Source organism: Frigoribacterium sp. Leaf172 (assembly GCF_001424285.1).
In the GTDB taxonomy this organism is placed as follows: Bacteria; Actinomycetota; Actinomycetes; order Actinomycetales; family Microbacteriaceae; genus Frigoribacterium.
The window spans coordinates 1,240,314-1,296,093 of the sequence record NZ_LMPB01000001.1 but is presented as its reverse complement, the minus strand read 5'-3'; the positions used below and the strand labels follow the sequence as shown (position 1 = coordinate 1,296,093).

Here is a 55,780-nt window from a genome sequence, read left to right as displayed (position 1 = left end):
CCCGTCACCCTCCGCGCAGGCCTCGGGCAGGACGCCGCGCAGGGCAACTTCTGGCAGCAGATCGGCGGACGTCCGACCTTCGAGCGTCTCGTGCGCCGGTTCTACGAGGGGGTCCGCGAGGACGAGCTCCTCTGGCATATGTACCCGGAGTCCGATCTCGAAGGGGCGATCCAGCGCCTGACCGGGTTCCTCGAGCAGTACTGGGGCGGACCGACGACCTACAGCCAGGAACGCGGACACCCTCGTCTCCGCATGCGGCACGCCCCGTTCACCGTCACGCCCGAGGCACGCGACCGCTGGCTGCTGCACATGCGGACGGCCGTCGACGAGCTGACGCTCTCGCCGTTGGACGACGCCACGCTCTGGGCCTACCTCGAGCGCGCCGCCCATGCCATGGTCAACGCGCCCTCCGCCTGAGGCGACGCCTCGACCGAGGGCGTCAGCCCCCGAGCAGGGAGGCGCGGCGCTTGACGAGCACGTGGCCCCGGCTGGTCGTCAGTCGCGTCCACGGGCCGGTCTCGAACAGCGCCACCCCGTCGCCCTCGACGAGGAACCCCAGGCTGAGACCGGCGAACGCGGCCCCGGCGGGGAGATGCTCGTAACCCGGGACGGAGCGCGACCAGACCTCCGATCGCACGCGGTGGACGATCTGCTCGCCCGCGTTCTCCGGCAGCGCGGCCGCGATCTCGTCGATGCCGGAGGTCGCCGTGGCGCGGAGGGTCGCCTCGTCGGCACCCGGCAGCGCGGACCAGCCGCCGCGCGGAGGCGAGATGGCCGCCCAGGTCACGGTGTTCACCTGCACCGGCAGCGAGACCGTCACGGGCGCGGTGGGGTCGACGACCTCGTTCTGGAGGCGCACGAGGCGTTCGGTCAGGGAGCGCACGGGCACGACGGCGTCGAAGACGGGCGCGTCGTCGAGCTGGAAGGTGCGGAGACCGAGCACGGTGGGGCTCTCGTCGAGCAGACCGAGGGGGTAGAACACGGCGGCGTAGACGGCGAGGACGCCGGAGCCGGCGATGAGCCGGACGGAGCCGTCTTCGACCCGGCCCGCCCGCCCCAGATAGGTCGCGAGATCGCTTAGGGAAAGGGAGTCGGGGAGGGTGAATGTCGTGCTCATCGGCCCCCTAAACTACATCGGATGACCGACGATCCGCTGCAGAGCCTGCTCGCCACCCTCGACCTCGCCCCCGCGGGCAACGTCGGCGGTCAAGACGTCTTCACCGGCACCTCGCAGTGGGAGCCCCTCGGCCGCGTCTTCGGCGGTCAGGTCATGGCGCAGTCGCTGGTCGCCGCTCAGCGCACCATCGGCGATGAGCGGGCCGTCCACTCTCTGCACGCGTACTTCCTGCGCCCGGGCGACCTGAGCATCCCGATCACCTTTACGGTCGATCGGATCCACGACGGTCGGTCGTTCGCCACCCGACGCACGCAGGCGTCGCAGGACGGCGTGCCGATCCTGTCGATGATCGCGTCGTTCCAGACCCTCGACGACGGCCTCGACCACCAGATCGACATGCCGTCGGATCTGCCCGGTCCGGACGACGTCCCGAGCGACGCCGAGCTGCTGTCCGCCGTCGACCACCCGGTGGCGCGGGCCTGGGCGGACCGGCCGTTCGACATGCGACATGTGCCCTCGCCCGTCTACTTCTCGATCGACGGCGCGCGCGTCGCTCATCAGGCCGTCTGGATGCGGGCGACGTCGCCGTTGCCGGACGACCTCGATCTGCACCGGGCCGCTCTGCTCTATGCGAGCGACTACACCCTGCTCGAGACGATCTACCGGCGCCACGGCGTGCCGATGATCACGCCGGGGCTCAAGGCGGCGAGCCTCGATCACGCGATGTGGTGGCACCGACCCGGGCGCGCGGACGAGTGGATGCTCTACGTGCAGGAGAGCCCGAACGCCACGGGCGGACGTGGCCTGGCCCTCGGTCGGATCTACGACGTCTCGGGTCGGCTGCTGGCCAGCGTCGCCCAGGAGGGCATGATCCGGGTGCCGCGCGCCTGATCTCGTCGACCCGTCGACCCCGCGGCCCTGGGGTCGGCCGCTGCGCTGACGCCGCGGGGCCGAACCCGTCGGATCGTCGGCGCCGTGGGGTCACGGGCGCCGGAAGACCAGCGGCGGCTCGATGTAGGGCTGCCAGGCGGCCCGTTCGACGTCGGAGATCCGCCGCGGCCGCCCGGTGGCCGCCTCGACCAGGACGATCGTGGTCGCCGCCTTCGTGAAGAGCTGCGCCGGTTCGGCACCGACGGGCGACCGGACCTCGTAGCAGATCTCGAGACTTGCGCCGCCGAGTCGGCCGACCCAGATCTGGATGTCGAGGGGCGCGCGCAGGTACGGGATCGGCAGGAGGTACTCGAGCTCCTGCCGGGCGATCAGCGTCATGGTGTCGGCGCCGGGGCTGCCGTCGAGCACGGCCGCCGTCGAGGTCTCGCCGGCGGACCCGCCGGCGGACCCGCCGGCGGACCAGAACGCGTCGATGCGCGCCTCCTCGAGGAGGCGCAGCATCGACGCGTTGTTCACGTGCCGGTACCCGTCGAGGTCGCTCCAGCGGACCCGGGTCGGAACGTGCAGGCGGGTCATGTCAGTCGCGCGTCAGCTTGCGGTACGTCGCCGAGCTGGGCTTGGCGGCGTCGGCGCCGAGACGCTCGACCTTGTTCTCTTCGTAGGCCTCGAAGTTCCCTTCGAACCAGTACCAGTTCGGGGTGCCGTCGTCGTTCAGGCCCTCCCACGAGAGGATGTGCGTGGCGATCCGGTCGAGGAACCACCGGTCGTGGGTGATGACCACGGCGCAGCCGGGGAACTCGAGGAGCGCGTTCTCGAGGCTGCCCAGGGTCTCGACGTCGAGGTCGTTGGTGGGTTCGTCGAGCAGCAGCAGGTTGCCGCCCTGCTTCAGCGTGAGCGCGAGGTTGAGTCGGTTTCGCTCACCACCCGACAGCACGCCGGCCTTCTTCTGCTGGTCCGGCCCCTTGAATCCGAACTGCGAGACGTAGGCCCGCGAGGGGATCTCCGTCTTGCCCACCTGGATGTAGTCGTGCCCCTCGGAGACGACCTCCCAGAGGTTCTTGTTCGGATCGATGCCGCCGCGGCTCTGATCGACGTACGAGATGTCGACCGTCTCGCCGACCTTGAGCTCGCCGCCGTCGAGGGGCTCGAGACCGACGACCGTCTTGAACAGGGTCGTCTTGCCGACGCCGTTGGGGCCGATCACGCCCACGATGCCGTTGCGAGGCAACGTGAACGAGAGGTCGTTGATCAGCACGCGGTCGCCGAACGACTTGTGGAGCTTCGTCGCGTCGATGACCTGCGAGCCGAGACGCGGCCCGACGGGGATCACGATCTCCTCGAAGTCGAGGGTGCGCGTGCGCTCGGCCTCGTTCGCCATCTCCTCGTAGCGGGCGAGACGGGCCTTCGACTTCGCCTGGCGGCCCTTCGCGTTGCTGCGGACCCATTCGAGCTCGGAGGCGAGGCGCTTGGCGAGCTTGGCGTCCTTCTTGCCCTGGACCTGCAGGCGCTCGCCCTTCTTCTCGAGGTAGGTCGAGTAGTTGCCCTCGTACGGGTAGAGGCGACCGCGGTCGACCTCGGCGATCCACTCGGCGACGTGGTCGAGGAAGTACCGGTCGTGGGTCACGGCGAGCACGGCGCCGGGGTACTTGCTGAGGTGCTGCTCGAGCCAGAGCACGCTCTCGGCGTCGAGGTGGTTGGTGGGCTCGTCGAGGAGGAGCAGGTCGGGCTTCTGGAGCAGCAGCTTGCAGAGCGCGACGCGGCGCTTCTCACCGCCGGAGAGGTTCGCCACCTCGGCGTCACCGGGCGGCGTGCGGAGGGCCGACATGGCCTGCTCCAGCTGCGAGTCGAGATCCCACGCGTCGGCGGCGTCGATGTCCTCCTGCAGGGTGCCCATCTCGGCCAGCAGCGCGTCGAAGTCGGCGTCCGGCTCGGCCATCGCGGCCGAGACCTCGTTGAACCGGTCGAGCTTCTGCTTGATCGGGCCGACGCCCTCCTGGACGTTCTCGAGGACGGTCTTCGTCTCGTCGAGCTCGGGCTCCTGCATCAGGATGCCGACCGTGTAGCCGGGGCTGAGCTTCGCCTCGCCGTTGCTGGGGGTGTCGAGCCCCGCCATGATCTTGAGGATCGTCGACTTGCCGGCGCCGTTGGGCCCCACCACGCCGATCTTGGCGCCCGGGATGAACGACATCGTGACGTCGTCGAGGATCAGCTTGTCGCCGACCGCCTTGCGGGCGCGCACCATCGAGTAAATGTATTCGGCCATGGGATCCAGTCTATCGGGCGGGGCGCAGCGCCCCGGTGGGTGGAAGCGGAGAGGGGCGCGGCGCCGGAGAGGCGACGCGCCGGGTCACCAGTCGATCGTGCGGGTGGTGCCGATGAGGCACGCGCCGGTGCCGAGCACCGGGGCGACCTGACTCGCGTAACCCGTGGCGCCGGCCTGCCCGATGAGGCAGTCCGAGCCCCGCAGCACCGAGAACTGGATCGAGTCGGCCTCGCGCCCGATGGACGTCGTGTCGCTCGTCACCTGCATGGCCGTCTTGTCGAAGCCGGCCGCGACGAGGTTGTCCACGAGCGATCGACCGTCGGTCGCGCCGCCGCCGTCGAGGTGCTCGCGGTTGACCCGGTCGAAGTAGGCGAGGGCCTCGTCGATCGAGGCGTCCGCCGCCGGCGTCGTCGGAGCCGCGGCGTCGGCGGACGGCGTCGGCGGGACGCTGGGCTGCACCGTGCCCGGCCCCGAGGTGCACCCGGCGGTGCCGAGCGCCAGGAGGAACAGCGCTCCGAGAGACGGGGCGAGGCGCGAGCGGATCACGGCGGGCCTTCCTCTGATCGGGCGGCGACGGACCCTGACGGAGCCGATGTCGATTCTAGGGGCCGTTCAGAACGGCGTCTCGACCCCGACGAGGTCCCGCCCCGGAGCGCCCGGGGTCGAAGCGGATGGCGCGCTGGACTCGTCGGGCCCGAGGGGTGCCGCCGACCAGCCGACCGGGTCGGCGGGCGTCGGCGAGTCGACCCGCGCCTCCTCGGCGTCGGACTGCGTCGGCACGGCCCCGTCGCCCGATCGTGCGGCACGACCGTCGACGTCGCCGGTCGACTCGGCGTCACCGGCCCGCTCGTGCTCGTGGGTCGACGCGGATGCGGAGGCCGACGAGCGGATGAACGTCGAACGGCCCCATCTGAGGTCGTGCCCCAGCGCGTCGGCGTCGATCTCGACCGTGGTGCCGGATCGGTCGCCGTTCTGCCAGGGGCGCACCCGGAGACGGCCCGTCACGAGGACCCGATCGCCCTTCTTGACGCTGGCCGCGACGTTGCCCGCGATCGCCCGGAAGGCCGTGACGGTGTACCAGTTGGTCTCGCCGTCGGACCAGGTGTCGGTCGTGCGGTCGTACCGGCGGATGGTGCTCGCGAGCCGGAAGCTGGCGATGTCGAGCCCGGCCTCGGTGGTGACGGTGCGGGGATCGGTGGCGATGGTTCCCGTGAGGGTGATGGTGTCGGTCATGGGGCGAGTCTGATGAGCACCCGCCCGCCGGTCGAGCCGCACCGCGCCTCGCTGTGGATGGCGCGAGCGACGGCTCGACCGGGGAGGGATGACGGGTCGCGAGCGGGTCAGTGCTCGCGGAACTCCGGGTACTCGGCCCCCGGGCCGAGCGCGGCGAAGAGCGCGCTCTTCGCGACCGCGAGCGTGGGGAAGACAGCCGAGCCGTCCGTCTCGCGAGACGGCAGTCGGACCGTGAAGCCCTCCGATGTCCGGTGGATCGATCCGACCGTCCCCGAGGGGCCGACGGCCACCCAGGTCTGTCGTGTCGTGGTCTGGTCGCTCATCGTCGAGCACCTCTCTCTTCTGTCGCCGTGCGCGGCTGCGCTGCGGCGGGAGATGCCGAGACGGCCGTCGATCACAGGGCCCCGATCTCCCTGAGCGGCAATGTACTCCCCGGCTCACGAGGCCGACCGGGAGGCGACCGCCGCGGCCTAGGGTGTTGCCATGAGATCACCCTTCACCCCCTACGTCGCCGACGACGCACGGTACTCGAAGCTCGACTACGTCCGCACCGGCCGCAGCGGCCTCAAGCTCCCCCGCATCTCGCTCGGCCTCTGGAACAACTTCGGCACCGACCGCGCGCTCGAGACGCAGCGCGACATCGTCCTCCGCGCCTTCGACCGCGGCGTCACGCACTTCGACCTCGCGAACAACTACGGACCTCCTTACGGCTCGGCCGAGGAGCAGTTCGGTCGCATCGTCGCGGCGAACCTCCGGCCGTATCGCGACGAGCTGGTCATCTCGTCGAAGGCCGGGTACGACATGCGTCCGGGGCCCTACGGCGACGGCGGCTCGCGCAAGTACCTGCTCTCGTCGCTCGACGCGAGCCTCGACCGCATGGGACTCGACTACGTCGACGTCTTCTACTCGCACCGCCCCGACCCCGAGACCCCCATCGACGAGACCATGGGCGCGCTCGCCACGGCCGTCCGCCAGGGCAAGGCGCTCTACGCCGGCATCTCGAACTACTCGGCCGAGCAGACCGTCGCCGCGGCCGACGCCCTCGCCGCCGAGGGCGTGCCGCTGCTGATCCACCAGCCGCGCTACAACATGTTCGACCGCAAGCCCGAGAACGGCCTCTTCGACACCCTGCTCGACCGGGGCGTCGGATCGATCGTCTTCTCGCCCCTGGCGGGCGGGCTGCTCACCGACCGCTACCTGTCGGGCAGCGCACCCGCGGGCTCGCGGATGGCCGAGGGCCGGTGGTTCACGGAGGACGCGCTGAGCGAGACCTACCTCGAACGGGTCAGAGGACTGAACGGCATCGCGGAGGCGCGGGGCCAGTCGCTCGCGCAGCTCGCCCTCACGTGGGTGCTGCGACAGCCGGCCGTGACGAGCGCGCTGATCGGCGCGTCGTCGGTCGCCCAGCTCGACGACAGCCTCGACGCGCTGAACGGCACCTCCCTGACCGACGACGAGCTGACGGCGATCGACCCCCTCGCCGTCGACGGCACGGGACGCTGATCACGGGGGCCTGAGGCTGGACGGCGACGGCCGCGGTCGACCACCGGGATGTCGGTGGTCGGCCGTAGCGTCGGAGATGTTCTCGACAGCATCGGCCGGATGACCTCAGGAGCACTCCATGACCACCACCCTGCACTCCCCCGCACGACCCGTCGACACGGCGGGTCGGCACACGCACGACGAACCCCGTCTGCAGCTCGACGAGACCCGAGGCGGTCTGCGCCTCGTGCAGGTTCGCGACGATCTCGCCCGGGTCACCCGTCCCGGCGGCGAGGTGCTCGGATACGTCGAGCGATTCGCCGACCCCCAGGGCGACAAGTACCGAGCCAGGCGATTCATCGCGCGGCAACGGCGCTTCGTCGACATCGGCGAGTTCTGGAGCCGCAGCGACGCGACCGACTGCTTCCGCTTCGCCTGAGCGGACGGGGCGGGCGATCGGCGGCAAGGGCCTGTCGCACCCCGGACCCCGACCGCCGCCGAGATAGTGTGCGCCCCATGCAGTGGTGGAACAGTCTCGTGGAATGGATCTCGTCAGACGACGGATGGCGGATCATGTCGGGGGCGATCATCCCCTTCGTCGCGATCATCGTGGCCGGCGTCATCGCGGCTCTGATCGGCCGGTCGGCCATCAAGCAGTCGATCGCCCGGCAGAACGACGTCGCCAAGGCGGCCGCTGTCTCCGGAATCGTGACGGCAGCGCGCAAGGCCGCGATCTGGAATTCGCTCGGCACGGAGGAACGCGAGTACTCGGACCACCTCGCGCACGAGAGCGAGGTCCGGTTGCGCCTCCTCCCCGTGAGCGGTGCGCGGAGCGCGGCCAGCTGGGCCGAGCACGAGCTTGCCGAGATCAAGCGCCATTCGGCGACCTTCAGCTTCCAGGCGGAGCAGTCGCTGGCGGACTTCCGCGACCGCATGGTCGAGTGGCAGGCCAAGCCGAAGCGGGCGAAGAAGCTGTTCCGCTACGACCTCGAGCGCTGGCGGTACGAAGACGTCGACGCCGACAAGACCGAGGGTCCACGCGATCATTCCGACGCTGACCGTCAGACGGGTCGCCCGTCGTCGGCCCCCGAGCCGGCTCGGATGCCGACGCCCGCACCGCTCGTCCCCGCCGATCGCGCGCCTGCGGCCGGCCCCGAGTCGATCACGGTGCCGCCGGCGGCCGCCGCGTTCGCAAGGCCGCCGGTGGTGTCGGAGCCGCGCCCCGTCGTCGCCCCGGTCGCCGCCGACCTCGACGACGCACCTCAGCGCGACGCCTCGACGGCCCCCACCGTCGGAGCCGAGTCCGGGCAGCCCGAGACACCCGACGCGTCGACCGCTGTGCAGACCGACACCGAGACGGATCTCGACCCCGACGAGGCCCGTTTCGGCGAACCGGTCAGCGCGCAGCAGGTGCGACGCCGCACGAGCCCCGACCCCCACGACGACTGAGAAGTCCGGCGAGAACGCCCCGAGCCCGCAGATGCGGCTCGGGGCGTTCGTCGTCTGAGGAGACCTGCGTCGTGGTGCCCCCGGCAGGAATTGAACCTGCGACCAAGAGATGAGAAGCACCGCGAGATCCATGTCGTGGTACCTCTGGCGTTCGTGGTGCCCCCGGCAGGAATCGAACCTGCGACCAAGAGATGAGAAGCACCGCGAGAKCCATGTCGTGGTACCTCTGGCGTTCGTGGTGCCCCCGGCAGGAATCGAACCTGCGACCAAGAGATGAGAAGCACCGCGAGATCCGCGTCGTGGTGCCCCCGGCAGGAATCGAACCTGCGACCAAGAGATTAGAAGGCTCCTGCTCTATCCGCTGAGCTACGGGGGCGGACCCGTCAACGATAGCGCGCGGGCGGACGCTCAGACGGCGAGCGCCAGCGCTCCGAGCAGCTTGTCGAGCGTGGGCGCACCGGTGGCGCGGAACGCGACCGATCCGTCGTCGCGGGTGACGACGATGGTCGGCGTGCTGCGCACGTCGCGCGCCTCGGCCTGGTCGGGTCGCTGCGCGACGTCGGCTTCGTCGATGCGGAGCCCGGGCACGAGCGCGGCCGCCTCGGCGACGACGGCACGGGCCGCGTGGCAGGGTCCGCAGAAGGCGGACGTGTAGAGCTCGAGCATCATGCCGGAGACAACGAGGAGGCGCGGGGGAATGTTCCCCGCGCCTCCTGGGTCGCCGTCGTGACGACGGGAACCGCCGTGACTAGTTGTCGCGGAGGTCGTTCCGGTCTTCGTGGTCGATGATCGGGTCGCTGTCCTTGAGGTCGAGCGAGTAGTGCACCTGCAGCTGCTCGCCGACCATCTTGGCCTCGCCGGCCTTGTAGACGATGCCGGTCTCCATGCCGTCGATGAGGACGAAGTCGGTGATCTCCTCGTCGTAGCTGCCGTCGGTGCTGATGCGGGTGTCGGTGGCGCCGTCGCTCGGTCCGCCCTCGAAGAAGACGACGTACTCGGATCCCTCGGCCACGGTGGGCTTGCTGTCTGTCATGCCCCAGGTCTACCAGGAGGCGCGGAGTCGGCGCCCAGTTTCGCTCGCCTCGGCAGGCACGGCCACTGTGGATTCCCCCGACCCCAATTCTGTATAGCCAAGCTATATAGCTTGGCTATACACTGGTGCTCATGACTTCTCAGCCGACCGACATCCTGGAATCCCTCCTGACGTCGACCCATCGCCTGACGCGGATCGCCGCGCAGGAGACCGGCCGCACCACCTCCCCCGCCGTCTGGCGCACGCTCTCGATCCTGACGACCGACGGCAGCCTCCGGGTGGGCGATCTCGCCAAGGCGAGCCGCGTCAGCCAACCGACCATGACGAAGCTGCTCCGCGGCCTCGTCGACGACGAACTCGTCTATCGCATCGCGGATGACGACGACTCCCGCGCCTGGCTCATCGCCATCAGCGACAAAGGCACCCGGGCTCTCGTCGAATGGCGCTCTCAGCTGGCCGACGCCCTCGGGTCGCTCTTCGCCGATCTCGACGAGGCCGAGTGGGCGGTGCTCGATCATGCCGCGCAGCTGCTCGCCACCCGCGTGAGCACTGAGGCGGTGCCCGCATGAGCCGCGCATCGTCATCCTCCGTCACCGCACCTCCGGCGTCCGCGGCGAAGCCGAGCATCCTGCACCAGCCGACCGCGGTCTGGGCCATCGCGTTCGCGTGCGTCGTCGCCTTCATGGGCATCGGCCTCGTCGATCCGATCCTCCCCGCCATCGCCGAATCACTGAAGGCGAGTCCCACGCAGACCGAGCTGCTGTTCACGAGCTACCTGGCGGTCACCGGCGTCGCCATGTTCTTCACCAGCTGGGTCTCGAGCCGCCTGGGCGCGAAGAGGACCCTGCTGATCGGACTCGCGCTGATCGTGGTCTTCGCCCTGCTCGCCGCCACGAGCGTCGACGTCTGGTCGGTCATCGGGTTCCGTGCCGGCTGGGGTCTCGGCAACGCGCTCTTCATCTCGACGGCGCTGGCGACCATCGTGGGCGCGGCATCCGGCGGCACCGCCTCGGCGATCATCCTCTACGAGGCGGCGCTCGGTCTCGGCATCGCGATCGGACCGCTGATCGGAGGTCTGCTCGGCTCGGTCAGCTGGCGCGGTCCGTTCTTCGGCGTGACGACCCTGATGGCGATCGCGTTCATCGCGATCGTGGTGTTCCTGAATTCGAGCAGCATGGAGAAGCCCGCGCCGACCCGGCTCTCGGCGCCCTTCCGAGCGCTGGCCCGACCCGCCCTCGGAGCCCTCGCGGCGACGGCCCTCTTCTACAACATCGGCTTCTTCGTGCTGCTCGCCTACACGCCGTACCCCCTCGGGTTCGGGGCACTCGGCATCGGCTTCACGTTCTTCGGCTGGGGCGTCGGACTCGCCGTCACCTCGGTCTGGGTCGCGCCGATGCTCACGGCTCGGATGAAGCGGACCACCGTGCTCAAGATCGCCCTGCCCCTGCTGGCCCTCGACCTCGCCGCCGCGGCGATCGTCGTCGGCACACCGGCCGCCCTCGTCGTCTGCGTCGTCGTCGGCGGCCTCGTGCTGGGAGTCCTCAACACGGTGCTGACGGAGTCCGTGATGGAGGCCACCGACCTGCCCCGCTCGGTCGCCTCGAGCGCGTACTCGGGCGTGAGGTTCCTCGGCGGAGCGGTGGCGCCTCCCGTCGCGACCCTGCTGGCCGACACCATCGCGCCGAGCGCGGCATACGTGTTCGCCGCCGCGAGCGTGGCCGTCGCGCTGATCGTCGTCGTCGCAGCCCACCGGGCTCTGCGCCGGATCGACGACGGACCCGAGTCCGCCCGGGTCGAGGCCGAGGCCATCGGGGCGGGCGACCTGACCTAGGGTCGCGACCCGCGCCTCCTCGGCTCCGGGTCGGGCCTGTGCGCCCGGCCCGCCGCCCCGAGGAGGCGCGGTGCCGGGACACCGCGCGGCTAGACTCCCCCCATGGCTTCAGCGAACGACCGTCTGGTCTGGATCGACTGCGAGATGACCGGTCTCGACCTCAGCGTCGACGAACTGGTCGAAGTCGCCGTCGTGGTCACCGACTTCGACCTCACCCCCGTCCACCCCGGCTTCACGATCGTCATCAAGCCCGATCAGTCTGCCCTCGACAACATGGGCGACTTCGTCACCGAGATGCACACCTCGTCAGGGCTGATCGACGAGATCCCGAACGGGGTCAGCCTCGCCGAAGCCGAGTTCGAGGTGCTCGAGTACATCCTCAAGCACGTCCCCACGAAGCAGAACGCACCCCTGGCCGGCAACACCATCGGCACCGACCGGGCGTTCCTCGCGAAGTACATGCCCCGGGTCGACGGGCACCTGCACTACCGCAGCATCGACGTCTCGTCCATCAAGGAGCTCGCCCGCCGGTGGTTCCCCCGCGTGTACTTCAACGCACCGCAGAAGAACGGCGGGCACCGCGCCCTCGCCGACATCCTCGAATCGATCCGCGAGCTCGAGTACTACCGTCGCGCCGGCTTCGTGTCGGAGCCCGGACCCACCACCGACGAGGTGCAGGCGATCTCGAAGAGCGTCGTGGACGAATGGGCCGCCAGGCTGTAGTAGAGTCTTCTCGTTGCAACCGCTTCGGCGAGTGCACATGGTGGGTATAGCTCAGCTGGTAGAGCGCCTGGTTGTGGTCTAGGAGGCCGCGGGTTCAAGCCCCGTTACTCACCCGAATGGAAAGGCCCTGCCCCTCGGGGCGGGGCCTTTCTCGGGTTCCGTGCTGCCCGGTCTTCGATGCGCGAGCGCATCGAAGACGTCCCGAATGGAAAGGCCCTGCCCCTCGGGGCGGGATTTCTGTCGTTCCATCACCGTCTCGCAGGCGGGGCATGGGAGAGTCGCAGGGTGGACGATGCGCAGCAGCCTCTTGACGCGGACCAGCCCGGCGACGGACCGACGGGCATCGATCCGGCATCGGTGAGCGCCGAGCGGTTCGATCAGATGGTCGTCGATCAGCTCGACCTGCTGCCCGACGACATGGTCGACGGGCTCGACAACATCGTCTTCGTCACCGAGGACCGGCCCGAGGACGGCTCGCTCGACCTGCTCGGCCTGTACGACGGCGTCGCCCTCACCGAACGCGGCCAGTACGGCTTCGGCGAACTGCCCGATCGCATCATCCTCTACCGCGAACCGCACCTCGCGGCCGTGGACGACGAGGAGGCGCTGGCCGATGAGATCCATGTGACCCTCGTCCACGAGATCGCCCACTTCCACGGCATCGACGACGAGCAGCTGCACGATCTCGGCTGGGCCTGAGCCGCCCCGGCCGCACCGCTCGGAGCCCAGCGGGGACGCCGGACACCGGCCTCCGTCGGGCTCAGCCCACGACCTGATACCCGAAGACGATCTCGCCGCGCTCCCCCGCGGCGAGGGGTTCGACCACGCAGACCTCCACGTGATCCTTCGTGACGGACACGTAGGGTCGCGTCCGGGCGGCAGCCGCCGACTGCGGTGTGAGCATGACGGCCGGTGGGGTCGCGTAGGGCGCGGCGAATCGCAGGCGCACCTGCGGCCCGGCCGTCGCGCGCGCGCCCGGGGTGTACCGCACCACCCCGGCCGTGTCCGCGCCCGCCACGACGGGCGCCGCCGAACCCAGCGCCGCGCCGGCGAGGGCCACCGCGGTCGGCGCCGTCGTCCGTGCTGCGAGCAGGTGACGACCGACCTCGACGTCGGTCGTCGTGACGATGCCGCCGCCCCACCGCCAGACCGGCAGCGCTCGCCCCATCCGCTGGTCGCTCAGGGCGATCCCCTTGGTCGGCAGCTGGATGCGCGTGGTGGGATCGATCAGCACGTTCGCCCCGTAATCCGCCCCGACGGCGACGGCCGCCCCGGTGAACCGAGCGAGCCGTGTGCCGATCAGCGCGAAGTCGTCGCCGTTCGTCAGACGCACGAGGTGGTCGCTCGCGGTCGCCTTGGCCGGGTCGACCCCGAGCAGAGCCCCTCCCACGACTCGGACGCCCCCTTCGAGCACGACGCCGCGCGGACGCTGCCGCCGGTGCTCGATCAGCGGTCCGCCGCCGCCGTAGAGGAAGGGGCTGACGAGCTCGACGTGACGTACGTTGCCGATCCGGACCACCGCCTCCGGAGCCGCCCCGGCCTGCAGGGCCTCGATGTGCGGCGCGACGAGCCGGACGAACTCGACGAAGTGCTCGCCCGACGGACCCCAGCCGAGGTCGAGCGCCGGCCCGGGACCGCCCTCGATGGTCAGGTCGACGCAGGTGAACGTGTTCGAGTTCGTCAACGACAGCTCGGCGGGCGGCGACTTCACCACCATCGCCGCGTCGGTCTCGGTGCCGCAGTTGTTGATGAACACGTCGGACCAGAACGCGTTGTTGACTCGCTGCGCGAGGAGGGCGGTGCCCGCGACGTTCGCGAGGTGCACGCGATCGAAGCGCGACTCGAACCCGTTGTCGACGCGCAGCAACGGGGCGGACGACCCGTTGCCCTGCAGCGTCAGCCCCTCGAGGGTCGTGCCGGGTCCGGTGACGACGACCATCGGCGCGGTCGACGTCGGCAGGTGCCGCAGGTTGACCCCGCCGCTCGTGCCGGAGCCGTATCGGCTGATGTCGGCGCCGAGGCCCTGCACCTTGACGAGCATCGGGATCGAGACGGTGTCGAGCAGGTACGCGCCGGCGGGCACCACGACCCGCCCGCGGACCTTCGCCGCGAGGTCGAGGGCCTTCTGGAACGCCGCGGTGTCGTCGGTCCGCCCGTCGCCGCGCGCGCCGATCCGGCGGACGTCGACGGCGACGTGCGGATCGTCGGCGTCGGAGACGGCGGCCTGGGCGGGTCGACCACCACCGGCGCCACCGCCGACGAGCGCGGCCGCGGCCGCCGTCGCCCCGGCCGCCAGCAGGAGCCGCCGCCCGCCGTCCGGGCGGCCGTCGCGAGCCTCGGCGTCGTCTCGCGCTGCGCCCTGCCCTGCGTCAGCACGTCGGCCTGTGCCATATCGTCCGCTGCCGTTCTGTCCGCTGCCGTGTCGTCCACCGCCGTGTCGTCCGCCGGAATCCGCCGTGCTCACATGCCACCTGCTCTCGTATCACCAGGGCATTCATACCCTGGTCTCGCACAGGCTAACGGGCGTGAGGAGATCGCGCCACCGCGTCAGGCCTCGGCGACGACGTCGGCCAGAGACCGCGGCGACTCACGATCGAGATGGCGCTCCTCCTGCGCCGCCCAGACGTCCCACCACGGCTCGTACGCGGCGCCGTCGCGACCGAGCGCGCGGCGCCGTCGCTCGTCGTCGTCGAGGTCGAGCCACACCCGCGTCGTCGCCAGAGCCGAGGAGGCGCGGGTCAGCGAGCCCGCCCCCTCCACGATCACCGAGACGGACGGGTCGAGCGTCGCCCACTCCCCCGGACGATCGAGCGCCCAGTCCCAGCGCCGCCACCCGGGGCGCTCCCCCCGGAGGATCGTCGCCGCGACGACCCGCGACGCCGTCTCCAGCCCGTGCCAGCCGGGATAGACGTCGTCGAGGTGGACGAGCCGGACGGGACCGAGGTGTGCGGGCCAGGCGGCGGCGAGCCGGCGACCGAGCGTCGTCTTGCCCGAACCCGAACGGCCGTCGATGAGGACGATGACGCGGTCATCGCCGACCCGCGCCTCCTCGGCATGCATCAGGAGGCGCGTGATCAGCGGATCCGGCTGCTCAGGCAAGGACGAACGTCCATGTCCCGGCCACGACGGCCGCGGTGACGGCCGCGGCGGCCACCGCCGCGCCGAGGGCGACCAGCACGATGTCGCGGCCGCCGAGCACCGACGGGCGGGCCCAGGTGCGGGGCTCGTCCGAGCCGAAGCCCTTGGCCTCCATCGCGGTGGCCAGCTTGCTGCCCCGTCGCACCGACAGCACGAGCAGCGCGAACGCCTGCTGCCCGAAGCGCCTCAGGGCCCCGATCGGGCCGCCGGAGTCGGCGACGCCGCGGGCCCGCCGTGCGAGAGCGAGCTGTCGCCAGTCGTCCATGAAGAGACCGACGAGACGGAGACCGGCCAACGCACCGAGCACGAAGCGGGCCGGCAGGCGGAGGACCTGACCGAGACCGTCGGCGAGATCGGTCGGATCGGTCGTCGCGAGCAGCACGATGCCCGGGATCCCCACGGCGAGGATGCGCAGCCCGATCGCGGCGGCCAGCGACAGCGACCCCTCGGTCACGGAGATCACCTGCCAGTCGACGAGGACGGCGCCCTCGTCGCGCCCGTAGACGGCCGTGACCAGCACGGACGACGGAGCGGCGATCCAGAGCGGGAGCGTCCGGACGACGAGCTGACGAGCCGTCAGCCCCGCCCACGGCAGGAGGAGCAGCTCGAGCACGAGGGCCGTGCCCGCGGACACCCAGTCGATCGACAGCAGCAGCACGATCGCGATGACGAGGGCGGCGAGCAGCTTCGCGACCGGGTTGACGCGACTCACCACGCCCGTCGTCTCGATGGTGGCCAGGATGCTCATGCCGCTCCCCTCGACGAGAGGTCGAGGGCGTCGTCGGCGAGAGCGCTCACGAGATCGGCGTCGTGCGTGACGGCCACCACGGCACGGCCGTCGTCGAGCAGCTCGGCCAGGAACGCGACCAGCTCGCGCCACGTGCGGGCGTCCTGACCGAAGGTGGGCTCGTCGAGCACCAGCACCGAGGGCCGCGACGCAAGGATCGTCGCCACCGAGAGCCGGCGCTTCTCGCCACCGGACAGCGTGAAGGGGTTCGCCGCGGCGAGATGATCGAGTCGGAGCCGTTCGAGGAGGGCGTCGACGCGGCCGTCGATCTCGGGCCCGGGAACGGCGAGGGCCCGAGGGCCGACCGCCAGCTCGCGTCGCAGCGTCGTCGAGAGGAACTGATGCTCGGGGTCCTGGAAGACGGTGCCGATGCGGGTGAGCAGTTCGCGTGGGCGCCACCGGATCGGCGACGTCCCCGCCCCGGCCGCGAGGGCGGGCGAGGCCGCGAACCGGCCGCCCACCGGCGGGAGGAGCCCCGCGACGGTGAGCGCCAGCGTCGACTTGCCCGCCCCGTTCGCCCCGGTCACGGCCACGGCCCGGCCCGCGACGACCTGGAGATCGATGTCGGCGGCGACGGCGGGACCGCGCGCACCGCGCCGCCCCACGGCGAGACCGGTCGCGTCGAGCAGGGGCTCCCCGACGACACGGCGACGGGACGGCACGGGCAGGTCGACGCCCGGCACCCAGACGCCGGCGGTCGTCAGGGTGCCCCGCTGAGCCCTCAGCACGTCGTCCGGGCGACCGTCGGCCAGGACTCCCCCGCCGGCGGCGAGCACGACCACCCGGTCGACGACGGGCAGCCAGACCGACACGCGGTGCTCCACTACGACGAGCGTCGCCCCGGTCGACTCGGAGACGCGCGCGACCGCGTCGCGCACCTCGACGACCCCGGCGGGATCGAGATTCGCCGTCGGCTCGTCGAGGAGGAGCAGACCGGGCCTCATGGCGAGGGCTCCGGCCAGCGCCAGTCGCTGCTTCTGGCCGCCGCTCAGCTCGGTGGTCGAGGCCCCGAGGGGCAGGTCGAGCCCGACGGCCTCGAGCGACTCGTGGACCCGCCGCCAGATCTCGTCACGGGGCACGGCGAGGTTCTCGCAGCCGAAGGCGACGTCGTCGCCCACGCGGGCGAGGACCACCTGCGAGTCGGGGTCCTGGAGCACGAGCCCGACGCGCCCGCGCTGCGACGCCGGCTCGCGCCCGTCGACGAGGAGCTCGCCCTCGGAGTCTCCGTCCTCGTCGCCGCCGAGCACGCCGGCGAGCCCGGCCAGCAGGGTCGACTTGCCCGCCCCCGAGGCTCCGAGCAGCAGAACCCTCTCACCCGGCTCGATGACGAGATCGAGGGCCGAGACGGCGTGCGCCCGACGCCCGGCGTGCCGCCAACCCCAGCCGCGGGCGATCACCCGGGCCCCGGCCTGCGCGGACACCGACGGCACGCGTCGCCCCCGCTAGACCAGCGTCTCGGTCGTCCGACCGGAGGCGAAGCGGTTCAGGGCGCCGCTCCGGGCGAGCCCTCGGGCGGCCAGCCACGAGAGGAGTCCGGCGATGACGAGACCCGAGACGATCGACGACGCCACGTAGACGAACTGACGCTCGGGGGCCAGGGCCGCCGCGCTCGACGAGAACGTGATGTCCATCAGACCGACCGCCAGCCCCGCGACCGTGCCGGCCAGCAGCACGACCCCGAGACGCCACGACTTGTAGAGGAACAGCGCGAGCACGATCTCGGCCGCGAGCCCCTGCACGATGCCCCAGATCAGCACCGAGAAGCCCCACTGCGTGCCGATCAGCATCGACACGACCGCGGCCACGACCTCGGTGTAGACGGCTGCGCCCGGCTTGCGGATGATGATGCCTCCGAGCACACCGGCGAACAGCCACATCCCGTTGAAGATGCCCTGGAACCCGCCCGAGAAGCTCAGGAGGACGTCGGTGCCGTAGTACGCGACCCCCCAGGCCCAGAAGACGACGCCCGACGCGACTCCGATCACGCTCGCGACGACGATGTCGACGACCCGCCACCGGCGAGCCGGCGCCTTCGTCGCGGTCGAGGCCTCGCGGCCGGTGGCAGACGTGTGCACAGACATTTCTTCTCCTCCCTGCGCCGGCATGATCCGGATCAGGTTCGACGGTCGAAGCGTGGGTCGCTTCCTCTCAGCCCGGCATACCGGACTCCCGTGTGTTGTGCGACGAGCATAGCGCGGGCGCCGCACCCCCGTGCGACGCCCGTGCGATGAACCCGACGTCAGAGCGCCGGGGCCAGCCTCTCGAGGATGTACGGCGCCAGCGACTTCTCGAACGTCGTCGTCAGGTGGTGTGCGTCGCGGTAGGCCATGACGTGACCGACGAGGGCGGCGCAGGCGGTCTTCGTGCACTGCCGGTCGCTGACATCGACGAGGGCGGCCCCGGGCACCGTCTTGGCGGCCGCGCCCAGCGGGTCGCTCAGCGCGAAGGCCGTCGCGCGGCTCGTCTGGCATCTGGACGCCTGCGTGTAGGTCGTCGAGCGGTCGACGCAGTCGAGGACCGCCTGCGGCAGCGTCGGGTTGTCGGCGATCGCTGCGACCGTCGTGCCCTGCGCGGCGATCTTCTTCCAGGCCGCGGTGTAGCCGGCGATCTTCGGGTCCGCCGCGGGGGCGGCCTTGTTCTCGGCGCGCACCGCGGTGACGAGCACGAGGTCGTACTTCCCGCCGCCGAGCGACGACGCGAGACCCGTGGACCGGTTCTCGCACGTGTCGCCCTTGATCGGCGCACTGAGCACGCAGCCGCGGCCGATGTAGGTGTCGAGTCGCCAGTTGAGGTCGTTCAGACGGGGCAGCAGTCCGGTCTTCAGCATGGCCGCGTGCGAGTCGCCGGTCAGCGCCACGCGCAGCGCGTCGCCGCGCGTCGAGCCGTACGAGCAGGTGGGGACGCGCTGCGTCACGTCGGCCGAGTAGCACTCGAAGGCGCCCGTGCGGTCGCGTTCGTACGCTCCGCCCGAGATCGAGGGCGTGACCGGGAGGCTGCTGTTGTCGCAGGGGCCGGGCAGGGCGGCCGCACCGAAGCAGGCACGGGCATCGGCGTAGCGCTTGACGGTGCCGCCGTACGATCCGACGTCGACGGGTGCCAGCTGCTTCGTGATGAGCCCCGACTGCGAGGGCATGACCACGCGGAAGCCCTGGTTGCCGAAGCGGGTCGTCGTGACGGGGATCGAGAACGATCCGCCCGTCTGCACGTACGCCTGCGCCGCGAGCACCCACCCGGAGGGCTCGAAGCGCTCGACCTTGATCCGCTTGCCGACCAGACCGCCGTGCACGCTGCCCGTGAACTGCCTCGCCGTCCCGGGGGCCGCTGTTCCGTCACCGCTCACGGCCGACCCGTAGATCTGCGGCTGGACGAAGAGCGCGGTCGACGGGCTGGCCGCCGCCGCGTGGGTCGTCGTGCGCGCCAGCTCCGCGCGGACCGTGCGCCCCCAGGTCGGTGCGAACGAGTACGAGTAGGCGCCGGTCGCCGACGACGTGACCGCCCCGATGAGGGCCCAGCCCCCGCCGCTCGTGTACTGCACGATCTTGACGCGCGCGCCGACGAGCGGACGCCCGCCCGAGGTCGCCGTGCCCGACACCGTGACGGACTTGCCGTAGGCCACGGTCGCCGGCGCCGCCTTCGACGTCAGGACGGCCGAGGCCAGGGCCGCGGCCGGCGCCGTCGGCACGAGACCGCCGACGATCACGGCGAGGGCCAGGGCGACGGCGAGCCAGAGTCGACGTCCCGGCATGACGGCGGAGGACGGGTGGGCCGAGGAGGTGCGGGTCGTCATCGGGCGATCGCCTTCTTGATGTCGTAGGCGATGTACGGTCCGAGCGCCTGTGCGAATGTGCCGGTCAGATGGTGCCGATCGCGGTAGACGACGACGTTGCCGATGACGAGCGGGCAGACGCCGTCCCAGCAGAGGTAGCGGGTGGGGTCGACGAGCTGGGCGCCCGGCGTGTCGCGGACGGCCTCGATCAGGGGGTCGATCCCCTTCGTCGCCGCGGCCTGAGGCACCGAGCAGCCGAGGGCCCCCGTGCCGGAGGAGCCGGTGACGCAGGTGTTGGAGTCGAGCGAGGGCAGGTACGGGTGGTCGGCGATCGCGATGATCCGGACCCCCTGCTTGATCAGCGGAGCCCAGGCCTGCTCGCGCTGCAGGGCGAGCGCGGACGCCGCCTCGGGCGTGCCATTGGCGGGCTGGCGCAGACCGGTGTCGATGATGACGTCGTAGCCGCCCTTCTTGAGGCGGTTGTCGACATCGCGGGCCCGAGCCTCGCAGCCGTGACCCGACGGGAAGACCATCCACCGGCACGAGACGCCGATGAACGTGTCGAGCTTCCACCTGTTCGGCACGAGCTGCCCGCGCAGGGCGATGCCGTAGCCGGCCGCGTGCGAGTCGCCGACGAGCGCGATGCGGAGCGCCTTCGGGTCGGTCGAGCCGTAGCTGCACTTGGTGAGGAGCGTCTCGGGGCTGGACTGCCAGCACTTCGGGTCGTAGGCCCCGCCGGTGTCGTTCTTGAGGCGCGCGGCCTCGGTGGTGGGGGTGATGAGACCGGCGAGCGCGGGGTTCGAGCAGGCGCGATCGACAGCGGCCGCGGGGCCGTAGCAGGCCACCCCGGCCTGCTGGAGGGCGAGCATCGAGGTCTTCGTGTCGAAGGCGAGGTTCGCGCCCATCTTCATGACGAGCCCGGCCTGCGACGGGAAGATCACCCGGTAGACCGGGGTGCCGGCCTTCTGCGTGCGGAAGGTCAGGACGAAGCGGCCGTCGCCGCCGATCCGCGTCGTCGCGACGTCGGTCCAGACGCGCCCGTCGGCCCGGGCGAGCTTGATGCGCTTGCCCGACAGCTGCGCCTGCACCGCCCCCTGCACGACCTTGTCGCGGTCGACGACCGCGAGCGACGACGCACCCGGCGAGACGCCGTAGAGCTGCGGCTGCACGGCGAGGTCCTTCGAGGCGCTCGCGGCCGCGTTCGTCGCCGGCGTGCTGGCCATCTCGGCCTTGATGCGATAACCCGACCGGGGCGTGAACGCGAACGACCAGGTGCCGTTCGCGGCGGTCTGCACGGCCCCGAAGGTCTCCCATGCGCCCGTGCCGGTGTTCTTGCCGACCACCTTGACCCGGCCGTTCGCCAGCGGGCGGCCGGCGTTCTGCACGGAGCCCGAGACGGTCAGCTGCTTGCCGTAGGCGAGCGACGCGGTGCTCGTCGCCACGGAGATGACGGGCGTCGTCCTCGCTGCGGCGACGGCGGCCCCCGAGGGCAGCAGGGAGGCCGTCAGGGCCCCCACGCCGATCATGGCCGCGACGACGAGACGGAACGCCGGACGGCGCGAACGGACCTGCTGCATGCTTCTCCCCTGAAGCCCCACCGGCCTGATCCGGCCCGACTGATCCTGTCGCGGGGCTGATCGACGATACCTCGACTCGACGCCCCGGCACGTCGTCCGCACGGATGATCACGCCCCGTGCCCCGGACGGGGGACAACCGCTGTCCCGCGAAGTGCCCGCTGCGGGCCGCGCCCCGACTCCTTAGATTTCCCTATCAAAGGTCTGCCGACCCGCCGGCAGCCGACGAGGAGTCCCATGTCGTTCCCGAAGAACCCCCGGGGCGCGCGCCGCCGCGTGCTCGCCACCTGTCTCACCGCCTCTCTCGCCCTCGGTCTGACCGCCGTCGGCTCCGGAGCCGCCGTCGCCGCGCCTCCTGCGTCCGCGCCGGTCGGCAAGCCGGTCACGCCGACGCTCCCCGTCGTCGCCGGGCCGCTGATGAACTACACCGTCAACGTCGAGAAGGCGAACCGCGGTCAGGTCGACAAGATCGAGAGGGCCGTCGGAACGGCCGGAGGCGCGGTGATCGCCGCGTACGACGAGATCGGCGTGATCGTGGCGCAGTCCGACAACACGAACTTCGCCGCGTCCCTGCGGGCCACGCGCGGCGTCGACTCGGTCGGCGCGACCCGCACGGCACCGGTCGCCGAGACCGACCCGACCTTCGGCGTGGGCGTCACGCCCCCCGGCACCGGTCACGGAGCGGGGCACGGGAAGCCGGGCAAGCCCGGTCGCGCCGACGCCGCCTCGCCCGAACGCCGACTCGAGGCGAATACGACCGTCGTGGCCGACCCCCTCGAGGCCCAGCAGTGGGACAACAAGGCGATCAAGGCCGACCAGGCCCACCAGATCACCGACGGCAGCCGCAAGGTGCTCGTCGCCGTGCTGGACTCGGGCATCGAGGGCGACCACCCCGACCTGAAGCCGAACATCGACACCCGCGCCTCGGCGGGCTGCCTCGCCGGCACGCCCGACCGGTCGTACGACGCCTGGCAGCCGACGACGAGCGATCACGGCACGCACGTGGCCGGCACGATCGCCGCCGCCCGCAACGGCGTCGGCATCGTCGGCGTCGCCCCCGGCGCCCGCATCTCGGCCGTCAAGGTCGTCAGCGACGACGGGTTCATCTACCCCGAGGCCGCCATCTGCGGCTTCATGTACGCCGCCTCGACCGGCGCGTCGATCACCAACAACAGCTACTACGTCGACCCGTGGCAGTTCTGGTGCGACTCCGACGCCGACCAGCTCGCCGTCAAGACCTCGGTCGACCGGGCCGTGCAGTACACGCAGGACGAGAAGGGCGTCGTCAACGTCGCCGCCGCCGGCAACTCGTCGATCGACCTCGCGAACAAGACCGTCGACGACGCCAGCCCGAACGACACGACGCCGGTCGTCCGGCAGATCGACGCCGGCTGCGAGGACATCCCGACCGAGCTCGACGGCGTCGTGACCGTGTCGTCGACCACCTCGGCGGGTGCCAAGTCGAGCTTCTCGAACTACGGCGAGGGCGTCATCGACGTCGCAGCCCCGGGTTCGGCGATCCTCTCGACCGTGCTCGACGGCGGATACGGCACGAAGTCCGGCACCTCGATGGCGTCGCCGCACGTCGCCGGAGTGCTCGCGCTGCTGAAGTCCACGCACCCGAAGGCCCAGGGCGCCGAGCTGACGCGCCTGCTCGAGAAGCAGGCCACCGACACGCCCTGCCCGACCGGCACCACGACCTGCACGGGCACGGCGGCCGACAACGGCTGGTTCGGCCAGGGCATCGTCGACGCGCTGGCCGCGGTCAGCAAGCGCTGACCACCGCCCCATCGCACGAAGCGAACGGGACATCGCCGGACTCGGCGGTGTCCCGTTCGCTTCGCGGCATCCGAGGAGGCGCGGTGTCAGACGGTCCGAGCCACGCAGTCGTCGTATCCCACGACCCCCGTGAAGTCCGGCTCGCCCGTCGGAGTCGCGGGCAGGTCGGCGCCGTCGGCGTACTTCGGCCACTGCAGGGTGAGGGGCGCACCGATCGCGGCGTAGGCCGCGGCCGGGGGCCTGAACCCGGGGACGGCGCCCGCCGGCGATGACGCCGCGTCCGGATGGACGCGTGCGAGCGTGCGGGTCCGGGCAGACGCCGGGGTGAAGAGCTGGTAGCCGAGCGGGATGAGGACGGTGCCCAGCGCATCCAGGACGGCCACGACGCCGAGGACCCGCCAGTACGCGCCGTCGAGCTCGAGAGGGCTGAACAGCACGGGTACGGACAGCATCACCGCGAGGATCGCGACGAGCGCGAGGGTGACCCGCGTCACGGCCGTGATCACGCGCGATCGCAGGCGCGCCTCGGTCGCCAGCACGACGTGCACGTGCGCCAGCGCCACCCGGGCGATCGCCGCGAGGATCAGCCAGCCGAAGAAGCCGTCGAAGATCGTGTCGGCGTGGTCGAGCGGCTGGATGATCCAGATCTTCGCCATGCCGGCGACGAACAGGTACACCGAGACGGCGAAGCCGACGAGAGCGAACCAGCTGCTCCGCGCCGACGAGATCGCGGCGTCGTACCAGGCGAACAGGGCGAACGCCGCGAAGACCGCAGCGGTCGCGATGAGGCGCCATGACGTGTCGCCGAACGTCGACGTCGCGATCGAGACGATGGCCACGGCGGCGGCGACGATCAGCGAGGCGATGACGACGCGCAGCATGACGGGGCGGACGCGGTCGAAGGGGAAGGCGGGGGGCATGGGGGCTCCTCGGGTCGTGATGAAGCTACCGGAGTCCCCGCGGCCGTCAGCGCAGCGTGAGCCGACCCTCCGCCGCCAGCCACTCGAGCCCCTCGACGACGGCCTCGACGGTCGTGTACCGCGGCGCGTAGCCGAGCAGCCGACGAGCCTTCTCGATGCTCATCGCGTGACTGCGCGAGGCGTGCTGCCACGACGCGTCCCCGGCCTCGTCCGAGACCAGCGCGCGGAACTCGTCGAACGGGACGAAGCGGAGCCGCGCCTCCTGCCCGTACTCGCGGGCCACCGCCTCGGCGAGGCCGCGCAGCGACACCGCGCGCTCGGACACGACATGGAACGCCTCGCCCGACGCCTGCCCGAAGCGCTCGACGGCGAGCTGGAAGGCCTGTGCGACGTCGTCGGCGTGCACGTGATGGACCGTGGCCGACCCCTGGTCGGGCAGCACGACCTCGTCGCCCGCGGCGAGGGCCTCCCAGACGCCGAGCTCGAGGTTCCCCTGCGGGTTGATCATCGGCCAGCCCGGACCGGTGATGTGGCCCGGGTGCAGCACGGTGGACGGCACGCCGCCGGGGAGCCGCGACTCGCGCAGCAGCAGCTGCTCGATGGCCGCCTTCTGCGTGCCGTACTCGCCGAACGGGGTGCGCCGCGCCTCCTCGGTGATGGGGACCTCGACGGCGGGACCGTGCACCCAGATGGTGCCGCAGCTGACCAGCACGGCGCCGGTGCCCCGGAGGGCGTCGAGCAGATGCGTGGCGCTGTCGACCGTGAAGCAGATCATGTCGACGACGACGTCGGCCTCGAGCGCGGCCACTCGCGGTCCGAACGTGCCGTCGGCCTCGGCGGCGTCGCGGTCGAGCACGACCCGTTCGACGGAGCCCCATGCGGCGTGCGGGCGATACGGCTCGGAGGTGCCGCGGCTGACGGCGACGACCTCATGGCCGGCGGCGACCAGTCGCGGGACGAGGTAGCCGCCGACGTGCCCGGTGGCGCCGAGCACGACGACCCTCACGAGCGGCCTCCGTTCGAAGCGGGGGACGAGGAGGCGCGGGTCGGGTGGGAGGGAACGACGATGTTCGACATGGTCGCCACCGTACGCGTTCCCCGGGGCCGGACGGTCCGCCCGTTCGCCCGTAGGCTGAGCGGGTCCCAATCGGAGGTTCGATGCATACCTGGCCCGGCAACCCCTACCCACTCGGCGCGACCTACGACGGCAGCGGAACCAATTTCGCGATCTTCAGCGAGTCCGCCTCGCGCGTGGTCCTCTGTCTCATCGACGACGCGGGGGTCGAGACGCAGGTCGATCTGACCGAGGTCGACGCCTACGTCTGGCACGGCTATCTGCCCACGGTGCAGCCCGGTCAGCGCTACGGCTACCGGGTGCACGGCGAGTACGACCCGGCCTCCGGGGTGCGCGCCAACCCGAACAAGCTGCTGCTCGACCCGTACGCGAAGGCGACGTGCGGCGAGATCGACTGGGACGAGGCGCTGTTCGCCTACGACTTCGGCGACCCCGAGTCGCGGAACGACAAGGACAGCGGCCCGCACATGATGCTGGGCGTCGTCATCAACCCCTTCTTCGACTGGCAGGGCGACCGCCCGCCGCGTTACAGCTACGACGAGACCGTCATCTACGAGGCGCACGTCAAGGGGCTCACCGAGACGCACCCCGACATCCCCGAGGACGAGCGCGGCACGTACGCCGGCGTGGCGCACCCGGCGATCATCGACCACCTGAAGAAGCTCGGCGTCACGGCGCTCGAGCTGATGCCCGTGCACCAGTTCGTTCAGGACAACACCCTGCTCGAGAAGGGCCTCAGCAACTACTGGGGCTACAACACGATCGGCTTCTTCGCCCCGCACGCCGCGTACTCCGCCACCGGCGACATCGGTCAGCAGGTGCAGGAGTTCAAGACCATGGTGCGCGTGCTGCACCAGGCCGGCATCGAGGTCATCATCGACGTGGTCTACAACCACACGGCCGAGGGCAACCACCTGGGGCCGACCCTGTCGTTCAAGGGCATCGACAACGCCGCGTACTACCGGCTGATGGACGACGACAAGACCTACTACATGGACTACACGGGCACCGGCAACAGCCTGAACGTCCGCCACCCGCACTCCCTGCAGCTGATCATGGACAGCCTGCGCTACTGGGTCACCGAGATGCACGTCGACGGATTCCGCTTCGACCTCGCCGCGTCTCTGGCCCGCGAGTTCTACGAGGTGGATCGTCTGTCGACCTTCTTCGAGCTCGTGCAGCAGGATCCGATCGTCTCGCAGGTCAAGCTCATCGCCGAGCCGTGGGACGTCGGCCCCGGCGGGTATCAGGTGGGGAACTTCCCGCCGCAGTGGACCGAATGGAACGGCAAGTACCGCGACACGGTGCGCGACTTCTGGCGAGGCGAGCCCTCGACCCTCGGCGAGTTCGCCAGCCGCATCACCGGTTCGGCCGACCTCTACGAACGCGACGGGCGTCGCCCGGTGGCGAGCATCAACTTCGTCACCGCGCACGACGGCTACACGATGCGCGACCTGGTCACCTACAACGAGAAGCACAACGACGCCAACGGCGAGGACGGCAACGACGGCGAGAGCCACAACCGGTCGTGGAACTCGGGCGTCGAGGGCGAGACCGACGACGGCGAGATCCGCGCCCTGCGCGAGCAGCGTCAGCGCAGCTTCCTGGCGACGCTGCTGCTCAGCCAGGGCGTGCCGATGCTGCTGCACGGCGACGAGCTCGGACGCACCCAGCGCGGCAACAACAACACCTACGCGCAGGACAACGAGATCAGCTGGATCGACTGGCGGAACGCCGACCGCGACCTCATCGAGTTCGTCGCCGAGGTCATCAAGCTGCGCCACGACCACCCGACGTTCCGCCGCCAGCGGTACTTCAACGGTCGCCCGGTCACCCGCGGCGAGGGCGAGCCGCTGCCCGACATCGTCTGGCTGACGACCGAGGGCGACGCCATGCAGGAGGGCGAGTGGAACGAGTCCTACGCGAAGGCGATCGGCATGTTCCTGAACGGCGACGGCATCCGGGGGCGCGACGCCCGCGGCGGCCGCATCACCGACGTCAACTTCGTCCTGTACTTCAACGCGAGCGCCGACACGGTCACGTTCGTGCTGCCGCCCGACGAGTACGCACAGGGCTGGGAGGTCGTGGTCGACAGCACGGTCACCGCACCGCCGCCGCCGGTCGGCGCCGCCCCGCGGACCCCGACGGCCACCCGGGCCGCCACCACCGCACAACCCCCCTCGATACCGCAGGCCGCCACGGCTCTGCGGGCGGGTGACCGGCTCCCCGTGGTGGGCCGCTCGCTCGTCGTCCTCCGAGCCACGGCCGAGGAAGAACAGTGACCCGAAACGACTCGACCCGACACCCCCGTTCGACGTACCGCCTCCAGATCCGCGCCTCCTTCGATCTGTTCGCCGCGGCCGACGTCGTGCCCTACCTCCGCGACCTCGGGGCCGACTGGGTCTACCTCTCGCCCGTGCTCGAGGCCGAGCCGGGCAGCGACCACGGCTACGACGTCGTCGACCACAGCCGGGTGGACCCCGCGCGAGGCGGCGAGGTCGGGCTGCACACGCTCTCGGACCGCGCGCACGTGCACGGTCTCGGCGTGCTGGTCGACATCGTGCCGAACCACGTGGGCGTGGCGACGCCGAAGGCGAGCGTCTGGTGGTGGGACCTCCTGACCCACGGCCGCCGCTCGCGGTACGCCGACGCCTTCGACATCGACTGGGCGGCCGGCGGCGACAAGGTGCTGCTGCCCGTGCTCGGCGAGCCCGCAGCGGCCGACGGCTCGATCGAGGGCCTCAGCGTCGTGGGCGACGAGCTGCACTACTACGACAACGTGTACCCGGTCGCGCCCGGCACACGCGGCGACGACGACGACGCGGCGACCGTGCATGCGCGGCAGAGCTACGAGCTCGTCCACTGGAAGCGCGCCGACTCCGACCTCAACTACCGCCGGTTCTTCGCGGTGAACACGCTCGCCGGCATCCGGGTCGAGGAGGGCTGGGTCTTCGACGAGTCGCACGCCGAGATCGGCCGCTGGTTCCGCGACGGCCTCGTCGACGGCCTCCGGGTCGATCACCCCGACGGACTGGCCGACCCCAAGGGCTACCTCGATCGACTCGCCGCCCTCACCGGTCGCGCCCACGTCCTGGTCGAGAAGATCCTCGAAGGCGACGAGCGCCTCCCGGAGGACTGGGCGACGGCCGGCACCACCGGCTACGACACCCTCGCCGACCTCGACCGTCTGTTCGTCGACCCGAGCGGCGCCGCGGCCCTCGACGGTCTCGACTCGCGCCTCCGCCGCTCCCTGTCACCCGACGCCGACGAGCAGGCCGCCGGAGCCGACGAGTCGACCGGCGACGAGGCCGTCGACTGGCACGAGATGATCCTCGGCACCAAACGCGGCATCGCCGACGGGATCCTCGGAAGCGAGATCAACCGGCTGGCGCGCCTGATCGCGGGCGGCGGCGAGATCGACCCCGAGGTCGTCGACGCCCTCGCCGAGCTGGCTGCCGCGTTCCCGGTCTACCGCAGCTATCTTCCGCAGGGCGCCGTGCAGCTGGCCGAGGCCGGCGCCGTCGCCACGAGGCACCGCCCCGAGCTCGCCGAGGCGATCGAGCGCGTCCTCGTCGTGCTGCGCGACGAGTCGCACCCCGCCTCCGTGCGGTTCCAGCAGACCAGCGGCATGGTCATGGCCAAGGGCGTCGAGGACACGGCCTTCTACCGGTACAGCCGTCTGGCGACCCTGACCGAGGTCGGCGCCGACCCGAGCGAGTTCTCGCTCTCCCCCGAGTCGTTCCACGCGCGTCAGCAGGCCCGGCTCGCTGAGCGCCCGTTCGGCATGACGACACTCTCGACCCACGACACGAAGCGGAGCGCCGACGTGCGCGCCCGCGTCTCGGTGCTGTCCGAGGTCGCCCACGAATGGGCCGCGACCCTCGAGCGCCTCCGCGACCTGGCCCCCATGGGCGACGGGCCGTTCGAGAACATCCTCTGGCAGACCGTGGTCGGCTCGTGGCCGGCGTCGCGCGAGCGACTGCACGCCTACGCCGAGAAGGCGTCCCGCGAAGCGGGTTCGTCGACCACGTGGACCGACCGCACCGACGAGGGCGAGGCCTTCGAAGAGCGGATGCACGCGGCCGTCGACGCCGTCTTCGACGACGACGAGGTGCGGCACGAGGTGGAGCGCATCGTCGACGTCCTGCGCGCGCCCGGGTACAGCAACTCGCTCGGGGTGACGCTCATGCAGCTCACCGGGCCGGGCAGCCCCGACGTCTACCAGGGCGGCGAGCTGTGGGACTTCTCGCTCGTCGATCCCGACAACCGTCGAGAGGTCGACTTCGACCTGCGTCGTCTCTACCTCGAGGCGATCCGCTCGGGCGCGACTCCCCCGGTCGACGACACGGGTGCCGCGAAGCTGCTGGTCACCCATCGAGCCCTCACCGCCCGTCGCGACCGCCCCGACCTGTTCACCCGCTACGCCGGGCTGCCGGTGTTCGGCGAGCAGGCGGCGTCCGCCGTGGCCGTCGACCGCGGGGGCGCGATCGCGATCGCCACGCGCCTCCCCGTCTCGCTCGAGCAGGCCGGGGGCTGGGACGACACGGTCGTCCTGACCGCGGGAGGCGCCTATCGCGACGTCCTCACGGGTCGCCGTCACGAAGGCGGCCGCCTCCGCCTGGCCGAGGTGCTCGACGTGTACCCCGTCGCCCTGCTGATCCCCGCAGAGGACTGACCCGGTCGGGCCGCGGCATCCCGCGCCCGACTACCGTCAACCCGTGCGAGCGGCCACGACCTGCCGCCCACCTCCCGAGGTGGGCGGCAGGTCGTGGCCGTCCGACACCGACCGACCACCGAACGACGAACCCGAGGAGACCGATGAGCGTCTACGACGTCTGGGCCCCGAAAGCGACCACCGTGCGGCTGCACCTCGACGGAGAGCTCCTGCCGATGACCGCCGAGCCCGAGACCGGCTGGTGGCGCGCCTCCGCCGATCTCGACCGCGGCCCCGGTCACCGGTACGGCTTCGTGCTCGACGACGGGGACACCCCCCTGCCCGACCCCCGGTCGCTTCGGCAGCCCGACGGCGTGCACGGTCTCAGCGAGACGTACGACCCGGCCGCCTTCGCCTGGAGCGACGACGACTGGACGGGTCGGCAGCTGGCCGGCTCGGTGATCTACGAGCTGCACATCGGCACGTTCACCCCCGAGGGCACCCTCGACTCGGCGATCGCGAAGCTGCCGTACCTCGTCGAGCTCGGCGTCGACCTCGTCGAGCTGCTGCCCGTCAACGGCGTCAACGGTCGCTGGAACTGGGGCTACGACGGCGTCGACTGGTTCACGGTCACCGACAACTACGGCGGTCCCGAGGCGTACCAGCGCTTCGTCGACGCGGCCCACGCGGCCGGGCTCGGCGTCATCCAGGACGTCGTGTACAACCACCTCGGCCCGTCGGGCAACTACCTGCCGCTGTTCGGCCCCTACCTGTCGGGCAAGCACGCCAACACGTGGGGCGACAACGTCAACCTCGACGACGACGGCGCCCACGAGGTGCGCGAGTTCATCCTCGACAACACGGCGCTGTGGCTGCACGACTACCACGTCGACGGGCTGCGCCTCGACGCCGTGCACGCCCTGAAGGACGACAGCGACGTGCACCTGCTGCAGGAGCTCGCGGAGCGCACGGCCGCCCTCAGCGCGCACCTGCGCCGCCCGCTCTCGCTGATCGCCGAGAGCGATCTGAACGACCCGACCCTCATCACCCCGCGTGACGGCGGCGGCTTCGGTCCCGAGCACCGCCAGGGCTACGGTCTCGACGCTCAGTGGAGCGACGACTTCCACCACGCCGTGCACGTCGCGCTGACGGGCGAGACGACCGGCTACTACGCCGACTTCGAGCCCCTGGGCGCGCTCGCGAAGGTGCTGACCAAGGGGTTCTTCCACGACGGCACCTGGTCGTCGTTCCGCGAGGCCGACCACGGCCGGCCCGTGGACACCGAGCACATGCCCACCTGGCGGCTGGTCGTCGCGAATCAGAACCACGATCAGATCGGCAACCGCGCCATCGGCGATCGGCTCGCCGCCACGCTCGACGACGGTCAGCTGATCATCGCCGCGACGCTGACGCTCGCCGGCCCGTACACGCCGATGCTCTTCATGGGCGAGGAGTGGGCGGCGTCGACCCCGTGGCAGTTCTTCACCTCCCACCCCGAGCACGACCTGGGCGAGGCCACGGCCAAGGGCCGCATCGCCGAGTTCGCCAAGATGGGCTGGGACGAATCGTCGGTGCCCGACCCGCAGGAGCCCTCGACCTTCGAGGACTCCCGCCTGGACTGGTCCGAGCTCGAGTCGGGTCGCCACGCCGTGCTGCTCGGCGCCTACCGCCGCCTCGGCGCCCTGCGGCGCACCGAGCCCGACCTGACCGACCCGCGCTTCGCGTCCGTCTCGGTCGACTTCGACGCCGACGCGCGCTGGCTCGTGCTGACCCGCGGCGAGCTCCGCATCGCGATCAACTTCGCCGATGATGAGGCGCGGGTCGCCGTGCCGAGCAGCACGATCCTCTTCGCCAGCGACGCGTCGATCGAGCCCGGGTCGAGCCTCCTGCTGCCGGCGCACTCGGTGGCGATCGTCCGCTGAGGCGCGGCGCACGGAGCGGGTGCCCGGGGCCACCGCCCCGGGCACCCGCTCCGTGCGGCCTCCGGCTAGCGGACCCCGACGCGCTGGGCGGGTCCGACCCGGTGGGACGTCGCTCGCACGCTCGGCAGGCGGCGGTGCCGCACGATCAGCTCGACGAGCGCGCGCGTCCGTCGTCGGAGACCCCACAGGGTCACCTTCGTGAGCGACTCGCGCACGATCGAGCCGCTCATCTTCGATGATCCGTGGACGCGCTCGGTGAACGTGATGGGGGTCTCGACGACGCGCAGGCCAGCCTGGAGCGCCCGCCAGAGCAGGTCGACCTGGAAGCAGTAGCCGCGCGACTCGACCCGCTCGAGGTCGATCCGCCGGAGGGCCGACGAGCGGAACACGCGGTAGCCGCCGGTGGTGTCGGCGACCCGGATGCCGAGGGCGCCGCGGGTGTACCAGCTGCCCCCTCGGCTGAGCAGCTCCCGCCGCATCGGCCAGTTCTCGACCCGGCCGCCCGGCACCCATCGCGAGCCGAGGACGAGATCGTTCTCGCCCAGCAGCGCGATCATGCCGGGCAGGTACTCGGGGTGATGCGAGCCGTCGGCGTCCATCTCGACGAGGGCCTCGTACCCGCGCTCGAGACCCCAGGCGAAGCCGGCGAGGTACGCGGCGCCGAGTCCGGCCTTCTCGGTGCGGTGCAGCACGTGGACGCGCGGGTCGCGCGCCGCATAGGCGTCGGCGAGGTCCCCGGTCCCGTCGGGCGAGCCGTCGTCGACGACCAGCACGTCGACGGCCGCGCCGGAGTCCAGGGTGCGTCCGACGATCCAGTCGAGGTTGTCCTTCTCGTCGTACGTGGGGATGATCACGAGCGTGTCGTTCATGGTGGGTTCCTCTCCCGTTCGGGTCGGGTTGGGGTCGCGGGTTCGCGGGTCGTGCGGGTCGTGCGGGTCGTGCGGGTCGTGCGGGTCGTGCGGGTCAGGCGGGTCGTGCGGGTCAGGAGACCAGGTCGGCGAAGACGATGAGGTTGTCCTCGTAGTGCCCGGTCGACGAGTCGAAGCGCCCGTCGCAGGTGATGAGACGCAGCGTCGGCGTCGGCGTGCTGCCGTAGACGTCGGAGGTCGGGAAGTTCGCCTTCGGGGCCGTCTCGCTGCCGGTCACCCGGAACGTGTGGACGTCGCCCGTCGAGAGGGTCACGAGCACCTCGTCGCCGGCCGTCAGCTCGGGCAGGTCGATGAAGACGGCGGGGCCCGTGGACGAGTCCACGTGTCCGGCGATGATCGCGGGGCCCACTCCCCCGGGCACCACGCCGTCCTCGTACCAGCCGGCCGACATCCACTCCTCGGGGGCGTCCAGCTCGCCGGCGGCTCCGAGACCGAGGTCCTCGAGCCCCGAGTCGACGCCGATCGAGGGGATCCGCACCCGCACGGGCACGGCGCCCGCAGGAGGCGCGGTGTACGTCTGCGCCGCCGGGTCCTGGAAACCGTCGGTCGAGACGGACGGGGGCGACGCGACCCGCGCCTCCTGCGTGACCGAGGGCGTCGGAGGGGCCTCGTCGGGCCGGGCCGCGACGGCGGCGACGGTCGCACCGCCCAGCACGAGGACGGCGGCGACCGCGACGACGGGTCTCGCGTGCGCGCGGAGCCAGGTGGCGGGTGTCATGAGTCGCTCCCCAGGGGCGAGCACGCGCCGATCGACGTGCCGTCGAGCTGCAGGGCGGCGAGAGCCGACCAGGCCGTGCCGTAGTAGGTGGGCGTCGACGTCGCGATCTCGTCGGCGCGGCGGAGGTCGTCGGCGGCCGCGCTGTGGTCGCCGGCCGCGGCTTCGGCGGCGGCACGCGCGGCGTAGGCGAGCGGGCTGCGGTCCTCGCCCGTCGACTGCCCGCCGAGGTCGAGCTGCATGGGCAGCTCGTCGTAGCGCTGCAGCACGGGCGCCAGTCGCGCGGCGAGGGCGACGTCGGCGGGGTCGCACGACTCGGCGTAGCGCAGCGGCAGGCGGGCGGCGTCGTAGCTGTAGCGGACGGAGCCGCTCGAGCCGTCGGCGCTCGGCAGCGGGACCACCGAGCCGTCGGCGGAGACCTGAGCCCAATCGCTCGGCAGGGCGGTCGAATCGAGTATGGCCGTGGTCACGGCCCGCGATCCGGCGGCCAGCTCGTCCCATCGGGGATCGCCGCTGGCGTCGCCGAGCTCCTGGAACGTCGCGGGCGACGCGTACGAGGGGTTGTACGACCAGGGGGCGTCGCCCTGGGCCCAGAGACCCGGCAGGAGGATGCGCCCGACGTCGGTCGACGCGGTCATCGTGTCGAGCACGACCTCGCCGAGCTCGACGCCCGCCGCCGTCAGGTCGGGGCGGTCGAACGCGTCGCCGGCGAGCACGAGGGCCCGGGCGGCGTCGACGTCGGCGTCGCTCGCCGGGCCGTCGTCGACGACCGCTCCGTCGGCCCACTGCCACGACAGGAGTCCGTCGTCGCGCACGAGGTTGTCGGTGGTCCACCCCCAGATGGAGTCGAAGGCGCTCTCGTCGTCGACGCCGACCGCGACGAGCAGCCCGTACGCCTGACCCTCGCTGACGGTGTCCCCGCCCTGATCGCGGCGGACGACCCGGCCGTCGGAGTCGACCCAGTCGTCGAGGAACGCCTCGCCGATCTGGTCGGGCGTCCTCTCGGGTGCCGAGGTGGGGGTGATGCCGGGGTCGCTGGTCGCGCCCGTCCGTCCGCCCGCCTCGTCCGACGATCCGCCGAACGGGCCGACGACGAATGAGGCGATCCCGGCCGTGACGGCCACTGCCACCACGACCGCCGCTGCGAGCAGCAGTCTCGTCTTCTTCCTCATGTCGTTCCTCACTGTGCTGTCATCGTCGTGCCGGTCGAGGAGGCGCGGTGCCCGGCGGCGCCGAGCCGCGCCTCCTCGTCCGTCGGTTCGCTCCGCCGCGGCCTCAGCCGATGCGGAGGAATCCGAGCACGGACGCCCAGAAGCCGCCCCGTGTCTCACCGGGGGCCTCGTCGGAGGCGTGCTCGGCCAGGTAGCCGCCACCGGTCTGCACTCCGCCCTGCGGGGTCTCGGCCGTCGACGCGCTGTCGACGACGGGCACGACGGTCAGGCCGCCGCTGGAGTTGTCGAGCACGAACAGGGTGTTGACGCTGCCGGCCGCGAGGTCGACGTCGGCCGATCCCTCGACGTCGTCGCCCGTGAGGTCGAGCGTCCAGGGGCCCGCGTCGACGCTCGCGTACCGGGTGGCGCTGCCGAAGGGCGCGTCGGCGGCGATGGTCGTGCCGGTGGTCGTGGCGACGTCGACCGTGTCGGTGACGTTGGCCGCCTGCACGAGGCGCAGCTTCGCCTCGCCGGGAGCCGGCGCGGTGAGGTCGTCGGTGAGGACCTCGGTCCGCAGATCGTCGTTGGGGCCGTAGGCGAGGGCCGTGAGGGGCTGACCGCTCTCGACCGTGACGTTGGTGCTGATCATCGGCTCGGCGTCGTCGGCCGGTGCGTCGGCCGCGGTCATCGAGACGACGTAGGTGCCGGTCGGCAGGGCCTCGTAGGGGCTGACCTGCCCGTACGTGACGTCGTCGAGGTCCATGACCACCTGGCCGCCCTTGAGCGAGGTGAGGGTGACGTCGACGGACTTGGTGTCGGGCGACAGGTGACCGACCCTGACCCAGCCGTCGCCGTCGGCGGCCTGGGCCGGCGAGGCGCCGACGACCGCGGCGGCGACGGCGGCCGTCGTGGCGACGCCGAGGGCCAGCACCGTCGTGAGACGGCGGACGGCGGGACGGGTGCGGGTGGTGCTGATGGCGTGTGCCATGAGGTGGTTCCTTTCCGGTGGGTGTCCGGCTCGTGAGGGCCGGCGGTGCCGAGGAGGTGCGGCGCGCGTCGTCGGGTCGGCGCGCGTCATCGGGTCAATCAGCCGAGCAGACCGCTCGGCGGGAGGGCGGACCAGGTGGCCACGAGCCGGTCGCCCGAGACGGCGGCGGAGGCCGGCGCGTAGGTGTCGCCGAGTCCGCCGACCACGGTCGCCAGATCGTCGGCGGAGCGACCGTCGGTCGGCGCGATCTCGAGCTGACGGAAGAGCCCCTCGGACTCCCCCGGCAGGGCCTCGGGGTCGCCGACGCTGATGCTGCCCGTCGCCGCGAGCTGACCGAGGACGATCATGGCCCGCGGGTCGACGCGACCGTCCGCGAGGGCCTGCCGGAAGACGTCGGAGACCTCGAGCGAGGGGTTCTGGGCCAGCTCGCGGCCGACCTGCGACCGTGCGGCGGCGTCCGCCCCGGCGTCGGTCGAGGCCTGCGCAGCCCCTCCCGGGTCGATGCGGCGCACGTCGACCTCCTGGTCGCCGGTGCCGAACGAGGCGACGACGGTGGAGTTGTCGAGGGCCTGGCGGATGCCCTCGGACGAGCCGCCCGAGGTGCGGACCGACTCGGTGGTGACGATGAAGTCGCTGTCGCGCCACCCGTTCGGCGACTGGGCCTGGACGGCGCCGTCGGTGTCGAGCTTGTAGAACCAGATGACGTTGTCCCGTGCGAAGCCGTCGTCGACCAGGTCGACCCACATCGCGTCGTCCACGAGCAGTCGGCTGTCCTTCGGCACGTTGTCCGAGATCCATCCCTGCGCGTCGCGCATGGGGGCGTCGAGGTCCGAGAGGAAGAACCCGCGGAGCTGGGTCGTCCAGAGCGGCACGATGGCGACGGCGGCCACCGCGGTCACGGCCATCCAGACGACGGCGCCGGAGCGGCCGGCCGCCGTGCCGAGTCGGCTCTCGCGCCGGGCGCGGAGCGAGCGCACGGCCGAGTCCGTGACGGCCGCGATGAGCAGCGCCGCGAACGGGAGCAGCATGATCACGTAGGGGACGGGCAGGTAGCCGCCCGGGCGGAACATGAACGCGATGAGGAAGACCATCATCACGGCGATCGGCCGGACCCTCGTCAGGAAGACGCCGACGACCGAGGCGGCCGCGCCCAGCACGATGACGACCATGTCGAGCTGCCACCACTGCGACACGGTGGCGAAGAAGAGGCTGCCGGTGTCGAGGATCGAACCGCTCGACTCGCGGGTGCCGAGCTGGAACGTGATCCCCTCGAGCAGGCTGACGCGCCCGGCGCCGGGCAGCAGCTCGCCCTTGACGCCGGCGAGCGCGATGTACGAGAGGCCGATCAGCACGAGCAGAGCCGAGGCGATCGACAGGGTGTACCGACGCGTCGAGCGGTCGGCTCCCCGGAACATCGTCCAGGCGAGGAACGGCAGGGCCAGCAGGTACGTCTCCTTCGAGAGGACGGCGATGCCGAACGAGGCCGAGGCCGCCGCGTAGCCGGCCAGCTGGTGACGCCGGCTGAGGGCGAACAGGAAGGCGGCGAGGAGCCACGGGGTCGCGACGTTGTCGAGGTACACGGTGCGGTGGAACTGCACGGCGAGGGGCGAGACGGCGAACACGAGGGCCGCGATCGACGCGGCCGCGCGGCTCAGCCCGATCCTGCGGGCCAGCGCCCAGAGCAGGGCGACGGCGACGACGGTGAAGAAGACCATGGCCTCGCGGCCCGCCAGGACGGCGATGCTGTAGCGCGAGAAGGCGCCGGTCAGGGCCGTGTACGCCGAGATCTGCAGCCAGCCGACGGGCGGGTGGTCGTACCAGTAGGTGTAATGGGCGAGCTCGCCGAGGTTCTGCACGGCCCAGGCCTGGGCGACGTAGGTGCCCTCGTCGTCGATCCGCTGCGGCGAGCCGGCCATGTTGAGGCTCTGCACGACGGCGGCGACGGCGAGGACGGGCAGGAGCCAGAGCAGGGAGGCGCCGTGGCGTCGGAGCCACGACACCCGGGGAGCGCGGTCCGGTTCGGCCGTACGGGTGGGCCGGACCGGCGCGTCGGGAGCGACGGCGGGTCGGTCGAGGATGCTGGTCATCGGTCACCACCTCCGGTGAGGGCCAGGTCGTCGGTCGAGCGGTCGGCCACGACGGTCGTCGGGGCCGGGGCGGCGTGCCCGAGCGGGGCGGGCACGGAGGCGGGACGGTGGGCGCCCGTGTGCTCGGTCTTCTCCCACGCGTTCATCTTCCGGACCTGTCGCCAGACGGACCGGACGGCGGCCAGGGCGAGGAAGATCTGGTACGGCAGCAGACCCCAGACGAGTCGGAAGTAGTCACGCGCCCGGACCTTCTGGCCGTAGGTGCGGCCGAACTCGCGGAGCCCGGTGAACTCGACGGCCAGCAGCACGAGGGTCGGCGCGAGGGGGATGAACGAGACCAGGGCGATCGCGGTCGGCACCTTGACCGTGAGGATCAGCGCGATCGAGATCGGGATCATGAGCCCGGTCGCGGCCTGGATGAACGGCATGGTCAGCAGGTAGCGGGCCATGAGGCGCTGACGTAGTCGCGGCAGCTTCTTCCACTCGCCCTTGCCGTAGACCTGCATGAAGCCCTGGTTCCACCGCGTGCGCTGCTTGAGCAGCGAGACGAACGTGCCGGGGGTCTCCTCCCGGGTGACGACCTCGGGGCTGTAGGCCACGACGACCTTGGCGCCGGCGCTCGAGAGGCGGACGCCCAGCTCGCAGTCCTCGGCGAGGCATTCGGCGTCCCAGCCCTCGGACCAGTCGAGCCACTCCTTGCGGACGAAGACCGTGTTGCCCCCGAGCGGGATGAACTTCTCCTTGGCGTGGAAGTGCAGTCGCGACCGGAACCAGAAGTAGTACTCGAGGACGTTCCGCAGGCTCCACCAGCTGCTCTGGAAGTTCATCAGCTGCACGCCGCCCTGCACCACGTCGGCGTCGGTCTCGCTGAATCGCGAGTCGACGAGGGTCAGGAGGCGCGGGTGGACCTCGTCCTCGGCGTCGAACACTCCGACGATCTCGCCCTTCGACGACTGCAGCGCCAGATTCAGCGCCTTGGGCTTGTTCTTGGGCACGCTCGAGTCGACGATCACGCGGATCAGCTCGGGGTGCCGGGCCGCGGCCTCGCGGGCGACGCGCTCGGTGCCGGGGTCGTCGTGGCCGACGATCGCGATGATCTCGAAGTCGGGGTGGTCCTGCAGAGCGAGGCGGTCGAGGGTCTGACCCATGACCTCCTCCTCGTGACGTCCCGGCACGAGCAGGGTGAACGAGTGCGCGGCGTCCAAGGGATCATCGCTGAACTGGCTGCCCTCGAGGTTGTCCTTCGAGCGCCAGGCGTGGAGCATCCACCACAGGGTGGACACGGCGACCGCCGTGAGCAGCAGCGAGATGACGACGAGCGACGAGTAGCCGACCCATTCGAGCGCGGACCAGTCGGGCAGCTGGAAGCCGGCGAGTCCGTCGCCGGCCGTCCCCGCGCCTCCTCGGTTGGGGACGAAGGTCTCGGGTGATGCGGGCGCCTCGGGGGTGAGCAGCGGGGCGGGCTCACCGGCGGCCAGCAGGGTGGCGTGCAGCGTCGGGGCAGTCGACACGGGTCACTCTCCTGTCAAGAGGGTCGGGTTGATCGTGGGTGTCGTGGAGCAGAACGATGCTCAGCAGGTCGCGCGATCGGTGTCAGCGCCCGGGCGGCTGTCGTCGGCGCCCTCGTCCGGGGGTTCTCACCTCGGGTATGGCACCGGTTCGGGGGGTGCGAGCGGATCGGTTTGGTCGGATCCGGGCGTTGTCCGGCGATTGCCAGGTTCCCGTCATCTCCCGTTAACGTCCCCCGGTCGGGGGCCAGCCCGTCGGCCGCCCGAGGCGCGTAGTTTGGCGGCATGGACTTCAGATACCTGGGAAACAGCGGCCTCAAGATCTCCGAGATCACCTACGGGAACTGGCTCACGCACGCCTCGCAGGTCGAGAACGACGTGGCGACGCAGTGCGTCCGCGCGGCGCTCGACGCCGGCATCTCGACCTTCGACACGGCCGACGCCTATGCGAACACGGCGGCGGAGCAGGTGCTCGGCGACGCCCTGAAGGGCGAGCGTCGCGAGTCGCTCGAGATCTTCACGAAGGTGTACTGGCCGACCGGCCCCCGCGGTCACAACGACGTGGGCCTCAGCCGCAAGCACATCCTCGAGTCGATCGACGGCTCGCTCCGCCGTCTCGGGACCGACTACGTCGACCTCTATCAGGCGCACCGCTACGACGCCGACACACCCCTCGAAGAGACCATGCAGGCCTTCGCCGACGTGGTCCGTCAGGGCAAGGCGCTGTACATCGGCGTCAGCGAGTGGAACGCCGACCAGATCCGCGCCGGTCACGAGCTCGCCGTCAAGCACGGCGTGCAGCTGATCTCGAACCAGCCGCAGTACTCGATGCTGTGGCGGGTCATCGAGCAGGAGGTCGTCCCGACGAGCAAGCAGCACGGTCTCGGTCAGATCGTCTGGTCGCCCGTCGCGCAGGGCGTCCTGACCGGCAAGTACAAGCCGGGCGCCGAGCTGCCCGCCGGCAGCCGCGCCACCGACGACAAGGGAGGCGCGAGCTCGATCCAGAGGTTCCTCACCGACGAGGTGCTCACCGGGGTCGCGAAGCTCGAGCCGATCGCGGCCGACCTCGGACTCTCGATGGCTCAGCTCGCCATCGCCTGGGTGCTGCAGAACGACAACGTCTCGTCGGCCATCATCGGAGCGTCGCGACCGGAGCAGGTCGCGGACAACGTCAAGGCCGCCGGCGTCACCCTGCCTGCCGAGGTCATGACCGCCATCGACGAGGCGCTCGGCGACCTCGCCGAGACCGACCCGTCGAAGACGGTCTCGCCCGACCAGCGCCCCGCCTGAACCCCGGCCGGAGAAATCCGGCGTCACGGGAATTCGTCACGGGTGGATGCACTTGCATATACTCGTACCGACCTTCGGTGACACGTCACCGAAACCTCAGACGTCATCGCACCACCGGACATCGTCAGATCAGTCACTCAGACCAACAGGAGAACACCATGGCAATCACCACCGAGCAGATCCCCGCCGGCACCTGGAACCTCGACCCCACGCACAGCGAGGTCTCGTTCAGCGTCCGTCACCTCGCGATCAGCAAGGTCAAGGGCAGCTTCGAGTCGTTCGACGCGACCCTCGTCACCGCTGAGGACCACACGGCCAGCAAGGTCACCGCGTCGATCGACGTCGCGTCGGTCAACACGAACCAGAAGGACCGCGACGGTCACCTGCAGACCGGCGACTTCTTCCTCGCCGAAGAGCACCCCAAGATGACCTTCGTGTCGACCAGCATCGAAGAGCAGGGCGACGACGCGTTCCTCGTCCACGGCGACCTGACCCTCCGTGGCGTCACCAAGCCCGTCACCCTGAAGAGCGAGTTCGGCGGCCTCGTCGTCGACGGCTACGGCCAGACCAAGCTCGGCTTCTCGGCGACGACCAAGATCGACCGCACCGCCTTCGGCGTCACCTGGAACGCCGCGCTCGAGGCCGGCGGCTTCACCCTCGGCAACGACGTCACCGTCACGCTCGAGATCCAGTTCGTCCTCCCCGCGTAACCAGCGGCACCTCGAAGGGCCCGCCGCTCACCTCGAGCGCGGGCCCTTCGTCGCGCCCGCCGCAGTACCCTCGGGAACAACGCGGTACCTGCCGCGGTTGGGCCCGGCAGTCAGCCCCGCACCACCCGAGAGGACTCCCATGACCGTCGACTGGATCACCCTGCAGAAGACCGCCCACGACGAGTTCGCCCGGCGGGTCGAGGCCGTGGCCGACTGGGACGCCCCCACACCGGACACCGACTGGAGGGTGCGCGACCTCGTGCGCCACGTCACGCGCGAGCAGCAGTGGGTGCCCCTCCTGCTCGAGGGCGGCGATCCGGCCGAGGCCGAGAACTCGATCGAGCCGCTCGGCGACGACCTCGTCGAGGCCTGGCACCGCTGGTCGACCGCCGCGACGGCGGCCTGGCGCGAAGCCGACCCGCACGCCGAGGTGCGTCTCAGCGCCGACGTCGTCCCCGTCCACGAGTACCTCGCGGAGCAGGTCGCCGACGTCACCATCCACACCTGGGATCTCGCGCGCGCCGTCGGTGCCGACGAAGAGCTCGACGACGCCCTGGTCGAAGCCGTCTGGGGCGTCTTCGAGCCCCAGAAGGACGCCCTCGAGGCGTCCGGGCTCTTCGCCTCGCCCGTCCCCGTCGGCGACGACGCCCCGCTGCGGATCCGGCTGCTCGCCCTGACCGGGCGCGACGCCCGCTGAGCCCTCGCGGCGACCCGCGCCCGACCCCGGGGGCCGACCCGCGCCTCCCGGGTGTTCATCACCCGACCCTGGCAAGCTCGGCGGCATGACCGATCCGATCGACCGCCCCTGGCTGCACAGCTACGCCCCCGACGTCCCCGCCGACATCGAGCCCGTCACCGGCAGCCTCGTCGACCTCATCGACGACGCCGTCGCCACGCACCGCGGCCGGCCCGCCCTCGAGTTCTTCGGTCGCGAGACCTCGTACCGCGATCTGGGCGATCAGATCTCCCGGGCGGCCGAGGGGCTCAGGAGGCTCGGTGTGCGTCGCGGCGACCGCGTCGCCCTGATCGTGCCCAACAGTCCGCAGCACGTGGTCGCGTTCTACGCCGTGCTGCGCCTCGGCGCGGTCGTCGTCGAGCACAACCCGCTCTACACCGACCGCGAGCTGCGTCACCTCTTCGAGGACCACGGCGCAACGATCGCCGTCGCGTGGGACAAGCTCGTCGACCGCCTGAGGGCGCTGCCGTCCGACCTGGGGCTCGCCACGGTCGTCTCGGTCGACGTCACGAAGGGCATGCCGCTCGCCACCCGTCTCGCCCTCACCCTGCCGATCCCCGCCGCCCGGAAGTCGCGGAGCGCGCTGACCGACGGCGCGACCGGCGACGCCACGTTCGACGACCTGCTGTCGAACCGCCCGATCAAGAGGAAGCACCCTCGGCCCGACGTCGACGACGTCGCCCTGCTGCAGTACACCAGCGGGACGACGGGCTCGCCGAAGGGCGCCATCCTCACGCACCGCAACCTCCGCAGCAACGCCGAGCAGGGGCGCGCCTGGGTGCCCGGGCTCGTCGAGGGGGCCGAGACCGTCTATGGCGTGCTGCCGTTCTTCCACGCCTACGGGCTGACGCTCTGCCTCACCTTCGCGATGAGCCTCGGGGCCCGGCTCGTGCTGTTCCCGAAGTTCGACGTCGACCTCGTGCTCAAGGCGGCCAGGAAGCACCCGCCGACCTTCCTGCCTGCGGTGCCGCCGATCTACCAGCGTCTCGCCGACGGCGCCCGCGAGAAGGGCGTCGACCTGTCGTCGGCCCGCTTCGCGATCTCGGGCGCGATGAACCTGCCGAACCCGGTCGTCACCGCCTGGGAGGGCGTGACGGGCGGCATGCTCGTCGAGGGGTTCGGGCTGACCGAGACCTCCCCCGTCGCGCTCGGCAACCCGATCGGCCCGACCCGCCGCGTCGGCACGGTCGGCGTGCCCTTCCCGTCGACGGAGGCGATCGTCGTCGATCGGGACTCCCCCGATCCGACCCGCCCCGTGCCTCCCGGGGCTGCTGGTGAGCTGCTGCTGCGCGGTCCGCAGGTGTTCCGCGGGTACTGGAACCGACCCGACGAGACGGCTGAGGCGTTCCTCGAGGGCGGGTGGTTCCGCACCGGGGACATCGTCAGCATGAGCGCCGACGGGTACGTCACCATCGTCGACCGCATCAAGGAGCTCATCGTGACGGGCGGCTTCAACGTGGCGCCGTCCGAGGTCGAGGAGGCCGTGCTCGGCGCCGACGGCATCGCCGAGGCCGCCGTGGTCGGGGTGCCGCGCGCCGAGGGCGGCGAGGACGTCGTGGCGGCGGTCGTGCTCGAGCCGGGTGCGACCCTCGACGAGGCCGCCGTGCGGGATCACTGCCGCGGGCGTCTGGCCGCCTACAAGGTGCCCCGGCGCGTCGTCGTCGTCGACGAGCTGCCGAAGTCGCTCATCGGCAAGGTGCTGCGTCGCCAGGTGCGCGACGCCCTCATCGCGGCCCGCTAGAGGGGTCGAGCCGGTACGACTAGAGCCAGCGGGCCCGGTCGAACGGCCAGAACACGACGAAGGCCCGGCCGACGACGTTCTCTTCGGGGACGAAGCCGGCGTAGGGGCCGCTCTGGTGCGCCCGCGAGTCGGCGGAGTCCTCGCGGTTGTCGCCGAGGACCCACAGCGCCCCCTCGGGCACGGTGACGTCGAAGGGCGTCAGCGAGGCCGGATCGCCGTCGGGCACGGTGATGTACGGCTCGTCGATCGGCTCGCCGTTGACGAGGACGCGCCCCTCGGCGTCGCAGCACGAGACGGTGTCGCCGGGCAGACCGATGACGCGCTTGACGAGGTCCTGCCCGGGCGCCCCCGGCAGCCATCCGCCCGGGTCCTCGAAGACGACGATGTCGCCGTGGTGCAGCGGCATCACGCTGGAGGCGAGCACGTTGACGACGAGCCGGTCGCCGATCATCAGCGTGTTCTCCATCGACGCGGACGGGATGTAGAACGAGCGCACGAGATAGGTGCGGACGCCCCACGACACGAGCAGGGCGATCAGCACGATCACGATCAGGTCGCGCACGAGGCGGAACGGCCGGTGGCGGCGAGGAGGCGCGGTGTCGGTCACGACGTCATCCTCTCAGGCCGTCGCTGACGGTCAGATCGACGACCACCCGAGTCGGTCGAGTCGGGCGAGCGCGTGCTTCTCGGCGACCGGGCGCGGTCCGAGGACGGCTCCGATCCCGTTCAACATGACCTGCGCGGGGCCGGCGGCCGGCAGGGCGACCGGCCCGATGTGCGGGGGCCTGAGGCCGAGCAGGTCCCGGAACCGCGGCTGCAGAGTGCTGACCGCTCCGGTGAACAGCAGCGGGTAGCCGGCCCTGAGCACGGGGAACAGCGGCGGGTGCTTGATGAAGCGCACGACGTCGTCGGTGCGGGCCGTCCGCTCGAGGATCCCCCGGCGGTCGAAGTCCATCAGCTGCCGCTGCATCTCGGCGGCGCTGCGCGGCGGGTTCGGCACGCCCATCAGCTCGCCCGCGACGGCCCATTCGCGCACGTAGGCGTCCGGCCCACCGGGGATGGGAGCCTTCCCCCACTGCTGGTACGCGGCGAGGAACGAGTCCGCGAAGGCCATGTGCACCCAGCTGAGCAGCTCGGGATCGTTGGCGGCGTAGTCGTGGGTGACGCCGTGGCGGTCGTCGTACTGCCCGACGACCTTCGTGTGCAGCCGCGAGACCCAGTTCGAGGCCTGGGTCGCGGCCTCCTGGCTGCCGTAGGTCACGGTGTAGATCCAGCGGATCGTCCCGGCCAGTCGCCCCAGCGGGTCCTCTCGGAACCGCGAGTGGTCGTGCACACCGGCGAGCGCCCCGGGGTGCAGCGCCTGCACGAGCAGCGCGCGCACCCCCGCGGCGATGGTCGACATGGCGCCGTGAACGGCCCAGACGGCGGAGCCGGGCAGGAAGAACCCCTCGTCGTCGCCCTTCTCCAGGTCGGTGATCCACTGCGGCGTGCCCGTGTACTGCCCGTTGAAGGTGTACTGCAGACGGGAGCGGAGCGGTTCGGTCAGAGCGGGCATGCCTCGATCATGCGCCTCGCGACCTGGGCGCGCCGTGCCGACGGACGCCGCGCCTCCTGACGGTCCCGAGAGACGCAGGAGGCGCGGCGCGCGTCGGCGACGGCGGGTCAGCCCCCGTGCGCCTCGACCGAGACGGACTGCCACTCGTTCCACGTCGCGAGGCGCGACTCGTAGTCCTTCGTGGCGATCTCGAGCGGGGCCTTTCCGAAGAAGATCCGGAGGGGCGGCTGCTCGGCGTCGACGACCTTGAGGATCGCGGCACGCGTGGCCTCCGGGTCGCCGGGGTCGGCGGCCGAGGGCCGCTTCGAGGCGGCCTCCCGCACGCTCGCGTACTCGTCGAGCTCGTCGCTGCGTGACGCGGAGGGGCCCGACCAGTCGGTGCTGAACCCTCCGGGCTCGACCAGGGTGACGCTGATGCCGAAGCCCGCCACCTCCTGCGCGAGCGACTGGCTGATGCCCTCGAGCGCCCACTTCGACGCGTGGTAGATGCCGACCGTCGGGAACGCGCTGATGCCGCCGATGCTCGAGACCTGCACGATGTGACCGGAGCCCTGCTCGCGCATGATGGGCAGAGCCGCCTGCGTCACCCAGAGGGCCCCGAACAGGTTCGTCTCGAGCTGCCCCCTGGCCTCGCTCTCGCTGATCTCCTCGACCATGCCGAAGTGCCCGTAGCCGGCGTTGTTGACCACGACGTCGAGGCGGCCGAACGTCTCGGCGGCCTCCTGCACGGCCGCGAAGTCGGCGGCGCGGTCGGTGACGTCGAGCTGCAACGGCAGGAAGGCGTCTCCGTGCTGCTCGACGAGACCGGCGACGTCGTCGAGGTTCCGTGCGGTGCCGGCAACGCGATCGCCTCGTTCGAGTGCGGCCTCGGCCCACTCGCGGCCGAAGCCCTTGGATGCTCCGGTGATGAACCAGACCTTGCTCACGGTGTTCCTCTCGTCGGGTGATGGTGTCTCCGATCCAACGCCCGCATGTCTGGACGGCGTCCGAACGCGCCCGCCCCGACCGACGCTGCACGGAGCGCACGATCGAACGGCCTCGTTCGCCCTAGAGTGAGGGGGTGACCATCGAGACCCCGCGTCCCTGGCTTGACTCCTACGCCCCCGGCGTCCCGCACGAGATCGAGCCCGTCACGGGCTCTCTCCTCGACCTGGTGGACGGCAGCGCGAAGCGCTACCCGAAGGCGGTGGCGCTCGAGTACTTCGGGGCCACGACCTCGTACACCGAGCTCGTCGAGCAAGTCGCCCGGGCGGCCGAGGGACTGCGGAAGCTCGGCGTGGGCCACGGCGACACCGTGGCCCTCGTGCTGCCGAACGGCCCGCAGCACGTCGTCGCGTTCTACGCCGTCCTGCGTCTCGGCGCCGTGGTCGTCGAGCACAACCCGCTCTACACGCCCCGCGAGCTGCGTCACCAGTTCGAGGACCACGGCGCCAAGATCGCCATCGCCTGGAACAAGGTCGTCGACACGATCCAGGCGTTCCCCGACGACGTCGCCGTCGACCACGTGGTGTCCGTCGACGTGACGAAGGCCATGCCCTTCGGCACGCGACTCGCCCTCCGTCTGCCGATCGCCAAGGCGCGAGAGTCCCGCGAGCGCCTCTTCACGCCGGTCCGCGACACGACCCCGTGGGAGGACGTCGTCGGCTCGCGCCCGATCCGCTCCAAGCACCCCCGCCCCGAGACCGACGACCTCGCGGTCATCCAGTACACGAGCGGCACCACCGGCACGCCCAAGGGCGCGCAGCTGACGCACCGCAACCTGCTCTCGAACGCGGCGCAGTCGCGGGCCTGGGTGCCGACCATCGAGCAGGGCGCCTGCACCGTCTACGCCGTCCTGCCGATGTTCCACGCCTACGGTCTGACCCTCTGCCTCACCTTCGCGATGAGCATGGGGGCGCGCCTCGTGCTGTTCCCCGCCTTCGACCCGGCGCTCGTGCTCAAGGTCATGAAGAAGCGACCGCCGACCTTCCTGCCGGCCGTCCCGCCGATCTACACGCGCCTCCGCAAGGCGGCCGACGACGCCGGCGTCTCGCTCCGCGGCGTCGAGGTCGCGATCTCGGGCGCCATGCCCCTCTCGGCCGAGGTCGTCGAGCCGTGGGAGGCCGAGAGCGGCGGCTGGCTCGTCGAGGGCTACGGCCTCTCGGAGTGCTCCCCCGTGCTGATGGCCAATCCCGTCGGGCCCACCCGCCGCGCCGGGACGGTCGGACTGCCGCTGCCCAGCACCGAGGTGCGCGTCGTCGACCCCGACCAGCCGACGGTCGACGTCGCCGCCGGCGAGTCGGGCGAGCTCATCGTGCGCGGCCCCCAGGTGTTCACCGGCTACTACCGCAAGCCGCAGGCGACGAGCGAGGTGTTCGTCGACGGCGACTGGTTCCGCACGGGCGACATCGTGACGCTCGACGACGACGGCTTCGTCCGGGTCGTCGACCGCATCAAGGAGCTCATCATCACCGGCGGCTTCAACGTGTCGCCCTCCGAGGTGGAGGAGGTGCTGACGCGCTTCGACGGCGTCGTCGACGCCGCCGTCGTGGGGATGCCCAGCCCCGGGGGCGAGCAGGTCGCCGCGGCGATCGTCGTCGCACCGGGCGCGCAGGTCGACGTCGCCGAGCTCCGCGCCTTCGCCCGCAAGCACCTCACGCCCTACAAGGTTCCCCGTCGCATCGTCGTCGTCGACGCCCTGCCGACGTCGCTCATCGGGAAGGTCCTGCGCCGCAAGGTGCGGGACGAGCTGCTCGGGCACTGACCGACGCGAGCCGCCCCGCGGCGGGGCCCCGCGCATCGGGGCCCCGCGCGTGGTCCTAGTCGGTCGTCCCCTCGCGGTACCCCTCGGCCAGCCACGCCAGTCGACGGAGCGTCTCGCGGTTGCGCGGACCGAGCAGCAGCGCCTGGATCGCCCGGGGCACGAGCGCGCCCGGACCGGAGACGGCGTCCTCGGTCATCGTGACGTGGGTCCCACCCGAGACGGGCTTCAGGGCGAAGGCGACCCGTGCCTCCCCCATGGGCCACCCGCGGGCGATCAGGACGACGCGACGGGGCGGCTCCCATTCGACGATGCTCGTCGTGTCGTCGATGACCGCCGGCCAGACGCCGAACGAGTGGCTGATCTTCGCCCCGGCCTCGGGCCAGGCCCGCTCGACGGCGCGGACGCGTGATGCGCCGACGACCCAGCTGGGATACGACCAGCCGTCGCCGAACACCCGGAAGACGTCGTCGGGCGACGCGTCGATGAACCTCTCCTCGATGCTCACTTCTTCTCCGTATCGTCGGGCCCCAGGCGGGGCAGGCGGGTGATGCCGAACTCGTGGCGCAGCGCGCTCCGGGCGGCGTAGGCGCCGCCCATGCCGTGCACGCTCGGGCCGGGCGGGACGGACGACGACGCGAGGTACACCCCGGGCACGGGGGTCCGCCACGGTTCCGTCGAGACGACGGGTCGAGCGACCAGCTGGCGGAGGCTCGGCGCTCCCGAGGCGATGTCGCCGCCGATGTAGTTCGGGTCGTGGGCCTCGAGCTCGTCGGCGCTGAACGAGTGCGACGCCAGGACGACGTCGCGGAACCCGGGGGCGAAGCGCTCGATCTGCGCGGTGATGACCTCGGTCATGTCCCGGGTGCTCCCCGACGGCACGTGCGCGTAGGTCCACAGGGAGTGCTGTCCCTCGGGCGCCCGGGTGTCGTCGACGACGCTCGGCTGGACGACCAGGACGAACGGGTCGTCGGACTCCCGCCCGCGGGCCACGTCGTGCTCGGCTCGCGCGACGTCGGCGCGATCGCCGCCGAGGTGCACGGTGGGCGACCCGCGCAGGGCGTCGACGGCCCAGGGCACCGGACCGCTGAGGGCGAAGTCGACCTTCGACGCGCCTCCTCCGTATCGGAACCGCTCGAGACGGAGGCGGTAGCCGTCGGGGAGGCGCGGGCCGGCCATCGAGATCAGCTGACGGGGCGTCACGTCGAGCAGGGCGACGTCGCTGTCGAGCTGTCCGAGGTCGGTGATCTCGGTGTCGGTCTCGATGACGCCGCCGTGCGCGCGCAGGTCGGCGGCCAGGGCGTCGGCGATCGACTGGCTGCCGCCGCGGGGCAGGGCCCAGCCCCGCCCGTGGCCGTGGACCGCGAGGGTGAGACCCGCGGCGGAGGCCGACAGGCTCGGCATCGGCCGGATGGCATGCGCCATGACGCCCGCCAGCAGGGCGCGCGCCTCCCGTGTGCGCAGCCCCGCGTCCCACCAGGGCCCGCCCTGCCCGAGGATCCTCAGACCGAACTCGATGACGGCGCCGGGGTGTCTCGGCACCTGGAGGATCGGCGAGAGCGTGAACTGCGAGATCTCCGCCTCGAGCTCGACGAGACGCTCGAACATCAGGCGCCAGGTCCGCCCGTCGACGCCGAGGCCGTCGACGGTGCGATCGAGGTCGCGGTAGGCGACGCCGGCCGTGCCGCCGTCGACCGGGTGGGCGTACGAGATCTCGGGCACGATCATCTCGACCCGCTGCTCGAGACCCCACCGCCGGAAGAACCCGGACGCCATCGCCATCGGATGCACGGCCGAGCAGATGTCGTGCCGGAAACCGGGCAGCGTCAGCTCGGACGTGCGGGTGCCGCCCCCCAGCGTCGACGCCCGCTCGACGAGCTGGACCCTCAGCCCCGCCCGGGCGAGCACGACCGCCGCGGCCAGCCCGTTCGGGCCGGCCCCCACGACGGAGGCGTCGAAGGGACGACTCATCGGCTCCGCCCCGACACCGCCCGGACGGTCGCGAGACCCGCGCCCAGGGCGGCGGCGACGGCGATGCCCCGGCTCACCCCGCGGTTGCGCGTGTACCAGATCTGAGGGCTCGTCCTGTGAGCCATGTCGCTGAAGATCCCCCGCGCGCCGTGATCCCCGGCCGTGGGCTCGTAGAGGTTGTCGGGGAGCATCGGCTCCTTCTTCTGAGGCGCCTGCTGACCGGAGTACCCGGTCTTCGCGAGGAAGACGTCCATGAATCCCGCGGCGAAGCGGTTGCCGAGGATCGTCCCCAGGGTGGGCTCGCCGATCCACGACCGGCGGCGGGGCTTGTCGGCGACGTCGGCGATGGCCCGGGCCCCCACCTCGGGCTCGTAGATCGGCGCGACGGGCATGGGGTGCTCGGGCAGGGTCGTCCGCACCCAGTTGAACTGGATCGTGTTGAGGGCCGGCATGTCGACGGTCGAGATCCGGACGGCGCTGTCGTTGTGCAGCAGCTCGGTCGTGACCGACTCGGTGAACCCCTGGACGGCGTGCTTGGCCGCGCAGTATGCGGCCTGCAGGGGGATGCCCCGGTGGGCGAGAGCCGAACCGACCTGGATGACGTGACCGGCGTCTCGCGGGACCATCCGCGAGAGCGCGGCGCGTGTGCCGTTGACGAAGCCGAAGTAGTTCACGGCGGTGGCGCGCTCGAAGTCGTCCGGGTCCGTCTCGAGGAACTCCCCGAAGACCCCGACCATGGCGTCGTTCACCCAGAGGTCGATGGGGCCCCACTCGGACTCGACCCGGTCCGCGGCGGCCTCGACCTGCAGACGGTCGGCGACGTCGGTCGGGATTCCCAGCGCGCGACGCCCTGCGGCCTCCACGTCGGCGACGGCGCCGTCCAGGCCGTCCTGGCCGCGAGCGAGGACGGCGACGTCCCAGCCGCGGGCGGCGAGCTCCCGGACCGTGGCCCGGCCGAGTCCGGCGGTTCCTCCGGTGACGACGGCGATCCTGCTGGTGCTCATGCTTCTCCTCGACTCATCCTCGCGTTCACGGGTCTCCGACGGTAGTCGTTCACGACCGAGGAGGCGCGACTCACGTGAGTCGCGCCTCCTCGGTGGTCACCGTGGCGCCGGCCGCTCGGTGCTAGATGTCGAAGCCTCCGAAGTCGCCCCCGCCGAAGTCGCCGCCGCCGAACCCGCCGCCGCCGAAGTCACCGCCGCCGAAGTCCCCGCCCCCGTCGCCCGCGCCGGAGTCGGCGCCCGCCGTCTCCGTTCCCGCGTCGGCGGAGTCCGCGCCGGTGTCGCCCTCGCCGCCGCCGCCGTCGCCCTCGCCGCCGTCACCCTCGCCGCCGTCGGCCGTGGCCCCGGCGTCGGGCAGGAACGCGCTCACGAGGGCCGAGCCGATCACGAAGCCCGCGACCGTGCCGAGCAGCGATCCGCCGATCATCGACCCCATGCCCGGTCCGCGACGACCGGCGCCGCCCTGCTGCCCCGGGCCACCGCCGCCGCCGAGCGTCCGCTCGAGCGTTCCGGGCTGACGGAGCTCCGAGCGGGTGGCGGCCTGCGCGAGCGAACCGGCGTCGTCGCCGCGCGGACGCTCACCCTCGGGCGACTGGGCGCTGAGCTCGTCGAACACGAGTCGTCGCTGCTCGGGAGTGAGCTTCTCGAACGCCTCGGCGTGCACCTGCTCGATGGTCTCGGGCGGCGCCGTTCGCAGCAGATAGCGGTAGCGCTCGACGGCGATCTCGTCGTCGCTGCGGGCGGGGGCCGCCGTGCCGGGCCGGGCAGGGGGCTGCTGGTCGTAGGACTGCTGACCGTACGGCTGGTCGTACGACTGCTGACCGTAGGGCTGGTCGTACGACTGCTGACCGTACGGCCGCGGGTCGGCCGCGGGTCGGCCACCGGGCTGATCCGGTCGCTGATCGTCTCGGCCGAGGAGCCTGTCGAGGAATCCCATCGATGCGTTCCGTTCCGTGTCGGTGTGCGCGGTGCGGAAGCAGCCGCACGCACGACAGTAGGACCCAGCGCCCCCCGCCGCCTGAGCGCGCCGTGCGGATCAGCCGTGGACGTCGTCGCGGGGCCGGGTCGGCCCGGCGTCCGCACCGCGCCGCCGTCGCCGGAGCAGGGCGCGGATCACGAGCCAGACGACGACCCCGGCGATCGCTCCGTAGACGATGTAGTCGAGGTACTTCGCGTACTGGTCGATCAGCTCGTACTGCGTTCCGAGGGCGGCGCCCAGGGCGATGAGGAGGGTGTTCCAGATGCCGCTGCCGACGATCGTGAAGAGCGAGAAGGTCGCCAGCGGCATGCGGTCGGCGCCGGCCGGCAGCGAGATGAGACTGCGGACGCCGGGGATGAAGCGCCCGAAGAACACGGCCGAGCGACCATGGCGGTGGAACCACCCCGCGGCCTTGTCGAAGTCCTCGCGCTCGACGAGCGGCAGCTTCGAGAGCCACCGGATGCTCCGCTCGAGGCCGAGCTTGGCCCCGAGCAGGTACAGCACGAGGGCGCCGACGTACGCGCCGAGCGTCGTGACGACGATGAGCAGCCCGATGTTCATGTCGCCGCTTCCGGCGAGAGCGCCGGCGAGCGGCAGGATCAGCTCGCTCGGGATCGGCGGGAAGATCGTCTCGATGAACGTCAGGAGGCCGACGCCCCACTCGCCGAGCGCGTCGATGACCCGTGACGCGATGCCGACGATGCCCCCGCTCTCGGTCAGCGATCCGGGGGCGGAGGCGGCGGACAGGAGGGCGCTCGGGGCGGCGGAGGAGGTCATGGATCCCTGGGTCGGTTCGGGTCCCGCTCGGGTCGGGCTCGGATCGGCAGGTCGAGTATGCCGGGCCTGCCTGGGAGGGGACCGCCCGCGTCAGGCCGAGCGGCCGCTTCCCCGGCGACGCCCGACGAGCCCCGCGACGAGCCGCCAACCGACCAGGAGCACCCCGAGCACGACGGCCGTGACGACCACGAAGCTCGGCTCGATCCCCTGACCCGAGGCGACGCGCAGCAGGACGCCGACGACGACCGTGGAGACCCAGACGACGAGGCCGGCCCGCGGACCCGCCGGCGGCCATCCGACGCCGAGGACGCTCGCCCAGCCGACGACGAGGCCGACGGCGAAGGGCCAGGTCGTCGTCAGGACCCCGAGCGGGTCGAGCGCCTCGGCGTGGCTGCTGCGCCCGATCAGCACGAACACCAGGACGAACGCGAGATCGACGACGAGCGCCCACCAGGAGGCGCGGGGACGTCGGGTGCGGACCGGACGGGTGGTCATGGGAGCCTTCCGAGAGGGGACGGGGTCACGAGGGCTGCTCGAGGGTCTGCGAGAGCTCCGACAGCAGGTCGTCGATCTGCGGGTCGACCAGGCGCTCGACGGCGTCGCCGATGCGTCCCCGCTGCTCGACCAGGGCGAAGCACACGGTGGTGCCGACCGAGTGCGCGTGGTCGTCGGCCAGCGCCAGTTCCCGGCGCAGCGCCTCCTTCGCCTCGTCCGTGTACTCGACGGGGGTGCCGGGTCGGGACCCGGCAGGAGGCGCGTCCTCCTCGGCGAGGCCGGCCAGCGTGAACAGGAACGGCTGACCCGGATCGGGCTCGGGGTCCACGTCCAGTCCCTCGAACTCGAGATCGAGACCGACATCGGGTCGATACGCGCTCTCGTCGGCGCTCTCGGCGTCCCGGCGCAGCTCGCGATCGACGAGCGGCAGGTTGCGCGCCGTGTACGCCTCGACCTCGTCGTCGACGATGTGGCGGAGTCGGTTCAGCAGCGCGTGCTGGACGGCGTGGGGCACGTCGCGGTCGAAGCCGGCGGCCGTGGCGACCGGCGAGCCGAAGCAGAGGCGGCAGACCCGGGTCCGGCCGCGCGCGGTGCCGATGCGCCACCGGGGCAGCCAGCGCAGCCAGGCGTCGACGGCGCTCTGGACGCGCCCTTCGATCGAATCGGCCATGCCGTCGAATCTACGGGCATCCGCCGGAGATGGCGCGGTCCGCCCGGGCGATTCCCCGGGGCCGACGCCCGTCCGACGTCAGTCGACCGTGACGAAGTCGATGAGGCGCTCGACCGGACCGAGCAGGGCGGGCTCGAGGTCGGCGAACGTCCGCACGCGCGACAGGATCCGCTGCCAGGCGGCGGCGATGTCGGCCTGATCGTCGTGAGGCCAGCCGAGGGCGTCGCAGATGCCGTGCTTCCACTCGATCGAGCGGGGCACCGTCGGCCAGGCGGAGAGACCGAGCCGCGCGGGCTTCACGGCCTGCCAGACGTCCACGAACGGGTGGCCGACGACCAGCACGCTCTCGGCGGCGGGGCCCCGCATGACGGACTCGGCGATCCGGCTCTCCTTCGATCCGGCGACGAGGTGGTCGACGAGGACCCCGACCCGGCGCGTCGACGAGGGGCGGAATCCGGCCAGCACCTCGGCCAGGTGATCGACGCCCTCGAGGTACTCGACGACGACCCCCTCGATGCGGAGGTCCGAACCCCAGACCTTCTCCACGAGCTCGGCGTCGTGGCGTCCCTCGACGAAGATGCGGCTCTCGCGGGCGACGCGCGCGCGGGCGCCGTCGACGGCGAACGAGCCCGACGCCGTGCGGGCCCGGCCCGCCGGCGCGGCACGCGGCACGCGGAGCGCCACCGGCGCACCGTCGATCAGGAACGAGCCCGACAACGGGAACGCCCTCACCCGCCCCTTCCAGTCCTCCAGCTCGACGAGGCCGGCGGAGACCCGCACGATCGCGCCCGTGAATCCGCTGCCGAGCTCTTCGACGACGAGGTCGCGGACGGCGTCGGTCGGGGTCGCGACCGGACGCGCGGAGCGCTTCCAGTCGCCGCTCAGGACGTCGTCGCCGTAGCGGTCGTCAGTCACGGGGAGGGAGGCCTCTCTGCTGTGGTCGGGGCTGGTACGGGCGCGGCGGCCCCTTCGTCGGAGGCGAGGACGCCTCGCCGGGGCGCGGGGCCGGGCGCGGTGCCGGAGTCCTGCCGGCGCCTCCCGCGACCTCGCGCGACCCGGCCCCCGGCGCCGACGTCGCGACGACCCCGCGCGGGCCCCTCGGCTCGTCGCGCGACGCCGACCGCTCGGTCGGGACCCGGCGCTCGGTCGAGCGCGGCGGGGTGAAGCCGGCGGTGAGCACCCAGGTGAACCAGACGAGCATGCCGACGACGTAGACGATCGACAGGGCCAGGGGGATCCACCACGACCCCGCGATCCCGCCGTCCTGCCCGAGGAGGGCGACGACGACGAGCGCTGCGACGAACCAGAGGGCCGCCGCCGTGCTGCGGGCCAGGTAGACGGCCAGCCTCCGGCGGAGCTCGCGACGCCGCGACGCGTGCTTCCAGTGGGTTCCGCGGGGCACGAGCAGGTGGCGCACCGGCGTCCAGGCCAGCGCCGCCGCCGAGAGGAGATAGACGACGACGAGGGCGAGGACCGTGGCCGCTGTGACGAGCAGGAGGTCGTCTCGGCTGGCGAAGGCCGCTCCTCCCCCGCCGGGGGAACGGATGATCGTGACCCTCTCCGGCAGCAGCGACGTCGCGGCCACGATGACCACGACCAGACCCGCCACCGCCACCCCGACGGGGGCGGCGGGGCGGATCCAGCGGGGCGCGCTCATCCGGCGGCTCCGCCTCGGGATCGGACGACGACGACCATGCCGCCGCGCGTCAGGCCTGCGCGCGCTCGAGCACCAGCTCGCGCACGCGGGCCGCGTCGGCCTGGCCCTTCATGGCCTTCATGACCGCACCGATCACGGCGCCGGCCGCCTGCACCCGGCCGTCGCGGATCTTCGCGAGCACGTCCGGCTGCCCGGCGAGGGCCTCGTCGATCGCGGCGATCAGGGCGCCGTCGTCCGAGACGACCTTCAGGCCGCGCTTCTCGACGACCTCGACGGGAGACCCCTCGCCGGCCACGACCCCTTCGAGCACCTGACGCGCCAGCCGGTCGGTCAGGTCGCCCGACTCGACCAGGGCGATGAGCTCGCTGACGTGGAGGGGCGACACGAGGCTCGACGCCTCCACGCCCCGGGCGTTCGCCAGACGGGCGATCTCGCCCGTCCA

General features: G+C 71.7%; 54 protein-coding genes, 2 tRNA genes and 1 riboswitch (1 of these 57 running past the window's edge). Of the genes, 19 read left to right on the top strand and 37 right to left on the bottom strand.

Translation table 11 applies throughout. From position 1 onward, the window contains the following. The first annotated feature begins 60 nt into the window (after positions 1 to 60). Complete coding sequence (locus ASF89_RS06165; protein WP_055813199.1) at positions 61 to 417, top strand: globin; 357 nt, start codon at positions 61 to 63, stop codon at positions 415 to 417. Positions 418 to 439: 22 nt separating this feature from the next. Here ASF89_RS06165 and ASF89_RS06160 read toward each other — a convergent pair whose 3' ends face one another. Next, a complete protein-coding gene (locus ASF89_RS06160; protein ID WP_055794682.1) occupies positions 440 to 1,117 on the bottom strand; it encodes a hypothetical protein in 678 nt (225 codons plus the stop codon). A gap of 21 nt (positions 1,118 to 1,138) precedes the next feature. On the opposite strand from ASF89_RS06160, the gene ASF89_RS06155 reads away from it, so the two are divergent. Beyond that, complete coding sequence (locus tag ASF89_RS06155; protein WP_055794681.1) at positions 1,139 to 2,008, top strand: acyl-CoA thioesterase II; 870 nt, start codon at positions 1,139 to 1,141, stop codon at positions 2,006 to 2,008. A gap of 90 nt (positions 2,009 to 2,098) precedes the next feature. Here the strand turns inward: ASF89_RS06155 and ASF89_RS06150 are convergent, their stop codons facing one another. The 5 genes from ASF89_RS06150 to ASF89_RS06130 all read right to left on the bottom strand — a co-directional run bounded on the left by ASF89_RS06150 (position 2,099) and on the right by ASF89_RS06130 (position 5,827). Then, positions 2,099 to 2,584: a thioesterase family protein gene (locus tag ASF89_RS06150; RefSeq protein ID WP_055812819.1), complete on the bottom strand. Its 486-nt coding sequence runs from the start codon at positions 2,582 to 2,584 to the stop codon at positions 2,099 to 2,101. 1 nt (position 2,585) lies between these two features. Further along, entirely contained in the window at positions 2,586 to 4,271 is a 1,686-nt protein-coding gene (gene ettA, locus ASF89_RS06145) for an energy-dependent translational throttle protein EttA (RefSeq protein WP_055794677.1), read from the bottom strand. A gap of 84 nt (positions 4,272 to 4,355) precedes the next feature. Continuing rightward, positions 4,356 to 4,817, bottom strand: coding sequence for a hypothetical protein (locus ASF89_RS06140; protein ID WP_055812816.1), 462 nt, complete (start codon positions 4,815 to 4,817; stop codon positions 4,356 to 4,358). Positions 4,818 to 4,883: 66 nt separating this feature from the next. Then, positions 4,884 to 5,504 (bottom strand): single-stranded DNA-binding protein, encoded by a 621-nt coding sequence (gene ssb / locus ASF89_RS06135; protein ID WP_082489805.1) that lies wholly within the window; start codon positions 5,502 to 5,504, stop codon positions 4,884 to 4,886. A 107-nt stretch (positions 5,505 to 5,611) separates the two neighbouring features. After that, positions 5,612 to 5,827 (bottom strand): hypothetical protein, encoded by a 216-nt coding sequence (locus ASF89_RS06130; protein WP_055794672.1) that lies wholly within the window; start codon positions 5,825 to 5,827, stop codon positions 5,612 to 5,614. A 160-nt stretch (positions 5,828 to 5,987) separates the two neighbouring features. Here ASF89_RS06130 and ASF89_RS06125 point away from each other — a divergent pair, with 160 nt between their 5' ends. The 3 genes from ASF89_RS06125 (at position 5,988) to ASF89_RS06115 (ending at position 8,435) form a co-directional block, all read left to right on the top strand. Then, positions 5,988 to 7,007: an aldo/keto reductase gene (locus ASF89_RS06125; protein WP_055812813.1), complete on the top strand. Its 1,020-nt coding sequence runs from the start codon at positions 5,988 to 5,990 to the stop codon at positions 7,005 to 7,007. A gap of 118 nt (positions 7,008 to 7,125) precedes the next feature. Continuing rightward, positions 7,126 to 7,425, top strand: a complete 300-nt coding sequence (locus tag ASF89_RS06120) for a hypothetical protein (protein WP_235476304.1) — start codon at positions 7,126 to 7,128, stop codon at positions 7,423 to 7,425. 77 nt (positions 7,426 to 7,502) lie between these two features. Beyond that, on the top strand, positions 7,503 to 8,435 hold the full coding sequence (locus tag ASF89_RS06115; protein WP_156463320.1) for a hypothetical protein: 933 nt from the start codon (positions 7,503 to 7,505) through the stop codon (positions 8,433 to 8,435). Positions 8,436 to 8,735: 300 nt separating this feature from the next. Here ASF89_RS06115 and ASF89_RS06110 read toward each other — a convergent pair. From ASF89_RS06110 to ASF89_RS06100, 3 genes are all read right to left on the bottom strand, one after another. Beyond that, positions 8,736 to 8,811: transfer RNA gene (locus ASF89_RS06110), tRNA-Arg, on the bottom strand. 32 nt (positions 8,812 to 8,843) lie between these two features. After that, positions 8,844 to 9,104: a thioredoxin domain-containing protein gene (locus ASF89_RS06105; RefSeq protein WP_055794665.1), complete on the bottom strand. Its 261-nt coding sequence runs from the start codon at positions 9,102 to 9,104 to the stop codon at positions 8,844 to 8,846. A 79-nt stretch (positions 9,105 to 9,183) separates the two neighbouring features. Next, positions 9,184 to 9,468: a hypothetical protein gene (locus ASF89_RS06100; protein ID WP_055794663.1), complete on the bottom strand. Its 285-nt coding sequence runs from the start codon at positions 9,466 to 9,468 to the stop codon at positions 9,184 to 9,186. A gap of 131 nt (positions 9,469 to 9,599) precedes the next feature. On the opposite strand from ASF89_RS06100, the gene ASF89_RS06095 reads away from it, so the two are divergent. From ASF89_RS06095 to ASF89_RS15355, 5 genes are all read left to right on the top strand, one after another. Continuing rightward, positions 9,600 to 10,037 carry a MarR family winged helix-turn-helix transcriptional regulator gene (locus ASF89_RS06095; protein ID WP_055794662.1) on the top strand — a complete coding sequence of 146 codons (438 nt, stop codon included), beginning with the start codon at positions 9,600 to 9,602 and terminating at the stop codon, positions 10,035 to 10,037. After that, on the top strand, positions 10,034 to 11,299 hold the full coding sequence (locus ASF89_RS06090; protein ID WP_055812807.1) for an MFS transporter: 1,266 nt from the start codon (positions 10,034 to 10,036) through the stop codon (positions 11,297 to 11,299). Before ASF89_RS06095 ends, ASF89_RS06090 begins: the two co-directional genes overlap by 4 nt. Positions 11,300 to 11,401: 102 nt before the next feature. Beyond that, complete coding sequence (orn, locus tag ASF89_RS06085) at positions 11,402 to 12,022, top strand: oligoribonuclease (RefSeq protein WP_055794657.1); 621 nt, start codon at positions 11,402 to 11,404, stop codon at positions 12,020 to 12,022. Positions 12,023 to 12,062: 40 nt separating this feature from the next. After that, positions 12,063 to 12,135, top strand: a tRNA-His gene (locus ASF89_RS06080). A gap of 172 nt (positions 12,136 to 12,307) precedes the next feature. Next, positions 12,308 to 12,721, top strand: coding sequence for a metallopeptidase family protein (locus ASF89_RS15355; RefSeq protein ID WP_162240686.1), 414 nt, complete (start codon positions 12,308 to 12,310; stop codon positions 12,719 to 12,721). A gap of 61 nt (positions 12,722 to 12,782) precedes the next feature. On the opposite strand, the gene ASF89_RS06070 is transcribed toward ASF89_RS15355, so the two are convergent. The 7 genes from ASF89_RS06070 to ASF89_RS06040 form a co-directional block, all read right to left on the bottom strand. Further along, positions 12,783 to 14,486, bottom strand: a complete 1,704-nt coding sequence (locus ASF89_RS06070) for a glycosyl hydrolase family 28-related protein (protein WP_055812806.1) — start codon at positions 14,484 to 14,486, stop codon at positions 12,783 to 12,785. Positions 14,487 to 14,569: 83 nt separating this feature from the next. Then, entirely contained in the window at positions 14,570 to 15,121 is a 552-nt protein-coding gene (locus ASF89_RS06065) for an ATP-binding protein (RefSeq protein ID WP_235476303.1), read from the bottom strand. Continuing rightward, the gene (locus ASF89_RS06060; RefSeq protein WP_055812802.1) at positions 15,114 to 15,908 is read right to left on the bottom strand and encodes an energy-coupling factor transporter transmembrane protein EcfT; all 795 of its coding nucleotides are present in this window, start codon (positions 15,906 to 15,908) and stop codon (positions 15,114 to 15,116) included. The genes ASF89_RS06065 and ASF89_RS06060 overlap by 8 nt, the downstream gene beginning before the upstream one ends. Next, positions 15,905 to 17,377, bottom strand: a complete 1,473-nt coding sequence (locus tag ASF89_RS06055; protein ID WP_235483995.1) for an ABC transporter ATP-binding protein — start codon at positions 17,375 to 17,377, stop codon at positions 15,905 to 15,907. Before ASF89_RS06055 ends, ASF89_RS06060 begins: the two co-directional genes overlap by 4 nt. A 12-nt stretch (positions 17,378 to 17,389) precedes the next feature. Next, entirely contained in the window at positions 17,390 to 18,028 is a 639-nt protein-coding gene (locus ASF89_RS06050) for an ECF transporter S component (protein WP_082474969.1), read from the bottom strand. After that, positions 18,021 to 18,129: riboswitch (TPP riboswitch) on the bottom strand. It overlaps the preceding gene by 8 nt. Positions 18,130 to 18,186: 57 nt before the next feature. After that, on the bottom strand, positions 18,187 to 19,734 hold the full coding sequence (locus tag ASF89_RS06045; RefSeq protein WP_055812800.1) for an SGNH hydrolase domain-containing protein: 1,548 nt from the start codon (positions 19,732 to 19,734) through the stop codon (positions 18,187 to 18,189). After that, positions 19,731 to 21,290, bottom strand: a complete 1,560-nt coding sequence (locus ASF89_RS06040) for an SGNH hydrolase domain-containing protein (RefSeq protein WP_055812797.1) — start codon at positions 21,288 to 21,290, stop codon at positions 19,731 to 19,733. Before ASF89_RS06040 ends, ASF89_RS06045 begins: the two co-directional genes overlap by 4 nt. Before the next feature lie 235 nt (positions 21,291 to 21,525). Between ASF89_RS06040 and ASF89_RS06035 the strand changes: the two genes are divergently transcribed. Continuing rightward, a complete protein-coding gene (locus tag ASF89_RS06035) occupies positions 21,526 to 23,067 on the top strand; it encodes a S8 family serine peptidase (RefSeq protein WP_055812795.1) in 1,542 nt (513 codons plus the stop codon). 86 nt (positions 23,068 to 23,153) lie between these two features. On the opposite strand, the gene ASF89_RS06030 is transcribed toward ASF89_RS06035, so the two are convergent. Together ASF89_RS06030 and ASF89_RS06025 are read right to left on the bottom strand one after the other, a co-directional pair. After that, positions 23,154 to 23,987: a hypothetical protein gene (locus tag ASF89_RS06030; RefSeq protein ID WP_055812793.1), complete on the bottom strand. Its 834-nt coding sequence runs from the start codon at positions 23,985 to 23,987 to the stop codon at positions 23,154 to 23,156. Between the two features lie 46 nt (positions 23,988 to 24,033). Further along, the gene (locus ASF89_RS06025; RefSeq protein ID WP_055812791.1) at positions 24,034 to 24,993 is read right to left on the bottom strand and encodes an NAD(P)-dependent oxidoreductase; all 960 of its coding nucleotides are present in this window, start codon (positions 24,991 to 24,993) and stop codon (positions 24,034 to 24,036) included. A 152-nt stretch (positions 24,994 to 25,145) separates the two neighbouring features. Between ASF89_RS06025 and glgX the strand changes: the two genes are divergently transcribed. The 3 genes from glgX to treZ all read left to right on the top strand — a co-directional run bounded on the left by glgX (position 25,146) and on the right by treZ (position 31,638). Continuing rightward, a complete protein-coding gene (gene glgX / locus ASF89_RS06020; protein ID WP_082489803.1) occupies positions 25,146 to 27,344 on the top strand; it encodes a glycogen debranching protein GlgX in 2,199 nt (732 codons plus the stop codon). Then, positions 27,341 to 29,737 carry a malto-oligosyltrehalose synthase gene (gene treY, locus ASF89_RS06015; RefSeq protein ID WP_055812789.1) on the top strand — a complete coding sequence of 799 codons (2,397 nt, stop codon included), beginning with the start codon at positions 27,341 to 27,343 and terminating at the stop codon, positions 29,735 to 29,737. Before glgX ends, treY begins: the two co-directional genes overlap by 4 nt. A gap of 143 nt (positions 29,738 to 29,880) precedes the next feature. Beyond that, positions 29,881 to 31,638, top strand: coding sequence for a malto-oligosyltrehalose trehalohydrolase (gene treZ / locus ASF89_RS06010; RefSeq protein WP_055812788.1), 1,758 nt, complete (start codon positions 29,881 to 29,883; stop codon positions 31,636 to 31,638). Positions 31,639 to 31,703: 65 nt separating this feature from the next. Here the strand turns inward: treZ and ASF89_RS06005 are convergent, their stop codons facing one another. The 6 genes from ASF89_RS06005 to ASF89_RS05980 form a co-directional block, all read right to left on the bottom strand. Next, positions 31,704 to 32,507: a polyprenol monophosphomannose synthase gene (locus ASF89_RS06005; RefSeq protein WP_055794629.1), complete on the bottom strand. Its 804-nt coding sequence runs from the start codon at positions 32,505 to 32,507 to the stop codon at positions 31,704 to 31,706. Positions 32,508 to 32,619: 112 nt separating this feature from the next. Then, entirely contained in the window at positions 32,620 to 33,285 is a 666-nt protein-coding gene (locus ASF89_RS06000; RefSeq protein ID WP_055812785.1) for a class F sortase, read from the bottom strand. Beyond that, the gene (locus ASF89_RS05995) at positions 33,282 to 34,454 is read right to left on the bottom strand and encodes a glycosyl hydrolase family 8 (RefSeq protein ID WP_055812783.1); all 1,173 of its coding nucleotides are present in this window, start codon (positions 34,452 to 34,454) and stop codon (positions 33,282 to 33,284) included. The genes ASF89_RS06000 and ASF89_RS05995 overlap by 4 nt, the downstream gene beginning before the upstream one ends. 103 nt (positions 34,455 to 34,557) lie before the next feature. After that, on the bottom strand, positions 34,558 to 35,421 hold the full coding sequence (locus ASF89_RS05990) for a DUF4397 domain-containing protein (RefSeq protein WP_055812780.1): 864 nt from the start codon (positions 35,419 to 35,421) through the stop codon (positions 34,558 to 34,560). Between the two features lie 98 nt (positions 35,422 to 35,519). Then, entirely contained in the window at positions 35,520 to 37,508 is a 1,989-nt protein-coding gene (locus ASF89_RS05985) for a glycosyltransferase family 39 protein (protein ID WP_055812777.1), read from the bottom strand. Further along, positions 37,505 to 39,019 carry a glycosyltransferase gene (locus ASF89_RS05980; protein WP_235483994.1) on the bottom strand — a complete coding sequence of 505 codons (1,515 nt, stop codon included), beginning with the start codon at positions 39,017 to 39,019 and terminating at the stop codon, positions 37,505 to 37,507. The genes ASF89_RS05985 and ASF89_RS05980 overlap by 4 nt, the downstream gene beginning before the upstream one ends. Before the next feature lie 282 nt (positions 39,020 to 39,301). Between ASF89_RS05980 and ASF89_RS05975 the strand changes: the two genes are divergently transcribed. The 4 genes from ASF89_RS05975 (at position 39,302) to ASF89_RS05960 (ending at position 43,493) form a co-directional block, all read left to right on the top strand. After that, positions 39,302 to 40,306 (top strand): aldo/keto reductase family protein, encoded by a 1,005-nt coding sequence (locus ASF89_RS05975; RefSeq protein ID WP_055794619.1) that lies wholly within the window; start codon positions 39,302 to 39,304, stop codon positions 40,304 to 40,306. A 158-nt stretch (positions 40,307 to 40,464) separates the two neighbouring features. Continuing rightward, a complete protein-coding gene (locus ASF89_RS05970; protein WP_055794617.1) occupies positions 40,465 to 41,016 on the top strand; it encodes a YceI family protein in 552 nt (183 codons plus the stop codon). A 139-nt stretch (positions 41,017 to 41,155) separates the two neighbouring features. Further along, positions 41,156 to 41,713: a TIGR03086 family metal-binding protein gene (locus tag ASF89_RS05965; RefSeq protein WP_055794615.1), complete on the top strand. Its 558-nt coding sequence runs from the start codon at positions 41,156 to 41,158 to the stop codon at positions 41,711 to 41,713. An 85-nt stretch (positions 41,714 to 41,798) separates the two neighbouring features. After that, positions 41,799 to 43,493 (top strand): long-chain-fatty-acid--CoA ligase, encoded by a 1,695-nt coding sequence (locus ASF89_RS05960; RefSeq protein WP_055794614.1) that lies wholly within the window; start codon positions 41,799 to 41,801, stop codon positions 43,491 to 43,493. Between the two features lie 19 nt (positions 43,494 to 43,512). Here the strand turns inward: ASF89_RS05960 and lepB are convergent, their stop codons facing one another. The 3 genes from lepB to ASF89_RS05945 form a co-directional block, all read right to left on the bottom strand. Continuing rightward, positions 43,513 to 44,100: a signal peptidase I gene (lepB, locus tag ASF89_RS05955; RefSeq protein ID WP_055794612.1), complete on the bottom strand. Its 588-nt coding sequence runs from the start codon at positions 44,098 to 44,100 to the stop codon at positions 43,513 to 43,515. Positions 44,101 to 44,130: 30 nt separating this feature from the next. Then, entirely contained in the window at positions 44,131 to 45,048 is a 918-nt protein-coding gene (locus tag ASF89_RS05950) for an oxygenase MpaB family protein (RefSeq protein WP_055812774.1), read from the bottom strand. Between the two features lie 107 nt (positions 45,049 to 45,155). Then, on the bottom strand, positions 45,156 to 45,974 hold the full coding sequence (locus ASF89_RS05945; protein WP_055794608.1) for an SDR family oxidoreductase: 819 nt from the start codon (positions 45,972 to 45,974) through the stop codon (positions 45,156 to 45,158). Between the two features lie 134 nt (positions 45,975 to 46,108). Between ASF89_RS05945 and ASF89_RS05940 the strand changes: the two genes are divergently transcribed. Further along, positions 46,109 to 47,791: a long-chain-fatty-acid--CoA ligase gene (locus tag ASF89_RS05940; protein WP_055812771.1), complete on the top strand. Its 1,683-nt coding sequence runs from the start codon at positions 46,109 to 46,111 to the stop codon at positions 47,789 to 47,791. A 55-nt stretch (positions 47,792 to 47,846) separates the two neighbouring features. Here ASF89_RS05940 and ASF89_RS05935 read toward each other — a convergent pair whose 3' ends face one another. The 10 genes from ASF89_RS05935 to gatB form a co-directional block, all read right to left on the bottom strand. Continuing rightward, entirely contained in the window at positions 47,847 to 48,296 is a 450-nt protein-coding gene (locus ASF89_RS05935; RefSeq protein ID WP_055812769.1) for an SRPBCC family protein, read from the bottom strand. After that, positions 48,293 to 49,759 carry an NAD(P)/FAD-dependent oxidoreductase gene (locus ASF89_RS05930; RefSeq protein ID WP_055812765.1) on the bottom strand — a complete coding sequence of 489 codons (1,467 nt, stop codon included), beginning with the start codon at positions 49,757 to 49,759 and terminating at the stop codon, positions 48,293 to 48,295. The genes ASF89_RS05935 and ASF89_RS05930 overlap by 4 nt, the downstream gene beginning before the upstream one ends. Continuing rightward, positions 49,756 to 50,763: an SDR family oxidoreductase gene (locus ASF89_RS05925; protein WP_055794600.1), complete on the bottom strand. Its 1,008-nt coding sequence runs from the start codon at positions 50,761 to 50,763 to the stop codon at positions 49,756 to 49,758. Before ASF89_RS05925 ends, ASF89_RS05930 begins: the two co-directional genes overlap by 4 nt. Positions 50,764 to 50,884: 121 nt before the next feature. Further along, positions 50,885 to 51,697 carry a hypothetical protein gene (locus tag ASF89_RS05920; protein ID WP_055812762.1) on the bottom strand — a complete coding sequence of 271 codons (813 nt, stop codon included), beginning with the start codon at positions 51,695 to 51,697 and terminating at the stop codon, positions 50,885 to 50,887. Between the two features lie 99 nt (positions 51,698 to 51,796). Continuing rightward, positions 51,797 to 52,516, bottom strand: coding sequence for a DedA family protein (locus tag ASF89_RS05915; RefSeq protein WP_055794596.1), 720 nt, complete (start codon positions 52,514 to 52,516; stop codon positions 51,797 to 51,799). 90 nt (positions 52,517 to 52,606) lie between these two features. Further along, complete coding sequence (locus ASF89_RS05910; RefSeq protein WP_055812758.1) at positions 52,607 to 53,011, bottom strand: DUF3054 domain-containing protein; 405 nt, start codon at positions 53,009 to 53,011, stop codon at positions 52,607 to 52,609. A 25-nt stretch (positions 53,012 to 53,036) separates the two neighbouring features. After that, on the bottom strand, positions 53,037 to 53,681 hold the full coding sequence (locus ASF89_RS05905) for a hypothetical protein (protein ID WP_055794592.1): 645 nt from the start codon (positions 53,679 to 53,681) through the stop codon (positions 53,037 to 53,039). 78 nt (positions 53,682 to 53,759) lie between these two features. Further along, positions 53,760 to 54,596, bottom strand: coding sequence for a DUF3097 domain-containing protein (locus ASF89_RS05900; RefSeq protein ID WP_055812755.1), 837 nt, complete (start codon positions 54,594 to 54,596; stop codon positions 53,760 to 53,762). Next, positions 54,589 to 55,338, bottom strand: coding sequence for a hypothetical protein (locus ASF89_RS05895; protein ID WP_055812753.1), 750 nt, complete (start codon positions 55,336 to 55,338; stop codon positions 54,589 to 54,591). The genes ASF89_RS05900 and ASF89_RS05895 overlap by 8 nt, the downstream gene beginning before the upstream one ends. 49 nt (positions 55,339 to 55,387) lie before the next feature. Then, positions 55,388 to 55,780: the 3' portion of an Asp-tRNA(Asn)/Glu-tRNA(Gln) amidotransferase subunit GatB gene (gatB, locus tag ASF89_RS05890; protein WP_055812750.1), read on the bottom strand. The gene runs 1,107 nt beyond the window's last position; the window shows 393 of its 1,500 coding nt (coding positions 1,108-1,500); its start codon lies beyond the right edge, outside the window; it ends in the stop codon at positions 55,388 to 55,390.

Excerpts from the sequence above, each read along its gene's own strand:
- ASF89_RS05895 (WP_055812753.1), bottom strand. The coding sequence starts at position 55,338 with ATGAGCGCGCCCCGCTGGATCCGCCCCGCCGCCCCCGTCGGGGTGGCG.
- ASF89_RS06115 (WP_156463320.1), top strand. The coding sequence starts at position 7,503 with ATGCAGTGGTGGAACAGTCTCGTGGAATGGATCTCGTCAGACGACGGA.
- ASF89_RS05925 (WP_055794600.1), bottom strand. The coding sequence starts at position 50,763 with ATGAGCACCAGCAGGATCGCCGTCGTCACCGGAGGAACCGCCGGACTC.
- ASF89_RS06045 (WP_055812800.1), bottom strand. The coding sequence starts at position 19,734 with ATGACGACCCGCACCTCCTCGGCCCACCCGTCCTCCGCCGTCATGCCG.
- glgX (WP_082489803.1), top strand. The coding sequence starts at position 25,146 with ATGCATACCTGGCCCGGCAACCCCTACCCACTCGGCGCGACCTACGAC.
- ASF89_RS05910 (WP_055812758.1), bottom strand. The coding sequence starts at position 53,011 with ATGACCACCCGTCCGGTCCGCACCCGACGTCCCCGCGCCTCCTGGTGG.
- ASF89_RS05930 (WP_055812765.1), bottom strand. The coding sequence starts at position 49,759 with ATGAGTCGTCCCTTCGACGCCTCCGTCGTGGGGGCCGGCCCGAACGGG.
- ASF89_RS06155 (WP_055794681.1), top strand. The coding sequence starts at position 1,139 with ATGACCGACGATCCGCTGCAGAGCCTGCTCGCCACCCTCGACCTCGCC.
- ASF89_RS05915 (WP_055794596.1), bottom strand. The coding sequence starts at position 52,516 with ATGACCTCCTCCGCCGCCCCGAGCGCCCTCCTGTCCGCCGCCTCCGCC.
- ASF89_RS06125 (WP_055812813.1), top strand. The coding sequence starts at position 5,988 with ATGAGATCACCCTTCACCCCCTACGTCGCCGACGACGCACGGTACTCG.
- ASF89_RS05975 (WP_055794619.1), top strand. The coding sequence starts at position 39,302 with ATGGACTTCAGATACCTGGGAAACAGCGGCCTCAAGATCTCCGAGATC.
- ASF89_RS05950 (WP_055812774.1), bottom strand. The coding sequence starts at position 45,048 with ATGCCCGCTCTGACCGAACCGCTCCGCTCCCGTCTGCAGTACACCTTC.
- ASF89_RS06000 (WP_055812785.1), bottom strand. The coding sequence starts at position 33,285 with ATGACACCCGCCACCTGGCTCCGCGCGCACGCGAGACCCGTCGTCGCG.
- ASF89_RS06105 (WP_055794665.1), bottom strand. The coding sequence starts at position 9,104 with ATGATGCTCGAGCTCTACACGTCCGCCTTCTGCGGACCCTGCCACGCG.
- ASF89_RS05960 (WP_055794614.1), top strand. The coding sequence starts at position 41,799 with ATGACCGATCCGATCGACCGCCCCTGGCTGCACAGCTACGCCCCCGAC.
- ASF89_RS05965 (WP_055794615.1), top strand. The coding sequence starts at position 41,156 with ATGACCGTCGACTGGATCACCCTGCAGAAGACCGCCCACGACGAGTTC.
- ASF89_RS06150 (WP_055812819.1), bottom strand. The coding sequence starts at position 2,584 with ATGACCCGCCTGCACGTTCCGACCCGGGTCCGCTGGAGCGACCTCGAC.
- ASF89_RS06060 (WP_055812802.1), bottom strand. The coding sequence starts at position 15,908 with ATGAGCATCCTGGCCACCATCGAGACGACGGGCGTGGTGAGTCGCGTC.
- ASF89_RS06030 (WP_055812793.1), bottom strand. The coding sequence starts at position 23,987 with ATGCCCCCCGCCTTCCCCTTCGACCGCGTCCGCCCCGTCATGCTGCGC.
- ASF89_RS05905 (WP_055794592.1), bottom strand. The coding sequence starts at position 53,681 with ATGGCCGATTCGATCGAAGGGCGCGTCCAGAGCGCCGTCGACGCCTGG.
- ASF89_RS06090 (WP_055812807.1), top strand. The coding sequence starts at position 10,034 with ATGAGCCGCGCATCGTCATCCTCCGTCACCGCACCTCCGGCGTCCGCG.
- treZ (WP_055812788.1), top strand. The coding sequence starts at position 29,881 with ATGAGCGTCTACGACGTCTGGGCCCCGAAAGCGACCACCGTGCGGCTG.
- ASF89_RS05985 (WP_055812777.1), bottom strand. The coding sequence starts at position 37,508 with ATGACCAGCATCCTCGACCGACCCGCCGTCGCTCCCGACGCGCCGGTC.
- ssb (WP_082489805.1), bottom strand. The coding sequence starts at position 5,504 with ATGACCGACACCATCACCCTCACGGGAACCATCGCCACCGATCCCCGC.
- ASF89_RS05920 (WP_055812762.1), bottom strand. The coding sequence starts at position 51,697 with ATGGGATTCCTCGACAGGCTCCTCGGCCGAGACGATCAGCGACCGGAT.
- ASF89_RS06005 (WP_055794629.1), bottom strand. The coding sequence starts at position 32,507 with ATGAACGACACGCTCGTGATCATCCCCACGTACGACGAGAAGGACAAC.
- ASF89_RS06095 (WP_055794662.1), top strand. The coding sequence starts at position 9,600 with ATGACTTCTCAGCCGACCGACATCCTGGAATCCCTCCTGACGTCGACC.
- ASF89_RS06130 (WP_055794672.1), bottom strand. The coding sequence starts at position 5,827 with ATGAGCGACCAGACCACGACACGACAGACCTGGGTGGCCGTCGGCCCC.
- ASF89_RS05995 (WP_055812783.1), bottom strand. The coding sequence starts at position 34,454 with ATGAGGAAGAAGACGAGACTGCTGCTCGCAGCGGCGGTCGTGGTGGCA.
- ASF89_RS06050 (WP_082474969.1), bottom strand. The coding sequence starts at position 18,028 with ATGTCTGTGCACACGTCTGCCACCGGCCGCGAGGCCTCGACCGCGACG.
- ASF89_RS06035 (WP_055812795.1), top strand. The coding sequence starts at position 21,526 with ATGTCGTTCCCGAAGAACCCCCGGGGCGCGCGCCGCCGCGTGCTCGCC.
- ASF89_RS06040 (WP_055812797.1), bottom strand. The coding sequence starts at position 21,290 with ATGCAGCAGGTCCGTTCGCGCCGTCCGGCGTTCCGTCTCGTCGTCGCG.
- ASF89_RS06120 (WP_235476304.1), top strand. The coding sequence starts at position 7,126 with ATGACCACCACCCTGCACTCCCCCGCACGACCCGTCGACACGGCGGGT.
- ASF89_RS05990 (WP_055812780.1), bottom strand. The coding sequence starts at position 35,421 with ATGGCACACGCCATCAGCACCACCCGCACCCGTCCCGCCGTCCGCCGT.
- ASF89_RS06100 (WP_055794663.1), bottom strand. The coding sequence starts at position 9,468 with ATGACAGACAGCAAGCCCACCGTGGCCGAGGGATCCGAGTACGTCGTC.
- ASF89_RS05970 (WP_055794617.1), top strand. The coding sequence starts at position 40,465 with ATGGCAATCACCACCGAGCAGATCCCCGCCGGCACCTGGAACCTCGAC.
- ASF89_RS06160 (WP_055794682.1), bottom strand. The coding sequence starts at position 1,117 with ATGAGCACGACATTCACCCTCCCCGACTCCCTTTCCCTAAGCGATCTC.
- orn (WP_055794657.1), top strand. The coding sequence starts at position 11,402 with ATGGCTTCAGCGAACGACCGTCTGGTCTGGATCGACTGCGAGATGACC.
- ettA (WP_055794677.1), bottom strand. The coding sequence starts at position 4,271 with ATGGCCGAATACATTTACTCGATGGTGCGCGCCCGCAAGGCGGTCGGC.